General features: G+C 71.2%; 59 protein-coding genes (2 of these 59 running past the window's edge). 39 read left to right on the forward strand and 20 right to left on the reverse strand.

Annotated elements, in window-relative coordinates; genetic code table 11:
• Positions 1-577, forward strand: partial view of an arginase family protein gene (locus BLU79_RS12700; protein WP_093905804.1) — the 3' portion only. The gene continues 335 nt to the left of window position 1, outside the view; 577 of the gene's 912 nt are visible here — the last part of the coding sequence; its start codon lies off the left edge, out of view; it ends in the stop codon at positions 575-577.
• 18 nt (positions 578-595) lie between these two features.
• Here BLU79_RS12700 and BLU79_RS12705 read toward each other — a convergent pair whose 3' ends face one another.
• Positions 596-943: a VOC family protein gene (locus tag BLU79_RS12705; RefSeq protein ID WP_093905805.1), complete on the reverse strand. Its 348-nt coding sequence runs from the start codon at positions 941-943 to the stop codon at positions 596-598.
• 97 nt (positions 944-1,040) lie between these two features.
• Between BLU79_RS12705 and BLU79_RS12710 the strand changes: the two genes are divergently transcribed.
• A complete protein-coding gene (locus BLU79_RS12710) occupies positions 1,041-1,475 on the forward strand; it encodes a phage holin family protein (RefSeq protein WP_093905806.1) in 435 nt (144 codons plus the stop codon).
• A 22-nt stretch (positions 1,476-1,497) separates the two neighbouring features.
• Here BLU79_RS12710 and BLU79_RS12715 read toward each other — a convergent pair whose 3' ends face one another.
• Positions 1,498-2,589, reverse strand: a complete 1,092-nt coding sequence (locus tag BLU79_RS12715; RefSeq protein ID WP_093905807.1) for an enolase C-terminal domain-like protein — start codon at positions 2,587-2,589, stop codon at positions 1,498-1,500.
• A gap of 271 nt (positions 2,590-2,860) precedes the next feature.
• Here BLU79_RS12715 and BLU79_RS12720 point away from each other — a divergent pair, with 271 nt between their 5' ends.
• Genes BLU79_RS12720 through BLU79_RS12780 form a run of 13 tightly spaced genes read left to right on the forward strand, consistent with a single transcriptional unit; the run spans position 2,861 to position 12,626 of the window.
• Positions 2,861-4,531, forward strand: coding sequence for an NAD(P)/FAD-dependent oxidoreductase (locus tag BLU79_RS12720; protein ID WP_093905808.1), 1,671 nt, complete (start codon positions 2,861-2,863; stop codon positions 4,529-4,531).
• Positions 4,528-6,375, forward strand: coding sequence for a transketolase (locus BLU79_RS12725; RefSeq protein ID WP_093905809.1), 1,848 nt, complete (start codon positions 4,528-4,530; stop codon positions 6,373-6,375). The genes BLU79_RS12720 and BLU79_RS12725 overlap by 4 nt, the downstream gene beginning before the upstream one ends.
• Positions 6,372-7,325, forward strand: coding sequence for a non-homologous end-joining DNA ligase (ligD, locus tag BLU79_RS12730; protein WP_093905810.1), 954 nt, complete (start codon positions 6,372-6,374; stop codon positions 7,323-7,325). The genes BLU79_RS12725 and ligD overlap by 4 nt, the downstream gene beginning before the upstream one ends.
• A gap of 59 nt (positions 7,326-7,384) precedes the next feature.
• Positions 7,385-7,717 carry a gas vesicle protein GvpO gene (locus tag BLU79_RS12735; protein ID WP_093905811.1) on the forward strand — a complete coding sequence of 111 codons (333 nt, stop codon included), beginning with the start codon at positions 7,385-7,387 and terminating at the stop codon, positions 7,715-7,717.
• Between the two features lie 55 nt (positions 7,718-7,772).
• Positions 7,773-8,201: a gas vesicle structural protein GvpA gene (locus BLU79_RS12740; RefSeq protein ID WP_093905812.1), complete on the forward strand. Its 429-nt coding sequence runs from the start codon at positions 7,773-7,775 to the stop codon at positions 8,199-8,201.
• Positions 8,198-8,968 carry a GvpL/GvpF family gas vesicle protein gene (locus tag BLU79_RS12745; RefSeq protein ID WP_093905813.1) on the forward strand — a complete coding sequence of 257 codons (771 nt, stop codon included), beginning with the start codon at positions 8,198-8,200 and terminating at the stop codon, positions 8,966-8,968. The genes BLU79_RS12740 and BLU79_RS12745 overlap by 4 nt, the downstream gene beginning before the upstream one ends.
• Before the next feature lie 10 nt (positions 8,969-8,978).
• Positions 8,979-9,239, forward strand: a complete 261-nt coding sequence (locus BLU79_RS12750) for a gas vesicle protein GvpG (protein WP_093906035.1) — start codon at positions 8,979-8,981, stop codon at positions 9,237-9,239.
• The gene (locus tag BLU79_RS48190) at positions 9,239-9,937 is read left to right on the forward strand and encodes a DNA primase (protein WP_093905814.1); all 699 of its coding nucleotides are present in this window, start codon (positions 9,239-9,241) and stop codon (positions 9,935-9,937) included. Before BLU79_RS12750 ends, BLU79_RS48190 begins: the two co-directional genes overlap by 1 nt.
• Complete coding sequence (locus BLU79_RS12760; protein WP_093905815.1) at positions 9,934-11,046, forward strand: SRPBCC family protein; 1,113 nt, start codon at positions 9,934-9,936, stop codon at positions 11,044-11,046. Before BLU79_RS48190 ends, BLU79_RS12760 begins: the two co-directional genes overlap by 4 nt.
• A complete protein-coding gene (locus BLU79_RS12765; RefSeq protein ID WP_093905816.1) occupies positions 11,043-11,369 on the forward strand; it encodes a gas vesicle protein in 327 nt (108 codons plus the stop codon). Before BLU79_RS12760 ends, BLU79_RS12765 begins: the two co-directional genes overlap by 4 nt.
• Positions 11,366-12,160, forward strand: a complete 795-nt coding sequence (locus BLU79_RS12770) for a GvpL/GvpF family gas vesicle protein (protein ID WP_093905817.1) — start codon at positions 11,366-11,368, stop codon at positions 12,158-12,160. The genes BLU79_RS12765 and BLU79_RS12770 overlap by 4 nt, the downstream gene beginning before the upstream one ends.
• Positions 12,157-12,345 (forward strand): gas vesicle protein, encoded by a 189-nt coding sequence (locus BLU79_RS12775; protein WP_031475810.1) that lies wholly within the window; start codon positions 12,157-12,159, stop codon positions 12,343-12,345. The genes BLU79_RS12770 and BLU79_RS12775 overlap by 4 nt, the downstream gene beginning before the upstream one ends.
• Entirely contained in the window at positions 12,342-12,626 is a 285-nt protein-coding gene (locus tag BLU79_RS12780; RefSeq protein WP_093905818.1) for a gas vesicle protein K, read from the forward strand. The genes BLU79_RS12775 and BLU79_RS12780 overlap by 4 nt, the downstream gene beginning before the upstream one ends.
• A gap of 26 nt (positions 12,627-12,652) precedes the next feature.
• On the opposite strand, the gene BLU79_RS12785 is transcribed toward BLU79_RS12780, so the two are convergent.
• From BLU79_RS12785 to BLU79_RS12795, 3 genes are all read right to left on the reverse strand, one after another.
• A complete protein-coding gene (locus BLU79_RS12785) occupies positions 12,653-12,823 on the reverse strand; it encodes a hydrophobic protein (protein ID WP_093905819.1) in 171 nt (56 codons plus the stop codon).
• A gap of 42 nt (positions 12,824-12,865) precedes the next feature.
• Positions 12,866-13,699: a class I SAM-dependent methyltransferase gene (locus BLU79_RS12790; RefSeq protein WP_093905820.1), complete on the reverse strand. Its 834-nt coding sequence runs from the start codon at positions 13,697-13,699 to the stop codon at positions 12,866-12,868.
• Between the two features lie 66 nt (positions 13,700-13,765).
• A complete protein-coding gene (locus BLU79_RS12795; protein WP_093905821.1) occupies positions 13,766-15,259 on the reverse strand; it encodes a bifunctional phosphatase PAP2/diacylglycerol kinase family protein in 1,494 nt (497 codons plus the stop codon).
• Positions 15,260-15,331: 72 nt separating this feature from the next.
• Here BLU79_RS12795 and BLU79_RS12800 point away from each other — a divergent pair, with 72 nt between their 5' ends.
• The 3 genes from BLU79_RS12800 to BLU79_RS12810 all read left to right on the forward strand — a co-directional run bounded on the left by BLU79_RS12800 (position 15,332) and on the right by BLU79_RS12810 (position 18,129).
• The gene (locus tag BLU79_RS12800; protein WP_093905822.1) at positions 15,332-15,991 is read left to right on the forward strand and encodes a histidine phosphatase family protein; all 660 of its coding nucleotides are present in this window, start codon (positions 15,332-15,334) and stop codon (positions 15,989-15,991) included.
• Positions 15,992-16,145: 154 nt separating this feature from the next.
• Positions 16,146-17,765: an ABC-F family ATP-binding cassette domain-containing protein gene (locus tag BLU79_RS12805; protein WP_093905823.1), complete on the forward strand. Its 1,620-nt coding sequence runs from the start codon at positions 16,146-16,148 to the stop codon at positions 17,763-17,765.
• 139 nt (positions 17,766-17,904) lie between these two features.
• Positions 17,905-18,129, forward strand: coding sequence for a DUF6158 family protein (locus BLU79_RS12810; protein WP_256333279.1), 225 nt, complete (start codon positions 17,905-17,907; stop codon positions 18,127-18,129).
• A gap of 1 nt (position 18,130) precedes the next feature.
• Here the strand turns inward: BLU79_RS12810 and BLU79_RS12815 are convergent, their stop codons facing one another.
• Positions 18,131-18,691, reverse strand: a complete 561-nt coding sequence (locus BLU79_RS12815) for a type 1 glutamine amidotransferase domain-containing protein (protein WP_093905824.1) — start codon at positions 18,689-18,691, stop codon at positions 18,131-18,133.
• Positions 18,663-19,064, reverse strand: a complete 402-nt coding sequence (locus tag BLU79_RS12820; protein WP_093905825.1) for a DUF2795 domain-containing protein — start codon at positions 19,062-19,064, stop codon at positions 18,663-18,665. The genes BLU79_RS12815 and BLU79_RS12820 overlap by 29 nt, the downstream gene beginning before the upstream one ends.
• A 280-nt stretch (positions 19,065-19,344) precedes the next feature.
• On the opposite strand from BLU79_RS12820, the gene BLU79_RS12825 reads away from it, so the two are divergent.
• Positions 19,345-20,136: an RNA polymerase sigma factor SigF gene (locus tag BLU79_RS12825; protein ID WP_093905826.1), complete on the forward strand. Its 792-nt coding sequence runs from the start codon at positions 19,345-19,347 to the stop codon at positions 20,134-20,136.
• Between the two features lie 81 nt (positions 20,137-20,217).
• On the opposite strand, the gene BLU79_RS12830 is transcribed toward BLU79_RS12825, so the two are convergent.
• Positions 20,218-21,327 (reverse strand): PAS domain-containing protein, encoded by a 1,110-nt coding sequence (locus BLU79_RS12830; RefSeq protein ID WP_093905827.1) that lies wholly within the window; start codon positions 21,325-21,327, stop codon positions 20,218-20,220.
• 121 nt (positions 21,328-21,448) lie between these two features.
• Between BLU79_RS12830 and BLU79_RS12835 the strand changes: the two genes are divergently transcribed.
• The 4 genes from BLU79_RS12835 to BLU79_RS12850 all read left to right on the forward strand — a co-directional run bounded on the left by BLU79_RS12835 (position 21,449) and on the right by BLU79_RS12850 (position 25,789).
• Positions 21,449-22,165 (forward strand): ANTAR domain-containing response regulator, encoded by a 717-nt coding sequence (locus BLU79_RS12835; RefSeq protein ID WP_093905828.1) that lies wholly within the window; start codon positions 21,449-21,451, stop codon positions 22,163-22,165.
• 157 nt (positions 22,166-22,322) lie between these two features.
• Positions 22,323-23,288: a hypothetical protein gene (locus BLU79_RS48195; RefSeq protein ID WP_177000979.1), complete on the forward strand. Its 966-nt coding sequence runs from the start codon at positions 22,323-22,325 to the stop codon at positions 23,286-23,288.
• Positions 23,289-23,420: 132 nt separating this feature from the next.
• Entirely contained in the window at positions 23,421-24,668 is a 1,248-nt protein-coding gene (locus BLU79_RS12845) for an aminotransferase class I/II-fold pyridoxal phosphate-dependent enzyme (RefSeq protein ID WP_093905829.1), read from the forward strand.
• Entirely contained in the window at positions 24,665-25,789 is a 1,125-nt protein-coding gene (locus BLU79_RS12850; protein ID WP_093905830.1) for an MBL fold metallo-hydrolase, read from the forward strand. Before BLU79_RS12845 ends, BLU79_RS12850 begins: the two co-directional genes overlap by 4 nt.
• A gap of 28 nt (positions 25,790-25,817) precedes the next feature.
• Here the strand turns inward: BLU79_RS12850 and BLU79_RS12855 are convergent, their stop codons facing one another.
• Both BLU79_RS12855 and BLU79_RS12860 read right to left on the reverse strand, forming a co-directional pair.
• On the reverse strand, positions 25,818-26,432 hold the full coding sequence (locus BLU79_RS12855; RefSeq protein ID WP_371131859.1) for a DedA family protein: 615 nt from the start codon (positions 26,430-26,432) through the stop codon (positions 25,818-25,820).
• 2 nt (positions 26,433-26,434) lie between these two features.
• On the reverse strand, positions 26,435-27,208 hold the full coding sequence (locus BLU79_RS12860) for an MBL fold metallo-hydrolase (protein WP_093905832.1): 774 nt from the start codon (positions 27,206-27,208) through the stop codon (positions 26,435-26,437).
• An 84-nt stretch (positions 27,209-27,292) separates the two neighbouring features.
• Here BLU79_RS12860 and BLU79_RS12865 point away from each other — a divergent pair, with 84 nt between their 5' ends.
• The 7 genes from BLU79_RS12865 to dnaK all read left to right on the forward strand — a co-directional run bounded on the left by BLU79_RS12865 (position 27,293) and on the right by dnaK (position 36,233).
• Entirely contained in the window at positions 27,293-27,700 is a 408-nt protein-coding gene (locus BLU79_RS12865; protein ID WP_093905833.1) for a hypothetical protein, read from the forward strand.
• Positions 27,701-27,893: 193 nt separating this feature from the next.
• The gene (locus tag BLU79_RS12870; RefSeq protein ID WP_177001013.1) at positions 27,894-29,930 is read left to right on the forward strand and encodes a phage holin family protein; all 2,037 of its coding nucleotides are present in this window, start codon (positions 27,894-27,896) and stop codon (positions 29,928-29,930) included.
• Between the two features lie 76 nt (positions 29,931-30,006).
• Positions 30,007-31,068, forward strand: a complete 1,062-nt coding sequence (locus tag BLU79_RS12875) for an ATP-binding protein (protein ID WP_093905835.1) — start codon at positions 30,007-30,009, stop codon at positions 31,066-31,068.
• Positions 31,065-32,873, forward strand: a complete 1,809-nt coding sequence (locus BLU79_RS12880) for a vWA domain-containing protein (RefSeq protein ID WP_093905836.1) — start codon at positions 31,065-31,067, stop codon at positions 32,871-32,873. Before BLU79_RS12875 ends, BLU79_RS12880 begins: the two co-directional genes overlap by 4 nt.
• Before the next feature lie 65 nt (positions 32,874-32,938).
• Positions 32,939-33,367, forward strand: coding sequence for an OsmC family protein (locus tag BLU79_RS12885; protein WP_093905837.1), 429 nt, complete (start codon positions 32,939-32,941; stop codon positions 33,365-33,367).
• A 136-nt stretch (positions 33,368-33,503) separates the two neighbouring features.
• Complete coding sequence (locus BLU79_RS12890) at positions 33,504-34,223, forward strand: glycerophosphodiester phosphodiesterase family protein (RefSeq protein ID WP_093905838.1); 720 nt, start codon at positions 33,504-33,506, stop codon at positions 34,221-34,223.
• Positions 34,224-34,355: 132 nt separating this feature from the next.
• Positions 34,356-36,233 (forward strand): molecular chaperone DnaK, encoded by a 1,878-nt coding sequence (gene dnaK, locus BLU79_RS12895; protein ID WP_093905839.1) that lies wholly within the window; start codon positions 34,356-34,358, stop codon positions 36,231-36,233.
• Here dnaK and narI read toward each other — a convergent pair.
• From narI to BLU79_RS12925, 6 genes are all read right to left on the reverse strand, one after another.
• Positions 36,230-36,952: a respiratory nitrate reductase subunit gamma gene (narI, locus tag BLU79_RS12900; protein ID WP_093906037.1), complete on the reverse strand. Its 723-nt coding sequence runs from the start codon at positions 36,950-36,952 to the stop codon at positions 36,230-36,232. The genes dnaK and narI overlap by 4 nt on opposite strands.
• The gene (narJ, locus tag BLU79_RS12905) at positions 36,949-37,443 is read right to left on the reverse strand and encodes a nitrate reductase molybdenum cofactor assembly chaperone (protein WP_093905840.1); all 495 of its coding nucleotides are present in this window, start codon (positions 37,441-37,443) and stop codon (positions 36,949-36,951) included. The genes narI and narJ overlap by 4 nt, the downstream gene beginning before the upstream one ends.
• Entirely contained in the window at positions 37,443-39,065 is a 1,623-nt protein-coding gene (gene narH / locus BLU79_RS12910; RefSeq protein WP_093905841.1) for a nitrate reductase subunit beta, read from the reverse strand. Before narH ends, narJ begins: the two co-directional genes overlap by 1 nt.
• Positions 39,065-42,757: a nitrate reductase subunit alpha gene (locus BLU79_RS12915; RefSeq protein ID WP_093905842.1), complete on the reverse strand. Its 3,693-nt coding sequence runs from the start codon at positions 42,755-42,757 to the stop codon at positions 39,065-39,067. Before BLU79_RS12915 ends, narH begins: the two co-directional genes overlap by 1 nt.
• Positions 42,758-42,860: 103 nt before the next feature.
• Positions 42,861-43,676, reverse strand: a complete 816-nt coding sequence (locus BLU79_RS12920) for an SAM-dependent methyltransferase (protein WP_093905843.1) — start codon at positions 43,674-43,676, stop codon at positions 42,861-42,863.
• A 104-nt stretch (positions 43,677-43,780) separates the two neighbouring features.
• Complete coding sequence (locus tag BLU79_RS12925; protein ID WP_093905844.1) at positions 43,781-44,644, reverse strand: helix-turn-helix domain-containing protein; 864 nt, start codon at positions 44,642-44,644, stop codon at positions 43,781-43,783.
• Positions 44,645-44,943: 299 nt separating this feature from the next.
• On the opposite strand from BLU79_RS12925, the gene BLU79_RS12930 reads away from it, so the two are divergent.
• Positions 44,944-45,369, forward strand: a complete 426-nt coding sequence (locus BLU79_RS12930; RefSeq protein ID WP_093905845.1) for a hypothetical protein — start codon at positions 44,944-44,946, stop codon at positions 45,367-45,369.
• On the opposite strand, the gene BLU79_RS12935 is transcribed toward BLU79_RS12930, so the two are convergent.
• Positions 45,351-46,178: a helix-turn-helix domain-containing protein gene (locus BLU79_RS12935; protein ID WP_093905846.1), complete on the reverse strand. Its 828-nt coding sequence runs from the start codon at positions 46,176-46,178 to the stop codon at positions 45,351-45,353. The two genes, BLU79_RS12930 and BLU79_RS12935, sit on opposite strands and share 19 nt — an antisense overlap.
• Before the next feature lie 30 nt (positions 46,179-46,208).
• Between BLU79_RS12935 and BLU79_RS49935 the strand changes: the two genes are divergently transcribed.
• The 4 genes from BLU79_RS49935 (at position 46,209) to BLU79_RS12950 (ending at position 48,497) form a co-directional block, all read left to right on the forward strand.
• Positions 46,209-46,604 (forward strand): ADP-ribosylglycohydrolase family protein, encoded by a 396-nt coding sequence (locus BLU79_RS49935; protein WP_371131849.1) that lies wholly within the window; start codon positions 46,209-46,211, stop codon positions 46,602-46,604.
• A gap of 62 nt (positions 46,605-46,666) precedes the next feature.
• Positions 46,667-47,347, forward strand: a complete 681-nt coding sequence (locus tag BLU79_RS49940) for an ADP-ribosylglycohydrolase family protein (RefSeq protein ID WP_371131860.1) — start codon at positions 46,667-46,669, stop codon at positions 47,345-47,347.
• Between the two features lie 98 nt (positions 47,348-47,445).
• Positions 47,446-47,748 (forward strand): 4a-hydroxytetrahydrobiopterin dehydratase, encoded by a 303-nt coding sequence (locus BLU79_RS12945; protein WP_093905847.1) that lies wholly within the window; start codon positions 47,446-47,448, stop codon positions 47,746-47,748.
• A gap of 5 nt (positions 47,749-47,753) precedes the next feature.
• Entirely contained in the window at positions 47,754-48,497 is a 744-nt protein-coding gene (locus BLU79_RS12950; protein WP_093905848.1) for a class I SAM-dependent methyltransferase, read from the forward strand.
• Here the strand turns inward: BLU79_RS12950 and BLU79_RS12955 are convergent.
• Together BLU79_RS12955 and BLU79_RS12960 are read right to left on the reverse strand one after the other, a co-directional pair.
• Positions 48,466-48,942 (reverse strand): hypothetical protein, encoded by a 477-nt coding sequence (locus tag BLU79_RS12955; protein ID WP_093905849.1) that lies wholly within the window; start codon positions 48,940-48,942, stop codon positions 48,466-48,468. The two genes, BLU79_RS12950 and BLU79_RS12955, sit on opposite strands and share 32 nt — an antisense overlap.
• Positions 48,939-49,418, reverse strand: coding sequence for a hypothetical protein (locus BLU79_RS12960; protein WP_093905850.1), 480 nt, complete (start codon positions 49,416-49,418; stop codon positions 48,939-48,941). The genes BLU79_RS12955 and BLU79_RS12960 overlap by 4 nt, the downstream gene beginning before the upstream one ends.
• Before the next feature lie 39 nt (positions 49,419-49,457).
• On the opposite strand from BLU79_RS12960, the gene BLU79_RS12965 reads away from it, so the two are divergent.
• The 4 genes from BLU79_RS12965 to BLU79_RS12980 all read left to right on the forward strand — a co-directional run bounded on the left by BLU79_RS12965 (position 49,458) and on the right by BLU79_RS12980 (position 53,622).
• The gene (locus BLU79_RS12965) at positions 49,458-50,426 is read left to right on the forward strand and encodes a helix-turn-helix transcriptional regulator (protein ID WP_093905851.1); all 969 of its coding nucleotides are present in this window, start codon (positions 49,458-49,460) and stop codon (positions 50,424-50,426) included.
• Positions 50,427-50,465: 39 nt separating this feature from the next.
• Positions 50,466-52,340: a rhamnogalacturonan lyase gene (locus BLU79_RS12970; protein WP_093905852.1), complete on the forward strand. Its 1,875-nt coding sequence runs from the start codon at positions 50,466-50,468 to the stop codon at positions 52,338-52,340.
• Between the two features lie 136 nt (positions 52,341-52,476).
• Positions 52,477-52,941, forward strand: a complete 465-nt coding sequence (locus tag BLU79_RS12975) for a MarR family transcriptional regulator (RefSeq protein ID WP_093905853.1) — start codon at positions 52,477-52,479, stop codon at positions 52,939-52,941.
• A 78-nt stretch (positions 52,942-53,019) separates the two neighbouring features.
• Positions 53,020-53,622 (forward strand): DUF4352 domain-containing protein, encoded by a 603-nt coding sequence (locus BLU79_RS12980; protein WP_093905854.1) that lies wholly within the window; start codon positions 53,020-53,022, stop codon positions 53,620-53,622.
• A gap of 68 nt (positions 53,623-53,690) precedes the next feature.
• Here BLU79_RS12980 and BLU79_RS12985 read toward each other — a convergent pair whose 3' ends face one another.
• Positions 53,691-54,895: the end of a cellulose binding domain-containing protein gene (locus BLU79_RS12985; RefSeq protein ID WP_093905855.1), read on the reverse strand. 1,459 nt of this gene lie beyond the right edge of the window; the window shows 1,205 of its 2,664 coding nt (coding positions 1,460-2,664); the start codon falls outside the window, past its right edge; the stop codon is at positions 53,691-53,693.

The following is a 54,895-nucleotide window of genomic DNA, read 5'->3' on the forward strand; positions in this document are numbered from 1 at the left end:
TATCGGTCGGTACGGGCTGGCCGTCGTGGATGCCTCGCCCGACTTCCGGCATCCGGGCAACTCCGAGCGGGTCGGTGCGGCGGGCGGTGAGGAGGTCGCCCTGGCCACCGGGCGCGGGCAGGAGGACCTGACCGATCTGGAGGGGCTGAAGCCCTATCTGCGGGACGAGGACGTGCGGTACTTCGGTATCCGGGACTACTTCGAGGAGGACCGGGCCGAGCTCGCCGACCTGAAGATTCCCGTGGTGACCGTGGGGGATCTGCGGGAGTGGGGCGCGGAAGCGCTCGCGTCGGTCACCCGGCAGGCCTTCGAGATCCCGCAACTGGACGGCTTCTGGGTGCATCTGGACGCCGACGTCCTCGACCCATCCGTGATGCCCGCCGTCGACAGCCCGGACCCGGAGGGTCTCACACCGGACGAACTCGTCGCGCTGCTACGGCCGTTGCTCGCGTCCGGTCACTGCGTCGGGTTCAACGTCACGATCTATGACCCCGATCTGGACCCGGAGGGCACGGCGGGGGCGCTGCTCACGGACATCGTGGTGTCGGCCCTCGACGTCACCTTCGACGCCGCCTGACGGATCACGCCTGACGGATCACGCCTGACGGTCCGCGTACTCGTAGATCGTCCCGTCCGGATGCATCGCGATCAGATTGCGGCCCACCGGTGTCGGCACCGGACCCGCGATGACGTGCGCGCCCAGCTCGCTGAGCACCTGGTGGGTCTCCTCGACGTCCTTGACCGCGATCGTCGCCACGACCTTGCGCAGTACCTCCAACTCGGACTCGGGGCCGCTCATCAGCAGGAAGCAGCCGACGGCGGCCACCTGGACACCGCCGCGCTCGAAGCGGAGGGCGGCGGCGCCCGAGAGTCGTTCGTAGAAAGGGACCGCAGTCTCCAGGTCGTCGACGCAGACGCGCAGCGTGGCTCCCAGAATGTCCATGCGGAGAGCCTAGTGGGGAGCGGCCGGACAGGGAGATCGTTTCACGCGATCCCCTCACTCCCCGTTACGTGTTCGCCTGTACGGGTACTCGGCGGCCATGGACCGCTTGGATCATCTTGAGCATCTGGACAAGCACCTGGTCGACGAGCTGGCGCAGGTGGCGCGCGAGACCGTACGTGACGAACTGCGCGAGCAGACGGGCAGGCAGCGCCGCCGGGCCATGCTGTACGCCGGCGCGGGCGCCGTCGCCCTGTACGCGGGCGCGGCCCTCGCGCTCGCGCTGGGACTGGGCCTCGCGGCGGGGCTGCCGGACTGGGCCGCCGCGCTGATCACCGCGGTCATCCTGGGCGCGGTGGCGTATGCGCTGCGGAGCGCGGCACGTCCGTCGGCGTCCGGGGCGGCCCCGGAGCACCGGGCCGACTATCCGCCGATGCCGCCCGGCCCTCCCGGGACGGCCGCGCCGGACCCGCCCGGTGCGCAGCCTCCGCGCCCGGACGCCATCGACCCGGACCAGCCTCACCACCGGGCCTGACCGCCGCCGAACCCGACGGCGGTCACGCCACCCGGTACTCCCGCACCTCCTCCGTGCGCAGCGTCAGACCGTGGCCGAGACACTGGGTCGGGGTGACCGTGCCGCCCGTCGGGTCCAGGGCGCCGTCGAAGAACATGTCCTCCATGCGGACGTGGTCGTGGAACCACTCGATGTGGCGGAGGTTGGGGATCGCGGCGGCCACGGCGGAGTGCGCGTGCGGGGCGCGGTGGGCCGAGACCTCCAGACCGTTGGCCTGGGCGAGGGCGGCGGCGCGCAGGAACTCCGTCAGGCCGCCGCAGCGCGTGGCGTCGATCTGCAGGCAGTCGACCGCGCCCGCGGCGATCATGCGGGCGAAGTACGGGAGGTCGTAGCCGTGGGCGCCTGCCGCGATGTCGCACGGCAGGGTGTCCCGGATCAGATGCAGGCCGGTGAGGTCGTCCGAGGGCACCGGCTCCTCGAACCAGTCGACGCCGTGCTCGGCGAGGGCATGGCCGACCCGGACCGCCTGCTTGCGGGTGTAGGCGCCATCGGCGTCCACGTACAACTCGGCCTCGGAGCCGATCACTTGGCGTGCCTCGTGCACCCGGGCCAGGTCCCGCACCACTGCGCGGCCCCGGCCCTCCCCGATCTTGATCTTCACGCGCGGGATGTGCTGACCGTGCACCCAGCCGTTCAACTGGGCGACCAGATGGGTGTCGTGGTACGTCGTGAAGCCGCCGCTGCCGTACACCGGGACGCGCTCGCGGCAGGCGCCCAGCAGGCGGGTCAGGGGCAGTTCGAGGAGACGTGACTTGAGGTCCCACAGGGCGATGTCCAGCGCCGAGATCGCGCACGCGGCGACGCCCGGGCGGCCCGCGTCGCGGATCGCGCGGCACATCGCGTCGTGCGCGGCCGGGATGTCCAGGGCGTGGCGGCCCTCGACCAGCGGCGCGAGGTGGTCGCGCAGGAAGTCGCCGATCGCCGCCGGGCCGTAGGTCCATCCCGTGCCGGTCGCGTCGCCCGCCGTCACCTCGGCGATCACCACGGTCGTGGAGTTCCAGGCCAGCGTGCCGTCGGCCTCGGGGGCGTCCGTGGGCACCGTGTAGACGGAGACGACGGGGAGATGGAGCCTCATCGCGCGGGACCGCCCCTCGTCACCGTCGCCGAGCGCCGATCAGCCGCCGTACGAAAGAAGGAGCCGTACTGGGGCATGGGGGGACACCTCCGGGACCGCCGTGTCGGCGTCGGGGACGGGTCGCCGTTCCGGGTACCCGCAGGTGCGGCCGGAAACCCGTTCGGTCGCGTTGGCGTGCCGGAACCCCGGGCTGTCCCGGCCGACGTTTGGCGGCCCTGGCCAGGGGGACGCGGAAGGCTCCCGAGGTACCCGACAGCCCCGGAGGCTTACCGTGAGTCGACCCCGCATCGTGATCGTCGGCGCCGGGTTCGCCGGGTACCGAGCGGCCCGCACCCTGTCCCGGCTCACCCGGAACAAGGCCGACATCACCCTGCTGAACCCGACCGACTACTTCCTGTATCTGCCCCTGCTGCCCCAGGTCGCCGCCGGCATCCTGGAACCGCGCCGGGTGACCGTGTCGCTCTCGGGCACCCTGCCCCACGTACGGCTCGTGCTGGGCGAGGCCGACGCCATCGACCTCGACGCACACACCGTGCACTGCACGGGGCCTGAGGGCGATGGCGGGACCCTGCCCTTCGACCGGCTGATCCTCGCCGCGGGCAGCGTCAACAAGCTGCTGCCCATTCCCGGTGTCGCCGAGCACGCGCACGGCTTCCGCGGTCTGCCCGAGGCGCTCTATCTGCGCGATCACGTGACCCGGCAGGTGGAGCTGGCGGCTGCCGCCGACGACCCCGAGAGCTGTGCGGCACGGTGCACGTTCGTCGTCGTGGGCGCCGGCTACACCGGTACCGAGGTCGCCGCGCAGGGGAAGTTGTTCACCGACGCCCAGGTGCGCAAGCACCCGCTGCGGGCCCGTATGCGGCCGCGCTGGCTGCTGCTCGACATCGCCGAACGCGTCCTGCCCGAGCTGGACGAGCGGCTGTCGCGCACCGCCGACCGGGTGCTGCGGCAACGGGGCGTGGAGGTGCGGATGGGCACCTCCGTGAAGGAGGCCACGCATGGTGGAGTGCTGCTGACCGACGGGGAGTTCGTCGACAGCCGCACGCTGGTGTGGTGCGTCGGCGTACGGCCCGATCCGCTCGCCGAGTCCCTCGGACTGCCCCTGGAGCGGGGCCGTCTGCTCGTCGACCCGTACCTCCAAGTGCCGGGCCGGCCCGAGCTGTTCGCCGCCGGGGACGGGGCCGCCGTGCCCGACCTGGAGCGGCCCGGTGCGTACACGCCGATGACCGCACAGCACGCCTGGCGGCACGGCAAGGTCGTCGCCCACAACGTCGCCGCTTCCCTGGGCATCGGGGAGCGGCGTCCCTACCGCCACCGCGACATGGGCTTCGTCGTGGACCTGGGCGGCGTCAAGGCTGCCGCCAACCCCCTCGGCGTCCCGCTCTCCGGCGTGGCGGCCGGCGCGGTCACCCGCGGCTACCACCTCGCCGCGATGCCCGGCAACCGCATCCGCGTCGCCGCCGACTGGCTGCTGGACGCCGTACTGCCGCGCCAGGCCGTGCAGTTGGGGCTCGTGCGGTCATGGTCGGTGCCGCTGGACACCGCGTCGCCGGAGCTGGTCCGGGGGCCGGGACCGGGGGCCGCCGAGTCCGCCGAGGCCGTGAAGGCGGACAGGGCCGACAAGGCCAACAGGACCGACAAGACAGACATGGCCGCGAAGACAGATACGGCCGAGAAGACAGAGAAGGCTGAGATGACCAAGAAGAGTCGCGCGGTCAGCGAGCCCGCCGAGAATCGGCCCGCGCACGCCCCCGCTTCCGTCCGGCGTCCCGACCCCGTTCAGGACCCCGACGCCGCCAGGCACCCCGAACCACCCGGCCCCGTCACGCGCTCCGATCTCCGAGCCGCCCACGAGCCGCCCGCCGACGCCCCCGCAGTCCACAAGCCGCACCCCGAGACCCCCGCACCCCACTCCCGTAACTCCTCGGAAGGAGCCCCATGAACACCGCCGAACTCGTCGAGCTGGCCCAGCAGTTGCGCGTGGACAGCGTGCGGGCCTCCGCCGCCGCGGGGTCCGGGCATCCGACGTCGTCGATGTCCGCCGCCGATCTGACGGCCGTACTCCTCGCGAACCACCTGCGCTACGACTTCGACCGGCCCGCCCACCCCGGAAACGACCGCTTCGTCCTCTCCAAAGGACACGCGTCGCCCCTCCTGTACGCCGCCTACAAGGCGGCCGGCGCCATCGAGGACGGTGAGCTGCTCACCTTCCGCAAGCTCGGCAGCCGGCTCGAAGGGCACCCCACTCCGCGCCAGGTGCCGTGGGTGGAGACCGCGACCGGGTCGCTCGGGCAGGGGCTGCCCATCGGGGTGGGGATCGCACTGGCCGGGAAGCGGCTCGACCGGGTCGGGTTCCGGGTGTGGGTGCTGTGCGGGGACAGCGAGCTCGCGGAAGGGTCCGTGTGGGAGGCCGCCGAGCACGCGGCGTACGAGCATCTGGACAACCTCACCGCGATCGTCGACGTGAACCGGCTGGGCCAGCGCGGCCCGACCCGGCACGGCCACGATCTCGACGCCTACGCCCGCCGCTTCCGGGCCTTCGGCTGGCACACCGTCGAGGTGGACGGGCATGACGTGGACGCCGTCGACCGGGCGTACGCGGAAGCCAGGTCCACCGCCGGGCAGCCCACCGTGATCCTCGCCCGCACCCTCAAGGGCAAGGGTGTCGCGGCTGTCCAGGACCGGGAGGGTCTGCACGGAAAGCCCCTGCCGGAGCCCGACGAGGCCATAGCCGAACTCGGCGGGGAGCGTGACATCAGCATCCACGTCCATGAGCCGCCCGCCGCCCGCGTCCTGCACGCCGTGCGCGCCGGACACATCGAACTGCCCCACTGGGAGAAGGGGGAGCAAGTCGCCACCCGCAACGCCTACGGCGAGGCGCTCGCCGTTCTCGGCACCGGGCGCGGTGACGTCGTCGCCCTCGATGGCGAGGTCGGCGACTCCACCCGGGCCGAGTTCTTCGCCAAGGAACACCCGGAACGCTACTTCGAGTGCTACATCGCCGAGCAGCAGATGGTCGCCGCCGCGGTGGGACTCGCGACGCGCGGCTGGGTGCCGTACGCCGCCACCTTCGCCGCCTTCCTCACCCGCGCCCACGACTTCGTGCGCATGGCGGCGGTGAGCGGTGCCGGCATCAACCTCGTCGGCTCACACGCCGGCGTCGCGATCGGGCAGGACGGGCCTAGCCAGATGGGCCTGGAGGACCTGGCGATGATGCGGGCCGTGTACGGCTCGACGGTGCTGTATCCGTGCGACGCCAACCAGACCGCGCAGCTCGTCGCCGCCATGGCCGGACTGCAGGGCGTCCGCTATCTGCGCACCTCGCGCGGCGAGAGTCCGGTCATCTACGGCCCCGACGAGGAGTTCCCCGTAGGCGGCAGCAAGGTGCTGCGCGCGAGTGGCCGGGACAGGCTGACCCTCGTCGCCGCCGGTGTCACCGTGCACGAGGCGCTCGCCGCCGCCGACGTCCTGGACCGCGAGGGCATCCAGGTGCGGGTCGTGGATCTGTACTCGGTCAAGCCCGTCGACCGGTCCACCCTGCGCCGGGCCGCCGAGGACACCGGTTGTCTGCTCACCGTCGAGGACCACCGTGAGGAGGGCGGCATCGGCGACGCCGTGCTGGACGCCTTCCTCGACGGGCGCCCGGTGCCGCGCCTGGTGCGCCTTGCCGTCCGTCGGATGCCGGGCTCCGCCTCCCCGGACCAGCAGTTGCACACCGCGGGCATCGACGCCGTGTCCATCGCCGCCGCGGGCAAGCTGCTGGTGGAGGAGGCGGTCGTACGGTGACCGGCGACGACGATACGAAGAAGGTGCGGGCGGGGCGCCGTACCGTCGAGGTCAAACGCGTCGACAAGGTGCTGTTTCCCGGGGACGGGGGCGCGAAGGAGTACACCAAGGGCGACCTCGTCGACTACTACCGGTCCGTCGCCGCCTTCATGCTGCCGCATCTGCGCGGGCGGCCGCTGATGCTGGAGTGCTACCCGGACGGTCTCGACGGCCCCCGGTTCATGCAGAAGAACACGCCGGACCACTACCCGGACTGGATCACCCGCTACGAGGTCCCCAAAGAGGGCGGCACCGTCTGTCACACGGTCTGCGACGACACCGCAGGCCTCGTCTTCCTCACCGACCAGGCCTGCCTCACCCTGCACCGCTGGCTCTCCCGTACCCATGGCATCGACCGCCCCGACCGGATGGTCTTCGACCTCGACCCGGCCGATGACTTTGCCGAGGACTCCGCCGAGGACTCCTTCGCGCAGGTCAGGGAGGCGGCCGAGCTGCTCGGTGAACTCCTGGACGAACTGAGGCTGCCCTCGGCCCCGATGACCACCGGCTCGCGCGGCCTGCACATCGTCGTACCCCTGAACGGGCACCACGACTTCGACGAGGTCCGGGATTTCGCCAAGGACGTCGCGGGGGTGCTGGAGTCCGCCCACCCGGACCGGTTCACCACCGCCGCCCGCAAGAAGGAACGCGGCGACCGTCTCTACCTCGACGTGCAGCGCAACGCCTACGCCCAGACCGTCGTCGTGCCCTACACCGTCCGCGCCCGGCCAGGCGCCCCCGTCGCCACGCCGCTGACCTGGGCAGAACTCGACGACCCGGAGCTGGACGCCCGCCGCTGGAGCATCGCCGACGCCGTGGAGCAGGCCCGCACCAACCCCTGGGGCGGGCTGCTGGACCGGCGCCGCGCCCTCGGCCCGGCGAGGCGCAGGCTCGACGCACTGCGCGGCTGAAGAAACCGAGCCACGGGTTTGACCGGCGCCTTCCAGGTCACTCGGCGCAGGAGGCGCCCATGAATGATTCACAGAACACACCCAAGTCATCCAGACGGCAAACGGGCGGGGCGGACGAACATCCGGCCCCGATGGAGGTCCTGCGTCAGGCACGGGTGCAACTCGCCGAACTGACCGGTATGGATGCGGAGACGGTGACGTCCTTCGAGCACACGGAGGACGGCTGGACGCTCGAAATAGAGGTCCTGGAACTGGCCCGCGTACCCGACACGATGAGTCTGATGGCGAGCTACCAGGTCGATCTCGACCCCCAAGGACAGCTCGCGGGGTACCGGCGCGTACGCCGCTACGAACGCGGACGTTCTGACGCACGAAGGCCCGGCGGCCGGTAGGCCGCCCGCCCGCGCCCAGCACTCACCGTCCCGAGAAAAAGGAGGAAGGTCCGGCATGACCGTTGTCCCGGCACAGCAGACCGGCGGCGGAGGTGGCAGCAGCGGCCTCTACGACGTTCTGGAACTCGTCCTCGACAGGGGGCTCGTCATTGACGCATTCATACGGGTCTCCCTGGTCGGCATCGAAATCCTGAAGATCGACATCCGTGTCGTCGTCGCCAGTGTCGACACCTATCTCCGCTTCGCCGAGGCGTGCAACCGGCTCGACCTGGAGGCCGGGCCGCGCAAGGCGCCAGGCCTGCCCGACCTGGTCGGCGAGATCACCGAGTCCGGCGCGCGCGGCAAGTCCAAGGGGGCGCTGTCAGGCGCTGCCGAGACCGTCTCGGACGCCTTCAAGCAGGCACGTGAGGAAGGCGAGGAGGAGCGGCCCAGGCAGCGCGCGCGCAAATCCACCACGACGCGCAGGAAGGAGGAGCAGGAGTGAGTACGTATGTGTACGGCATCACCGCGAGCTCGCATCCCGCCCTTCCGAAGGACTTCGGCGGTGTGGGCGAGCCGCCGCGCCCCGTGCGCGTGCTGAAGGAGGGTTCGCTCGCCGCCCTGGTCAGCGAGGCCCCCGAAGACCTGCGCCCCAAGCGCAGGGAACTGCTCGCCCACTCGAACGTGCTCGCCGAGGCGGGCGCCACCGGCTGCGTACTGCCCATGCGGTTCGGCAGCGTCGCCCCCGACGACGACACGGTCACCGGCGTACTCGCCGAGCGCACCGAGCACTACCGGGAGCGGCTCTCGGCCCTGGACGGCAAGGTCGAGTACAACGTGAAGGCCACGCATGTCGAGGAGGCCGTGCTGCACCGGGTGCTGTCCGGGAACCCGGAGATCCGGGCCATGACGGAGGCCAACCGGCAGGCCGGCGGCGGCTCCTACGACGAGCGGCTCAGGCTCGGCGAGATGGTGGTCGCCGCGGTCAAGGCCCAGGAAGTCGAGGACGCGACCGACGTACAGCACACCCTGGAACCGGCCGCGGACGCGGTCAGCGTGGGCCCCGAGTCCACCGGCTGGCTCGCCAACGTGTCGTTCCTGGTCGGCCGCGACGAGGTCGAGACGTTCCTGACCGCAGTGGAACAGCTCCGAAACGGCCATCCGCACCTTGATCTGCGCGTCAACGGCCCGCTGCCGCCGTACAGCTTCGTCGAGCCCGGCCCCGCCGAGCCCGCGGACAGCATGTCCGGCGGCGAAACAGCGAAGGAGTGAGGTGGTGGCGATGGGACTGATCGGAGAGGTGCTGCTGCTGCCGTTCGCCCCGGTACGCGGCAGCGGATGGGTGATGGGACAGGTGCTGCGCGAGGCGGAGCGCATCTACTACGACCCGGCCGCCGTGCGGGCCGAACTGGCGCAGCTGGAGGAGCAGTTGACGGCGGGTGAGATCGACGAGGAGGAGTTCGACCGCCGTGAGGACGAACTCCTCGACCGGCTGGAGATCGGGCTGCGCGCAGACTACGGGAACAGTGACGGGACGGCATGATGAACCGAGTGGGACTGGGCCTCGCCATAGGGGCCGGATACGTCCTCGGACGGACGAAGAAACTGAAGCTGGCGTTGGCCGTCGGCAGCGTCGTGGCCGGCAAGCGGATGCACTTGAGCCCGCGGGGCGTCGCGGAGATGGTGTCCGAGCAACTCCTGAAGAACCCTCAGTTCAAGGAGATCGGGGACCAGCTGCGCGAGGATCTGCGCGGCGTCGGCGAAGCGGCCTCCGGTGCCTTGGTCGAGCGACAACTCGACGCGCTCTCCGACCGGCTGCACGGACGCACCGCCGAGGTGCGCGAGCAGCTGTCGGGCGCGGTGCCGACACCGGATCTCGGCGCGGAGGACGAGGACGCCGAGGAGGCTGAGGAGGAGACCGGGGACGAGGAGCCGCGCGCGGAGGACGACGACCTCGACGAGGCGGAGGAGCCCGAGGGGCGCGAGGAGGACGAGGAGCCCGAGGACGAGGAGCCCGAGGACGAGGAGCCGTCCGGGAAGGCGGCGCCGAGGAAGACCGCCAAGAAGGCCCCCGCGAAGAAGACGGCGGCGAAGAAGACCACCGCCGGCAGGACAGCGCCCAAGAAGGCGGCCGCGAAGCGGAGCGGAACCGGCAAGTCGACCACCAGGAAGACGGCCGGGGCTCGCGGATCCGCCCGCAGCGGCCGGGCGCGCCAGTCGAAGGGCGGTGAAGGGCGATGACCGAGACACTCGGATCCGCGAGTTCCGCTGCCGGCGGAGCCGCGAAGCAACCACTCGCCGGCGTGGCCCACAGCGAGGCCGCCGACCGGTTGAAGGCCGAACTGCAGGAGTACCTCGCCGCGCAGACCCAGCGGCTGCTGGTCGGCGCGGGGCGCAAGCTCGGCGAGGCCACGCTCAAGCTGAACGACGTCGCCGAGGGCAACAGCCCAGGTCTGGCCAAGCTCGCGCTCGAGGGTGGCCGCAAGCTCGCCGGCGGCAAGAGCCCGCTGCGCAGCGCGCTGGAGGTCGGCGCCGGACAGGTCAAGGACAAGGTGGTCGGCGCGTTCAAGAACCTCGGCGGCGGCAAGGGCAAACGCAAGGGCTCGGTCGGCAAAAAGCCCACCGTCATCATCGAGTACGTCGATGTCGGCGTGCCGCTGCGCACCGCGTACGACCAGTGGACCCAGTACCAGGACTTCAGCACCTTCGCGAAGGGCGTGAAGAGCGCGAACCGCGCCGACGACACGACCTCCGACTGGCAGCTCAAGGTTTTCTGGTCCAACCGCAGCTGGAAGGCGCACACCACCGAGCAGGTGCCGGATGACCGGATCGCCTGGAAGTCGGAGGGCGCGAAGGGCACCACGAAGGGCGTCGTCTCCTTCCACCGGCTCGACGACAACCTCACCCGCGTCCTGCTGGTCGTCGAGTACTACCCCTCGGGCCTGTTCGAGAAGACCGGCAACATCTGGCGTTCGCAGGGCCGCCGGGTGCGCCTCGACCTGAAGAACTACGTCCGCTTCATCACCCTCAAGGGAGAGGCCGAGGACGGCTGGCGCGGCGAGATCCGCGACGGCGAGGTCGTCCGCAGCCATGAGGACGCGGTCGCGGAGGAGGACGAGGAGGAGTACGACGAAGACGAGGAGAAGGGCGAGAACGGCGAGTACGCCGAGGACGAGGAGCCCGAGAACGAGGAGCCCGAGGGCGAGTACGAGGAAGCGGAAGACGAAGACGTGGAGGGCGAGGACGCGGAGCGAGGGGACGAGGAGGAACCCGAGGACGCGTACGAGGAGGAGCCCGAGTACGAGGACGAGGACGTACCGGAGTACGCCGGTGGCGGGAGCCGACGATGACGATGCCCAGCCGGCTGCCCGAGCCCTACAGCCAGGGCAGTGGCGCCAACCTCGCCGACATCCTGGAACGGGTGCTCGACAAGGGCATAGTCATCGCGGGCGACATCCGCATCAACCTGCTCGACATCGAACTCCTCACCATCAAGCTGCGTCTCATCGTCGCCTCGGTCGACAAGGCGAAGGAGATGGGCATCGACTGGTGGGAGGACGACCCGGCGCTGTCCTCCGGCGCCCGCCGCAAGGAACTCGCCCGGGAGAACGCCGAGTTGCGTGAGCGACTGGCCCAGCTGGAGCCCGCCCGGGAGCAGGAGGAGGCCCCATGACCGCACTGCGCTACGTCTACGCCGTCTGCCACCCCTTTCGCTCCGCGCTCCAGGCCCAGCTGACAGGGGTCGCCGGAGCACCGCCGAAGCAGCTCACGCACCACGGCCTGGTCGCCGTCGTCAGTACGGTGCCGGAGGCGGACTTCGCCGAGGAGCCACTCCGTGCCCACCTGGAGGATCTGGACTGGCTCACCGTGACGGCCCGCGCCCATCAGCAGGTCATCGACGCGCTCACCGTCGTCACCACCCCGCTGCCGCTGCGGCTCGCGACCGTCTTCCGGGACGACAGCGGCGTACGGACCATGATGGAGGCCCGCGAGGAGGCCTTTCGGCGGGTGCTCGACCGGCTGGAGGGGCGGGTCGAGTGGGGCGTCAAGGTATACGCCGAGTCGGTGGCCGCGAAAGCCGCGGAGTCGGCGGGGAGCGGCCGGGCGCGGGGCGACGCCGTGTCCGGGCGTGACTATCTGCGACAGCGCAGTACCCAGACACGGGCCCGCGAGGACGTGTGGGAGAAGGCCGCCGCGTTCTCCGGTCGGCTGCACGAAAAGCTCTCCGCATTCGCCGAGGATTCCCGGCTGCACGCCCCGCAGAACACCGCGCTTTCCGGGGCCTCCGGACAGAATGTGCTCAACGCCGCCTATCTGGTGCCGCGCGCGGATTCCGAGGAATTCGTGGAATTCGTGGACCGGGAGAAGGACGACGCCCCGGGTATTCGCGTGGAACTCACCGGGCCCTGGGCGGCGTATTCCTTCACCGGAGAGTTCACGGAGGAGCCGGAGGTGGAGCCGTGACCGTCGTCGAACGCCGCGAGATCGCCCTCGTGGACCTGCTCGACCGGCTGCTCGCCGGGGGCGTCGTCGTCACGGGGGACATCACCCTGCGCATCGCCGACGTCGACCTCGTCCGTATCGACCTGAACGCGCTGATCAGCTCCGTCAACGAGCAGGTCCCGTCGCCCTGGGGAGAGTTGACATGACGTCACAGCGAGGCCGGCTGGACCTCGAACCCGACACCGTCGAACGCGACCTGGTGAAACTCGTCCTCACGGTCGTGGAGTTGCTGCGCCAGCTCATGGAACGCCAGGCGCTGCGCCGCTTCGACACGGGCGACCTGAGCGAGGACCAGGAGGAACGGATCGGTCTCACGCTGATGCTCCTCGACGACCGCATGACCGAACTGCGCGAGCGCTACGGCCTGCGGCCCGAGGACCTGAACCTGGACCTCGGGCCGCTCGGGCCGCTGCTGCCCCGGGACTGAGTCGTCGCCGGTACCGGGACTTCACGTCACCACCGGTACCAGCGGCCCCTGCCCCCGGCCGCGGTCGTGCCGCGCAGCAGGAATCCCAGCAACCACAGAACGAGCACCGCGATCGCGATATACCAAAGCAGCTCGACGGCGAATCCGGCACCGAAGAGAATCAGTACCAGCAGCAGGACCAGCAGGATGGGAACCATAATGTGAACCTCCTGCATTCCGGGTATCCCGAATTCGGCGGTTCAGGCATCCTTACGGCACAGGATTTCCCCGTGCAGCACGCTGAACCAGCCGTCGTCCTGCCGCCCCCACTCCCGCCAGGCCTCTGACACGGCCCGCAACTGCTCCGCGCTCGCGTGCCCGCCCTCCGTGGCCCGCTCCGCGTACGCCGACGCCAGCGTCCGGTCCGCCCACAGGCCGCTCCACCAGGCCCGCTCGTCCGGCGTCGAGAAGGTCCAGGTGCCCGATGTGGCGGTGATGTCGGTGAGCCCCGCGCGCAGCGCCCAGGACTTCAGCCGGCGCCCGGCGTCCGGCTCGCCGCCGTTGGCCCGGGCGACCCGGCGGTACAGGTCCAGCCAGGCGTCCATCCCCTGGGACGCCGGATACCAGGTCATGGCCGCGTAGTCCGAGTCACGGACCGCGATGAAGCCGCCCGGCTTGGTCACCCGCCTCATCTCCCGCAGCGCGCCCACCGGATCACCGACGTGCTGGAGCACCTGGTGGGCGTGGACGACGCAGAACGTGTCGTCCGGGAAGTCCAGGGCGTGCACGTCCGCGACCGCGAACTCGACGTTCGTCAGGCCGCGTCCGGCGGCCGTGGCCCGGGCCTGCTCCAGGATCTCCGGCGCCCGGTCGACACCGGTGACGTGCCCGTCGTGGACCAGGCCCGCCAGGTCGGCGGTGATCGTGCCCGGGCCGCAGCCGACATCCAGGATCCGCATATGCGGTTTGAGTGAACCGAGCAGGTAGGCGGCGGAGTTGGCGGCGGTGCGCCAGGTGTGCGAACGCAGCACGGACTCGTGGTGCCCATGCGTGTAGACGGCGGTCTCGACGGCGGTCTCCTGTGACTTGGACATGGCTGGACGGTACGCTCGTATGCCGAATAATGAGACCAGCGTTTCACTACGTGGACTGACGGGTCATCAGTTGCCGGACCACGGACGGTAGACCGTCAGCGCCTCCGGCAGCTTCTCCAGCGTCACCTCGCCCCCCACCTCGGTGACTTCGCCGTCGTACGCGAGCAGCGCGCCCGGCGTGACCCCGGTCAGGCGAAGTCGGCCCACCTGGACCGCCGCATGGGCCGGAGAGCGGGTCAGCGGGCCCGCGAGGGCGGCCGCGAGCAGGCGCAGGGCGGGGCGGCGCCCGCCGTGCACGACCCGTACGTCGAGCACCCCGTCCGCGAGGTCCAGGCGCCGGGCCGGGGCGAGGCCCACCCGGTGGTAGGTGCCGTTTCCGGCGAACAGCAGCCACAACGGGTGCTTGCGGCCGGCGACTTCGGCGTGCAGGGGGTGGCGTTCACTGCGCAGGACGCGAAGCGCCGCGAGTACGCCGGCCGGCCAGGCGCCGACGCGGGGCGAGAAGTGATCGCGCTGGCGCACCAGTTCCGGATACACACCCAGGCTGCAGGTGTTGAGGAACAGGCCCTGGCGTCCGTCGCAGGTGAACCGGCCCACGTCCACGCGCACGGCCTGGCCGCGCTGCACGGCCCGGCCCAGATCGCGTTCGTCCTCCACACCCAGGTCCTGCGCGAAGTGGTTCAGGGTGCCGCCGGGCAGCACCGCGAGGGGCAAGCCGTGCCGCAGGGCCACCTCGGCGGCCGTGTTCACCGTGCCGTCGCCACCGCACACGCCGAGCACCCGGGCACGGGCCGCCGCCTTCTGCATCTCGGCGCGGGTGTCGGCCGGTTCGCACTCGACGACCTCGGTGCGCGGCAGCGAGTCCAGCAGGGCGTGCACCCGGTCGGAGCTGCCCGACCCCTTGTTGGCCACCATGACCAGGCCGTCTCCGTCCGGCAGCGCCGGCACGTCCGTACGTGGCCGGGCCGGCGGGATCAGCCGTTCGCGGGTGGGCACCATGCCCCGTACGGCGAACGCGGCACCCGCACCCAGGGCCGCGCCCGCCAGCACATCGCTCGGGAAGTGGACGCCCGTGTACACCCGGGACAGCGCGACCGACCAGGCGATCGGCGCCACGACCAGGCCCCACGTGGGCGACTCCAGGGCGACACCGGTCACGAACGCGGCCGCCGAGGCGGCGTGCCCCGACGGGAACGAGGTGGTGATCGGCTGCCGCTTCAGCTGCCGGACCAGCGGTACGGGATCCAGGACCGGCCGGGGGCGGCGTACCGACCGCTTGCCGAGGGTGTTGATGGTCAGCGAGGCCAGGCTCAACGAGGCGATGCCCCGCGCCGCGGCCCGTCGGGCCCGTGGTGTGCGGCTGGCGGCGATGGCGGCGGCCGTCGCGAACCACAGCACCCCGTGGTTCGCGCTCCGGCTGAGCCGTGGCAGCACCCGCTCGGCATACGGCCAGTGCTGCTCTGCGGCGAACTCGAACAGTCGGAAGTCGAGGGCGAGGAGCCGGTCGCGCAGGACGTGCCGGCCGGGCTTGGGGACAGTGAGGTCGACGTCTGGGCTCATACAGGCCTGGGTACCCTGAAGTGCCCGCTTGGTGTCCGGCCGACGGTGACCGACACACGAAGGAACCCGCACATGCGTCTGCTCCTCGTACGCCACGGCCAGACTCCGTCGAACCTGGAGCATCTGCTCGACACGGCGGTCCCGGGCCCGGGGCTGACCGCACTCGGCGAACGGCAGGCCGCCGCACTCCCCGAGGCCCTCGCCGGTGAGGACATCGAGGCGATCTACGTCTCCACCCTGACCCGCACGCAGCTGACCGCGGCCCCGCTGGCCGCCGCCCGCGGCCTCGACGTGATCGTGCGGGACGGCATCCGTGAGGTGACCGCGGGCGATCTGGAGATACTGCCCGGCGAGTCCGAGCAGGGCGCGCTCTACATGAAGACCGTGTTCGCCTGGGCGGCCGGTGACACGGAGCTGCGGATGCCGGGGGGTGAGAGCGGGGCGGAGGTGCTGGCGCGGTTTGACGCGGTGGTTTCCGAGGCCGCCGGCCGTGGGTTCGGGACCGTTGCTCTGGTGAGCCATGGCGCGGCGATCCGTCTGTGGACGGCGGCGCGGGCCGTCAACGTGGATGTGCCGTTCGCCGCGGCGCATCCGCTGGAGAACACGGGAGTGGTGATCCTTGAAGGGTCGCCTGCGGATGGGTGGAAGGCGCTGGCTTGGGCCGGGGCCGTGGTGGCTCCTGCGGGGGAGGGTGGGCCTGCGGGGTGGGCTGTTGTCGGGGATACGCCGTAGGGGTGCCGGTTTGATGCCGGGTGCGGGTTTGTTGTGGCTGGTCGCGCAGTTCCCCGCGCCCCTTGGGGCGTTTCCGCGGCCGGTGTCGAGGCAGCCCTGGCGTTTGGGATAAGGGTTTGCCTGGGATCCCTGGCTGCCCGCAGAATTCGGCCCCATGGGACATCTGGAAGCCGCGCACCTCGAGTACTACCTCCCCGACGGGAGGGCGTTGCTCGGCGACGTGTCCTTCCGGGTGGGGGAAGGGGCCGTCGTGGCGCTGGTCGGGCCCAACGGTGCCGGGAAGACGACCCTGCTGCGGCTGATCTCCGGGGAGCTGAAACCGCATGGCGGCACCGTCACCGTGAGTGGCGGTCTCGGGGTGATGCGGCAGTTCGTGGGGTCCGTACGGGACGAGACGACCGTACGTGACCTGCTCGTGTCGGTCGCGCCGCCCCGGATCCGCGAGGTCGCCAAGGCCGTCGACGCCGCCGAGCACGCGATCATGACCGTCGATGACGAGGCCGCCCAGCTGAGGTACGCGCAGGCGCTCGCCGACTGGGCCGAGGTGCGCGGGTACGAGGCCGAGACGCTGTGGGACATCTGCACGACCGCCGCGCTCGGGGTGCCGTACGACAAGGCGCAGTGGCGGCAGGTGCGCACGCTGTCCGGCGGTGAGCAGAAGCGGCTGGTGCTGGAGGCGCTGTTGCGCGGCACCGACGAGGTGCTGCTGCTCGACGAGCCGGACAACTACCTCGACGTGCCCGGCAAGCGCTGGCTGGAGGAGCGGCTCAAGGAGACCCGCAAGACCGTTCTCTTCGTCTCCCACGACCGTGAACTCCTCTCCCGCGCCGCCGAGAAGATCGTCTCCGTCGAGCCCTCGCCCGCGGGCGCGGACGCCTGGGTGCACGGCGGCGGCTTCGGGACGTACCACGAGGCCCGGCGTCAGCGCTTCGCCCGCTTCGAGGAGCTGCGCAAACGCTGGGACGAGAAGCACGCCCAGCTGAAGAAGCTGGTGCTGACGCTCCGTCAAGCCGCCGAGAACAGCCCCGACATGGCCTCCCGCTACCGGGCCGCCCAGACCCGGCTGCGCAAGTTCGAGGAGGCGGGACCGCCGCCGGAGCCGCCGCGCGAGCAGGACATCAGGATGCGGCTGAAGGGCGGCCGTACCGGGGTGCGGGCCGTCACCTGCGAGGCGCTGGAGCTCACGGGCCTGATGAAGCCGTTCTCGCTGGAGGTCTTCTACGGCGAGCGCGTCGCCGTCCTGGGCTCCAACGGCTCCGGCAAGTCGCACTTCCTGCGCCTGCTGGCGGGGGAGGACGTGGCGCACACGGGGCAGTGGAAGCTGGGCGCGCGCGTGCTGCCCGGGCACTTCGCCCAGACGCACGCACACCCCGAGCTGATCGGCCGTACCCTCCTCGACATTCTGTGGAAGGAGCACGCTCAGGACCGGGGCGCCGCCATGTCCCGCCTGCGCCGCTACGAGCTGACCCAGCAGGCCGAACAGACTTTCGACCGGCTCTCCGGTGGTCAGCAGGCCCGCTTCCAGATCCTCCTGCTGGAGCTGGAGGGCGTCACGGCCCTGCTCCTCGACGAGCCGACCGACAACCTCGACCTGGAATCCGCCGAGGCGCTCCAGGAGGGATTGGAGGCGTTCGAGGGCACGGTGCTGGCGGTCACCCACGACCGGTGGTTCGCGCGCTCCTTCGACCGGTACCTCGTCTTCGGCAGTGACGGGCGGGTACGGGAGACGCCGGAGCCGGTGTGGGACGAGCGGCGGGTGGAGCGGGCGCGGTAGGCGTTCGCCCAGGTCAGGGGTTCGGATCTCTGGACGGGCGTGCACAGAGGGCCCAGGGGCCGGGGTGTTCGTACAGTGGATGCAGACAGGACTGAATCCAGGTCGCCGACAACGACGGCACGACGAGCGGGGCACCACCATGACTGGAGTCGACCCCGGCCGGCTGGACGACCAGCAGCTCATGAAGGAGCTGGAGACCATCCACCGGACGCGCCACGACACGCTTCTCTACGGCTCGAACGACGCACTGCGGGCCCACAACGAACGCATGGCGCAGCTGGAGGGCGAGTACCTGCGCCGCAACCCGCGCCGCACCGTGGCCGCGGGCCGAACCCGCGAGGGCGCCCGCGACCGCTGCACGTGAGTCAGACGGCCTCCTTGGACTGCCTGGCCTCCCTGGCGAACACCTCCAGGAACGTCTCGCAGAACGCCTTGAGATCGTCCGGCTTACGGCTGGTCACCAGCTTGTTCGGGCCGTGGTCGCAGATCCGCACCTGCTCGTCGACCCAGGTGCCGCCCGCGTTGCGGATGTCGGTCTGCACGCTCGGCCAGGACGTCAGCACGCGCCCGCGTACGACGTCCGCCTCCACCAGCGTCCATGCGGCATGGCAGATCGCGGCGACCGGCCGGCCCTGCTCGAAGAAGTCGCGCACGAACGCGACGGCCTTGCGGTTCATCCGCAGATAGTCCGGATTCGCGACACCGCCCGGCAGCACCAGCCCGCCGAAGGAGTCCGCCGACGTCTCGCCCACGACCGCCTGCACGGGAAACTTGTCCGCCTTGTCGAGATGGTGGAACGCCTGGATGGTGCCGGGCCTCGTCGACACGAGCACCGGCTCGTGGCCCGCGTCCACCGCCGCCCGCCACGGATGGGTGAGCTCGACCTCCTCGACGCCCTCAGGGGCGGTCAGAAATGCGATGCGCATGATGTCCCCCAGTCAGGTCCTCGGCCAGCTGCTGGACGTTGGTGTAGCGCGTCGAACGGGGCAGGCGCTCCAGCGACTCGACGAGGGCGTCGGGCGCATACCCGCGGCGCAGCTCACCCATCAGCTCCCGGGGGCTCGCCGGAAAGGCGCCGCGGCCCAGAATCCGCGCCAGCTCTAGCCGGACCGCCGCCAGGGACGCCGACGTACCCGGTGTCACCGGCCCGCCCGCGACCTGCGGATCGTCCTCTGCGGACGGCTCGGGGTCGTGCCACTCCTCGGTCCGGGTGGGGTGCCCGGACCGCAGCAACCCCTGCAGTTCGTGCTTCATCTCCTCGTCACGGTGGACGCTCAGCCGGTCACTGCCTCGCTGCATGACTCCCTCCAGATCTTCGGGACTGCGCACCGCGTACCCGGTGAGAGGGGGCCGACACAGGGTTTGCACCCCGGATGGCGGGTGACCCGGCTGCTCCGTCCGACGGCGCGCGGTGTTTGCGGGGCGGGCACGGGGGCAGGCGAACCATCAGTGCTTCGGACAGGAGGCACGTCCGTGGGAGCGGCGATTCCCGCCACGGGTGTGTCCGGTACCGGTGCGCGCCCCCACTCCCGCGGTGACCGTCCAACCCAGAGCACATCCAAGGGAGTTGCGACGCACCATGCCCACTCCAGTGAGCGCGAAGCACCACCCGCACGACGACGCCCCCGACACCGCGGCGGACTTCCGCCGGCTCGCCACGCTGCCCGAGGGACAGCAGCGCGACACGGTCCGAGAACGGATCGTGGAGGCGTGGCTTCCCATGGCCGACCGGCTCGCCGGACGGTTCCGCAGCCGCGGCGAGAGCTTCGAGGACCTGCGGCAGGTCGCCGCCCTCGGGCTGGTGAAGGCCGTCGACCGATACGACCCCGAGCGCGGCAACGCCTTCGAGAGCTACGCCGTGCCCACCATCACCGGCGAGATCAAGCGACACTTCCGCGACCACATGTGGACGCTGCACGTGCCGCGCCGGGTGCAGGACCTGCGCAACCGGGTGCGGTTCGCCGTCCAGGACCTGCAGACCGTCTCCGGCCGGCGTCCGACCACCGCCGAGATCGCCGAGCACGCGGACATGAGTGAGGCCGACGTCCGGGCCGGCCTGGAGGCGCTGGAGAGTTTCACCGCCCTGTCGCTGGACGCGGAGCTGCCCGGCAGTGATGACGGGTATTCGCTGAGCGACGCGCTGGGCTCCGCCGATCCCGCGCTGGACACGGTCGTCGACCGTGAGGCGGTCAAGCCGCGGCTTGCTGCGCTGCCTGAGCGCGAGCGGGCGATTCTGTACATGCGGTTCTTCGGGGACATGACCCAGAGCCGGATTGCCGAGCAGTTGGGTATCTCGCAGATGCATGTGTCCCGGCTGATCAGCCGGTGCTGCAGTCGGGTGCGGGAACAGGTGCTGAGTGACGTGGCCTGAGGGGCGGGATTCGCCGTAGGGGTGCGGGTGTGCTGCGGTCTGCGGGCCGTATGTCGCTTGCGGCGCAGTTCCCCGCGCCCCTCAGGGGGTTTCAGTTGCCGCCAGTCTTATGTGGCGGGACATTGTGTCCATAGCCTTCGCTTCTGCCAATGAGAACGGTGGGCGGGGGCCGCATCTGAAGAGGGTGAGTACGGCCTGTACGGCGCCGCCGACCGTCAAAGGCACGCACAGCAGAGACGTGACGTTCGCCTGGACCAGGACGGGGGCGCCGTCCGTGTCTCTGCCGAAGGCGTCCGGGTTCTCCGGGCGTACCTGGAGGGACGGGGATCCGGTGCGGGTGGTCTCTGTGATCAGAGGGCAGGTGGCCGGGTCCTGTTCCGTGAGTGCGGTCGCCTCCTTCGGCGAGGGGGCCAGCACCGTCGTACGGGACATCCGTGCGGTGCCCGTGTCGACGATCACCCAGTCGGCGAAGCGGCCGTGCAGGACCCGGGCCGCCTGCCGGACGACTGCCTCGCGGTCGCCGCGCGGTGCCGTGAGGAGGGCCGTGGTCATCTCGTCCTGGAGGTCTGTCAGGGCGGCGTGCCGGGTCGTCTCGGTGAGGTCGGGCACCTGGGGCGTCGGCATGGCGGGCGGGGCCGTCTCGCCGGGTTGCAGCACCACCAGGACCGTGGTGTGCGGCTCCCCGCTCGGGCGTACGGCGGACAGGGTCGCGTGGACCGGTACGGACGGGCGCTGCTGGAGGCGCACGGTGAGGCTGCGGTCGCCCTCGCCACGGGCCACCGCCGCGGCCTGGGAACGGAACGCCGCGCGGTCGGCGTGGGCGAGCAGACCGGTCAGCGGCCGGCCCGTCGCATAGCCCGCCCGGACGCCCGTGAACGACGTCGCCGCGAAGTTCAGCCGGCGCACCACCGCCTCCCGGTCCACCAGCGCCACGGGCAGCGGAAACCCCTGGAAGACCGCGCGCAGCAGATGCTGCTCCTGGCGTTCGGCGGACGCCGTACGGGGCTGTCCGCCCGAGGACAGTCGCTCGTACCACGGCCACAACTGGTCGGCGACATGGTCGAGTTCGAAGATGGCCGCATCCAGGACTGTCGGCAGATCTCCTCCCGACAGGGACCGCGCCGCCTTCAGCTCCGCGACGCGGCGCACGAAGTCCACGAGCTCCTCACCGAATTCGTCGGTCTGCGCCATGGGACGAACCTAGCCGCTGACAAGGCGGTTCGGGGTGGTGGGGAGCAACTGGCCTGCTCTGTTCTCCCGTTGTTTTCCCGCAGCGGGAGCGGGAACGCGCACAAAGGAGGAGGAGTTGAGGATGCCCGCTCACGAACAGGTGGATCGCTGGGGTGACGAGTCGGCCGAGGCCGCCCTTCCGGGGCGCAGGCTGTCCGAGTTGGCCGAACAGGCCGTGCGCTGCACCGCAGACTGCTGCGGGGCGAGCAGCATGGTGTGCGAGGCGGAAGCCGAACGGCCCGCCGCCGTCACCCATCCCGACCTCGCCGGACTCGTCGCCGTGCAGCTCCGCTCCGGGGACGGGCCCATCCCGGACGCGCTGGAACACGGCGGACCCGTCGACGCGGCCGACCTGCTGCACGACGAGCGCTGGCCGGAGTACCGCGCCGTGGCGCTCGACTCGGGCGTGCGGTCCAGCGTCACGCTGCCGTTCCGTCGCTCCGGGCTCACGGTGACGCTCAGTCTCTACAGCTTCCGGCCGGGCACCTTGGAGAACGCCTCGCACGGGCCCGTGCAGGCCCTCGGCGAATTCGCCGCGAGCTGCCTGGTCCGCGACCGCTCCTATCGCGCCGCGCTCACCGAGCTCGGCCACCTCGGCACCGCCCTGCGCTCCCGGCCTGTCGTCGACCAGGCGTGCGGCATCGTCATGCACGTCCTCGGCTGCGACGCCGACACCGCCTTCGGCGTACTGCGCCGCATCTCGCAGGGCACCAACCGCAAGCTGGCGGACGTCGCGTCCGGCATCGTCAGCAGGCGGGGGCGAGGGCTGGAGCGAGACCTCGCGGCGCTCATGAACTGACCAGGTGAGCCGACCCGCCCCGCGGTGTCACCCGGTCGGCCGCCCGCGTCCCGCGAATGGTGTCCGGCCGCGCGCGCCCGGACGCCGGGCGGGCTGTCATGGCTGCGGGGGCACGACCGCCGTACCCCCGCAGCCGTCGGCCGAAGGAGTTCACCCCATGCGCCGCACCGCCCGTGCCCTGTCCGTCGCCGCCCTGGTCGGTGTCGTCCTGGGCTTCGTCGCCTCGGCCGCGTGGGCGGACCCGGCCGCGGAGGTCAGCCCCGGCACCGTCTCCCCGGGCGGCAGCATCACCGTCTCGGTCTCCTGCGACCCCCTCGAAGGAAGCGCGCCCGGCGCCATCGATGCCGTCTCGCAGGTGTTCGAGGAGGGCACCGTCCAGCTGAAGCTGGTCTCCGGCAACGACGAGAAGGCGGCAGGGCCCGCCTACAGCGGCACCGCCCGTGTCCCACCGGCCGAGAACTTCGAGGGCGACCCGGACGCGGTCGGATCCGAGTCCGCGTGGACCGTCGACGGCACCTGTCCGGCGGTGTCCGGCGCGGAGGGCAAGGCGTGGAGCGCGCCGCTCACGGTGACCCGCGACAGCGGCGGTGGCGACACCGCCGGCGGTGGCAAGGATGGCGGTGGCAAGGACGGTAGTGGCGGTGGCACTGACGCCGGCGTGGGTGGCAAGGACGGCAGTAGTGGTGCCACGGACGGCAGCGTGGGTGGTAAGGACGCCACCGAAGGCGGCAAGGACGCCACGGGAGGCGATCAGGGCGGTAAGCAAGGCACCGAGAGCGGCACGCAAGGCACCGGGGGCGGTAAGCAGGGCACCGAGGGTGGCAAGGACGGTGCTGGCAGCGGCAGCCGTCGTCCGTGCACCGGGTCCGGGGCGCCGGCAGACGGAACCGCGCCCGACCGGAGTGTGCCCTACTCGCAGGACACCGAGGCCTCCTGGGACAAGGGCGACTCACACTCGGAGGACTGCGACCGCGCGGATACGGAGCACGGGGTGCAGGCCGGCGCGGGCGGTACCTTCACCGACTCCGTCCCCGCCCTGGTCGCCGGCGGCGTCCTGATCACGGGTGCCCTGGGCGGCGCGGTGTACCGGCTGCGTCGTAGGACGCCCGCCGCGGAGGACTGATGGCCAGGACGGGCGAAACCCCGGCGGGCGCCCATGGCGTGGCGCCACGATAGGTACGCGGGGCGCGAGGGGCACACGGCGCACCCGACCACGACGAACCACCCCGGCACCAGGCACAGCGCGGAGGCACCGATGCGCCGGACGGACCCCGAAGGCCACGGCCCCGTCCGGTACGGGCCGCCGCTCCCGGACGACGGGCTGCCCGTGCTGCCCGAGCTGGCCGCCGTGCTGGCCGCGGCCGCGGGGCGGGCCGAGAGCGAACCGATCGGCGGCGGCCCCGCGCTCCTGGAGGCCGCGTGCGGCTACTGGGAACGGCGTGGCCTGCCGACCGAGCCCGAGCGGGCGGTGGCCGGCCCCGGCGCCCCTGCCCTGCTGCTCGCACTGACCTTCGCGATCGGCGGCGACGTCCTGGTGCCGCGGCCCTGTGCCGCCTGGTGGGCGCCGTACGCACGCCTGCTGGGCAGACCCGTCTTCCACGTGGCGACACCGGCCGAGTGCGGCGGTGTCCCGGATCCGTACGCCCTTCTGGAGACCGTCCGCCGGGTACGCGCCGAGGGCGGTGACCCGCGGCTGCTCGTGCTGTCCGTCGTCGACGACCCGACCGCCACCGTGGCCCCGCCCGAGGTGCTGCACGAGACCCTGGAGGCGGCGACGGGCGAGGGGCTGCACCTGGTCAGCGACGAGACCTGGCGGGACACCGTGCACGCCCCGCACGACACCGTGCTGCTCAGCCCCGCCGAGATGCTGCCCGAGCAGGTCACCGTCGTCACCGACCTGGCCGGTGCCCACCTCCCGCCGGGCTGGCCGGCCGCGGTCGCCCGGTTCCCCGCGGGCGAGGACGGTGACGGCCTCCACGCGCGCGTGCTGGACGTGCTCACCGCGCTCGGCGCCCGCGTCGCCGGCCCTGTCGCCCTCGCCGCCGGGTACGCGCTGACGGAACCCGAGCCGGTCACCGCGCGCGTCACCGCCGCCGTACGCCTGCACGCGCGCGTGGCCGCCGCCGCGCATGCCGCCGCCGTAGGGGCCGGAGCCCTCGCGCGACCCCCGCAGGCCGGGCGGCACCTGTACATCGACCTCGGCCCCCTGCGCCCCGGGCTGTCCGCGCACGACGTGGGGGACGCGCAGGATCTGGAGGACTTCCTCGCCGCCCGACTCGGCATGCCCGCGCCGGGCGGGCACCGCTTCGGCGACGACCTCGGGGCGTTGCGCGTGCGGCTGTCCACCGGACCGCTGCTGGCCGGCACCGACCAGGAACGCGCGGAATGCATCGGTTCACCCACGCCGTTGGAACTGCCACATGTGCAACGCGCGTTGATCCACTTGAAGTCGGTCTTCGACGATCTCCGCGACGACGCTCAGCGATGGGAGCCTCCTCGATGACGCAGCAGTCCGAGTCGCCCACCACGCGTACGACCAGCACGAGCACGACCAGCAGGACCACGACCAACACGACCACGCAGGAAGCCGACGCTCCGGCGGGCCCGTCGCCCTTCGCGCCCCCGTCCCCCTTCGCGCCCCCGTTCCCGCCGCTCGCCGCACCCCGCCCGCTGGGCGAACGCCGGGTGTGGCCACACACCTTCCACGACCGCCTCACCGCCCCGCTCCCCGGCATCAAGGCCCTCGCCCGCTTCGCCCGCGAGGGCTCCGTACGCCCCGGCCGGGAAGGCCTCGCCGACATCCCGCGGCTCCCCTTCGAGCCGAGCCCGCTGCCCCGCGTGGACGCGCGCACGATCGCCGTCTCCTGGGCGGGACACGCCAGTTGGGTCGTGCGGATCGGCGGCCTCACCGTCCTCACCGACCCGGTCTGGTCGCGGCGCATCCTCGGCACCCCGGCCCGCATCACCCCCGTCGGCATCGCCTGGAGCGCCCTGCCGCGCGTGGACGCGGTCGTCATCAGCCACAACCACTACGACCACCTGGACGCGCCCACACTGCGCCGACTCCCGCGGGACACCCCCGTGTTCGTGCCGGCCGGCCTCGCCGGTTGGTTCCGACGCCGCCGGTTCACCCAGGTCACCGAGCTGGACTGGTGGGAGGCGGCCGAACTGTCCGGCGTCCGCTTCGACTTCGTGCCCGCCCACCACTGGTCCAAGCGCACCCTCATCGACACCTGTCGCAGTCTGTGGGGCGGCTGGGTGCTCACCGCCCCCGACGGACAGCGCGTGTACTTCGCGGGCGACACGGGCTACGGCCACTGGTTCACCCGCATCGGCGAGCGCTACCCCGGAATCGACCTCGCCCTGCTCCCCATCGGCGCCTACGACCCCCGCTGGTGGCTCAGCGACGTCCACTGCGACCCGGAGGAGGCGGTGCGTGCCGCCCAGGAGGTGGGGGCGCGGAGGATGGCGCCGATGCACTGGGCCGCCTTCGTGCTGTCGGCGGAGCCGGTCCTGGAGCCGCTCACGCGCGTGCGTGCGGCGTGGGAGAGGGCGGGACTGGACCGGGAGGACCTGTGGGATCTGCCGGTCGGTGGGTCACGTGTGCTTGACGTCGCCGGGTAAGGATCGCAACCTCAGGGGAACGAAAACATCACTTGGCAGGTCGAACCCGTCGCCAAACACTCGGTGCCACACTGATCGCAACGGTGAGTACGACCGCCGCGACCACGCCCTCCCAGGGCTCCGAGAACAGCGAGCCCCCGAGGATCCCGATCAACTGGTACGTCACCGCCCAGGCCAGGCACGCCGGAAGGTTCCCGCGAACAAACCGCCGCATCGGCCACTTCGCCAGCAGACACGCCAGCATCACCGGAAGCCGCCCCGCCGGCACCAGCCGGGACAGCACCAGCACGGCCACACCATGCTCGGCGAGCTTCTCCTGCGCCTGGGTGAGCCGTTCCTCCGGCGCGCGCGAGCGGATCGCCTCCAGCCACCGGGAGCCGTTCTTCGAGCCCATGCCGCGCCGACCCAGCCAGTACAGCGTCGCGTCGCCCAGGAACGCGGCCGTCGACGCCGTCACGAACACCAGGGCCAGCGAGAACGGCGCCGTCTGATGGAAGGCCACCACCGCCGCCGAACTGACCAGCGCCCCCGTCGGCACGATGGGCACCAGCGCCCCGATCAGCACCAGCAGGAACAGCGACGGATAGCCGATCGCCTGCTGCGTCGACTCCGGCGGCACCGTCGTCGCGGTGGCGGCCAGCATCGTCACCGGGCCACCCCCAGGCGCACGCTCTCCCCGTGCGCGAGCCGGTGCACCGATACGCCGGGCGCGCGCTCGGCCGCGAGCCGTGCGAACTCGTCGCCGGGTGCGTGGAATTCATGCGGACGTACGGCGTCCATGCCGATCGGCCAGTACGTGCCGTAGTGCACCGGCACCGCACTGCGCGGCGCGAGCCGGACCAGCGCCTCGGCCGCCCGCCCCGCGTTGAGATGGCCCTCACCGAGATACGGTCCCCAGCCGCCCACCGGCAGCAGCGTCACGTCGACCGGGCCGACGTCCTTGGCCATCGACTCGAACAGGCCGGTGTCCCCGGCGAAGTACGTGCGTGCCTCGCCCTCGATGACATAGCCGAGGGCGGGGGAGCGGTGCGGCCCGACGGGCAGTCGCCGCCCGTCGTGCCGCGCGGGAACGGCCCGTACGGTCACCCCGCCCACCGACGTCACGTCCCCGGGCGTCATCTCGGTTACCCGCAGCTGGGTGAGGCGGCGCAGGCCCGGCACCGCGCGGGGCGCGCCCTCGGGCACGAGCAGACGGGTGCCCTGCGGGAGCCTCGCAAGCGACGGAACGTGCAGATGGTCGGAGTGCAGGTGGGAGACCACGGCGACGTCCGCACGCCAGGCGTCGGGCGGCGGTAGTGCGCCCCGGCGCCGGCGCAGGTGTGCGAGCCGGCGTGCGAACAAGGGGTCGGTGAGGATGCGCACGTTCGAATCCTCGACCGTGCAGGTGGCGTGACCCCACCAGGTGATCTCCACCGGCACCTTCTTTGCCTCCTTCGCGCGACTCCCCGAAGCGTACGGGCTGGAGTATGGTCGGCGGCGAAACCCGGAGGTGAGGGGGACGCCATGGGGTCATCCGTAGTGCGCGTGACGGCGATCGCCAGTCTGACGCCGCTCGAAGAGCTGGACGCCGACCCCTTCCTGGTGGACTCCCGCAGCCAATACGCGATGTGCGCGCACTGGGCCGTCGAGCACGGGTACGTCGTCGCGCGCGAACTTCTCGTACGCGGGTTGCGGGCCGACCACAGCGTGCTGTGGGAGGGCGTCCGCCCTGGTCTCGACCTGTTCGTGGCGCCCAGCCGACGGGTACTGGAGAGCGCGCTGTCGTCCGTCGAGGCGTTCACCGCGGAGTGCGCCCGGCGCGGGGTGCGGGTGGAGACGGTGGGGCGCGCGGAGCCGTTGTACGACGCCCAGATGAAGGCCCGGGTGCACCGGAGGCTGTCGATGCCGACGGCGGGGTACGACGGCCGCTGACGATCGCGGCCGCCACCTTCGGGTAGGGGCGGCGGGGGCGAGCAGACTCGGGCGGCACAGGCGTTGTCGGAGGCGTGTGCCAGGCTGGGGCGTAGGGCCCGTACCGAGACAACGGGTCGGGACGTGAGGTGGGCTGCGCGTGCGTGGTGGGCGTTGGCGGCGGGTTGCCAGTCAGGTCGGGCGGAGCGTGGCCGTGTGGGCCGTGTCCACCGTCACCATGCTCGTGCTCGCCGGGATCCTGCCCGACTTCCAGCTCCAGTCGGCCGACGGCGACAGCGCCACCCGTATCGCCATGACCGCCGCCCTGGGCGCCGGCGCGTTCGGTCTGCTGTCCGCCCTCGTCTGGCCCCTCCTCGTACGGCTCCTGCTCCTCGTGCCCGCGCTCGTGCTCGGCCTGCTGGTGTTCTTCCTCAACGGCTCGCTCCTCATCATCGCCCTGCGCCTGGTCCCCTCCGGCGACAGTGAGGCCGCCCCGGAGACCGCCGTCATCGTCGCCGCGGTGATGTCCGCCGTCGCCTCCGCCACCGGCGCCGCCCTGGCCGTCCGGGACGACGACGCGTACCGACGCCGCCTGTACCGTCTCGCCGACCGCCGCCGCGGCGCCCTGCCCCCGGGCCCGACCAGCCCCGGCACCGTCTTCCTGCAACTCGACGGCGTCGGCCACGACGTCCTCCTCGACGCCGTAGGCAAGGACCTGATGCCCACCGTCGGCCGCTGGCTCGGCAACGGCGGCCCATCCGAGGACGGCTCCCGCCCCACCCACCGGCTCACCCCGTGGCGCACCGACTGGTCCAGCCAGACCGGCGCCAGCCAGCTCGGCATCCTGCACGGCAGCAACCACGACGTTCCCGCGTTCCGCTGGTACGAGAAGGCCGGCCGCGAGGTGATGGTCTGCAACCGCCCCACGAGCGCCGCCGAACTCCAGCGTCGCGCCATCGACCGCACCGGCCACGGCGGGCTCCTCAGTGCCGACGGCGCCAGCCGCGGCAACCTCTTCGGCGGCGGCGCCGACGAGCAGGCCCTCGTGCTGTCCATCGCGACCAGACGGCGCGGCCGGGAGAACCGCTCCCGGGCGGGCTACTTCGCCTACTTCTCCGACCCGGCCAACGCCGTGCGCACCGCCCTGTCCTTCGTCGCCGAGGTCGGCCGCGAGATCGGCCAGTCCACCCGGGCCCGCGCCCGCAAGGTCCGGCCGAGGGTCTCCCGGGGCGGCCTCTACCCGTTCGTCCGCGCCTTCGCGACCGTCGTCGAGCGGGACGTCGTCGTCGCCGCGGTGATGGGCGACATGCTCGCGGGCCGCACCGCCGTCTACGCCGACCTCGTGGCCTACGACGAAGTGGCCCACCACTCCGGACCGGCAGGCCGCGACACCGAGAAGGTCCTCGAACGCCTCGACCGGTCGCTGGCGTTGATCGAGAAGGTCGCCGAGCACGCGCCGCGGCCGTACCGCATCGTCGTGCTGTCGGACCACGGCCAGAGCCCCGGCGAGACCTTCCGCGCCCGCTACGGTCTCGGTCTCGGCGACCTGGTGCGGGCCGGCTGCGGGCTGCCCGTGCCGCGCAAGGCGCAGCGCACGCACAGCGGCGCCGAGGCCCGCGCGTCCGTGCGGGCGGCGCTGCGCCGGCCCGTCGAGGAGGGCGGCGAGCAGCACCGCCCTTCGCGCCGCCGCTCCGAACCGATCGTGCTGGCCTCCGGCAACCTCGGCCTGGTCTCCTTCCCGGACGTGCCGCACCGCATGACCAGGGAGGAGATCGAGGCCCGCCATCCGGCCCTGCTCACCACCCTCGCCAACCACCCCGGCATCGGCTTCCTGCTCGTCCGCAGCGAGGAGAACGGCGGGGTCGTGCTCGGCGCGTACGGCGCCGAGATCCCCCTGGACCGACTGGACGACGATCCCGGGCCGTTGGCGGTCTTCGGGCCGGGCGCCGCCGATACCGTCCGCCGTACGCACTCCTTCCCGAACGCCGCCGACATCATGGTCAACTCCGCCTACGACCCCGCCGACGGCGAGGTGCTCGCCTTCGAGGAGCAGATCGGCTCGCACGGCGGACTGGGCGGGGCACAGGGCAAGCCGTTCCTGCTGTCGCCGCTTGCCTTCTCCACACCGGTCGACGACGGGGAGGACCTGGTCGGCGCCGAGCATGTGCACCGTGTGCTGCGCCGCTGGCTGCGCGAATCGAACGGCCCACAGGTGCCGCTGGAGACGGAGCCGGAGGAGCGGGCCGCCTGAAAATCGGCTGCGTTCGGGGTCGCACAGGCACACACTGTTCGAGTCGCAAATCCCTCGCCCCCCAGGAGCTTTTGCCTTGCAGGCAGCCGTCACCGTCACGCCCACCCGAATCCCCGACCTCCTGCTCGGCCTCGCCACCGTGCGGCCGGTCTTCATCTGGGGCGCCCCCGGCATCGGCAAGTCCTCCCTCGTCAGGGACTTCGCCGAGTCGCTGGGCCTGGAGTGCGTGAGCCTGCTCGGTACCCAGCTCGCGCCGGAGGACCTGATCGGCGTCCCGCAGATCCGGGACGGGCGCTCGGTCTTCTGCCCGCCGGAGGCGATCGCCCGCGACGAGCCGTACTGCCTGTTCCTGGACGAGCTGAACGCGGCCACCCCGGATGTGCAGAAGGCGTTCTACTCGCTGATCCTGGACCGCCGTATCGGCAACTACGAACTCCCCAAGGGATCCATCGTCATAGGTGCCGGCAACCGGGCCACCGACAACGCCCTCGCCCGCCCCATCGCGTCCGCGCTGGTCAACCGCCTCACCCACGTCCACCTGGAGGCCTCCGCCAAGGACTGGCTGACCTGGGCCGCGAACAACGGCATCCACCCCTGGATCCTGGACCACCTCACCGACCGCCCCGACCACCTGTGGTCCAAGCCGCCGAAGACCGAGGAGCCGTTCTCCACGCCCCGCTCCTGGCACATGCTCTCCGACGCGCTGCACTCCTTCGGCCGCGACCTCGACGAGGAGACGCTCAAGGTCCTGGCCCACGGCACGCTGACGCCCACGCACGCGACCGCGTTCTGCGGCTACGTCAAGATCGTGCGCAGCCAGTACGGCATCGAGGCCATCATCAAGGGCGACGCCCGCTGGCCGCACCGTATGGAGGACCGCGACCTGCTCTACTACCTCGCCGAGTCCTTCCGCGGGCGTCTGATCAAGGAACTGCCCGTCAGCAAGGACCACATGTCCGGGAGCGGCCGGCAGACCGCGTACCGCGCCAAGTCGCTGCTGGTGCAGCTCGCGGAGATCTCCGTCGAGGTCGCCCAGAGCGTCATCGCCTCCGACGCCGACGGCAATCCGGTGCTGCCGTCCTGGTTCCTGGTGGAGGCGGCGCGTGACATGCCCCGGCTGGTGGAGGCGCGGCGATGAGCCGCGGCGGCGGCAAGGGCGGCAAGGGGAAGAAGAAGCGGGACCTCGCGGCGGAGGCCTTCACCGAGGGGCTGCGGCTGGTGCGCGCCAACCCCGCGCTGGCCGCCGTCGAGTTCGACGTCTGCCGCCACGAGGAGTGCCGACTCGCGCCCCGCGACGGCCTCGTCCGCGTCGACTCGGACGGCATCGTGCACGTCCACCCCGAGCGCATCGCCGAGCCCCCTGCCTGGGCCTGGGCGATCGCTCACGCGGTCCTGCACCTCGGCTTCGGTCACGTCCCTTCCAGGAAGGGCACGCCTGTGCAGCCCGACCGCGCCGACCTCGCCGCCCGTTGCGTCGCCGTCAATCGCTTCCTGCTCACCTTCCCGGTCGGCAAGGCCCCGGACCACCTGCCGCTGACCTACCCGGACGGCGACGAGGAGCAGCTCGCCGCGCCCTGGCGGCGCGACGGCGTCCCGGCCGCGTACGAACGCTGCGGCACGGCGGGCCCGGAGCCCGACCAGCTGCTCGTGGAGTGGCAGGGCTGGTTCGGGTCCCCTCCGGACCATCAGCTGGCGTTCGCGACCGCGCTCACCCGCACCGTCTCCACCGCGATGGACCTGGCGGGCGGCCGCCGCGACTCCATGGACGGCGAACCGGTCAAGAAGCGGCCCTGGCAGTGGGCGCTGGAGTGGTTCATCACCTCCTACCCCCTGCTCGGCGGCATCGCGGCCGGCATCAAGCTGGTCGCCGACGCCGAACTCGCCCGCGCGCACGGCATCGCCGTCGCCGCCGTCAACGCCGAGGCCGGCGAGATCTACATCAACCCGCTGCGGACGTTCGAGGACGAGGAGTGGCGCTTCATCCTCGCCCACGAGATGCTGCACGCCGCCCTGCGCCACGGCGACCGCTGCGGCACCCGCGACCCCTACCTCTTCAACGTCGCCTGCGACTACGTCATCAACGGCTGGCTGCGCGAGATGCAGATCGGGGAGATGCCCCAAGGGCTGCTGTACGACGCCCAGTTCACCGGCCTGTCCGCCGAGGAGGTGTACGACCGGATCGTCGGCGACCTGCGCCGGATGCGTCGGCTGGCCACTCTGCGTGGCAAGGGCCTCGGCGATGTGCTGGGTGCCCCGCTCGGCCCGCCCGGCGACCACGTCGACCTCGACGAGTTCTACCGCCGGGGCCTGTGCCAGGGCCTCGACCTGCACCAGCAGCAGGAGCGCGGCTTCCTGCCCGGCGGCCTGGTCGAGGAGATCCGCGCACTCAGCCATCCGCCGCTGCCGTGGGACGCCCGACTGGCCCGCTGGTTCGACGAGTTCGTGCCACGTCCGGAGCCGGTGCGCACATACGCCCGTCCCGCACGCCGCCAGGCGTCGACCCCCGACATCCCGCGCGCCGGCCGCTACTTCCCGCCCGAGGAGATCGCCCGCTGTACCTTCGGCGTCGTCCTGGACACCTCCGGATCCATGAACCGCGTGCTCCTCGGCAAGGCGCTGGGCGCCATCGCCTCCTACGCCGAGGCCCGGGACGTCCCGGCGGCACGGGTGGTGTTCTGCGACGCGGGGCCGCACGACGCGGGGTATGTGCCGGTGACGGACATCGCCGGGCGGGTCCGGGTGCACGGCCGGGGCGGTACGGTCCTGCAGCCCGGGATCGACCTCCTCCACCGCGCCGACGACTTCCCGCCGGGCGCGCCCGTCCTGGTCATCACGGACGGCTGGTGCGATGTCCTGCGGGTGCGGCGCGAGCACGCGTACCTGATTCCGCAAGGCCGTCGCCTCCCGTTCACCCCGCGTGGGCCGGTCTTCCGCGTGAGTTGAGCCGGAGTGTGATCGGATGGGGGCACGGGCCCAGGAGAACGGGCCCCCACGCGAAAGGAAGAATCGTGGCAACCACGCGCTCCGCACACACCGTCTGGGAAGGCAACCTGCTCGAGGGCAACGGTGTCGTCAACTTCGACTCTTCCGGTGCCATTCAGGCGCAGCCGGTGACGTGGGCCTCGCGGTCCCAGGACGCGAACGGCAAGACCAGCCCGGAGGAGCTGATTGCCGCCGCGCACTCCAGCTGCTTCTCCATGGCGCTGTCGCACGCCCTGAACGGTGCCGGTACTCCGCCCACCAAGCTGGTCACCTCGGCCGACGTGAACTTCCAGCCGGGTGAGGGGATCACGGGGATTCACCTCACCGTCGAGGGGACGGTGCCGGGGATCGATGACGAGGCGTTCGTCGCCGCGGCGGAGGATGCGAAGAAGAACTGCCCGGTCAGCCAGGCTCTGACGGGGACGACCATCACGCTCTCGGCGAAGTTGGCGTAGCGCTTCATCGGGGGTGCGGCGTGGGGAGTGCCGCGACAGGTCGTTTGCCGTCTGCTGCGTCGTTGTGGCTTGTCGCGCAGTTCCCCGCGCCCCTTTGGCGGCGTTGCCGTACCCCCTCTTCGAAAGTTGATCCACCATGCCCTCACGCCCCGCCGTCTCCGCCCACCGTGGTGGTACCGAGCGTGCCGGTGCCGCCACCTGGCCGGCGTATGAGGATGCGCTGCTCAGTGGGGCCGAGTACGTCGAGTTCGACATCCGGCGGACCGTGGACGGGGTGTTCGTCGTCCATCACGATGCCCGGGTCGGTCGTATCGGACCACTCCTGTCCCGGATCACCTACGCCGAGCTGTGCGCGCGTGCCGGATACGCCGTGCCCGTCGTCGATGACGTCATGGAGCTGATCGGCGGGAAGATCGAGGGGCACCTCGATCTGAAGGAGACCGGGTACGAGCGGGAGCTGGTCGAGCGGGCTGTCGCGTTGCTCGGTGTGGACGGGTTCGTCGCCACGACCTTGGAGGATCGCTCCGTCGCCGCGATCTCCCGGGACTTTCCGCGGGTGCGGACGGCCCTGTCGCTGGGGCGGCACCGTGCGGAGGTCGGGTTGGCGCGGCTGGTCGGGATCAGGCTGAGCGAGCTGCTGCCGATGCGGCGTATCCGCGCCTGTGGTGCGACCGGGGTCGCCGTGCACCAGCGGCTCGCGCGCGCCACCGTGCTGCGGGAAGCGGCCCGGCACGGACTGTTCACCATGGTCTGGACCGTCAACGAGGACCGGCAGATGCGTGCCTTCCTGGCCGACTCGCGCGTCGACGTGCTGATCACCGATCTGCCCCGGCGGGCCCTGGCCCTCAGGGGCTGAGCGCCCGCTCAGGCCTTGTTTGGCGCCCGTCCCCTGGATCACCCGTCCCCTGGATCACTCGCCCCATTGACAAGAACCCACTCAAGTTTTGTGCTGGAGTTCAAAGGGGTGCCCTGGCGGAAGGGGACAACGATGGCACGCGCGGTCGGGATCGATCTCGGGACCACGAACTCGGTGGTCGCCGTCCTGGAAGGCGGCGAACCCACTGTCGTCGCCAACGCGGAGGGGGCCAGGACCACACCGTCGGTCGTCGCCTTCGCCAAGAACGGCGAGGTGCTCGTGGGGGAGGTGGCCAAACGGCAGGCGGTGACGAACGTCGAGCGCACCGCCCGCTCCGTGAAGCGGCACATGGGCGACGGAAGCTGGCGCTTCCCCGATCAGGGGGACATCGACGGCACGCGCTACCGGGCGCAGGAGCTGTCCGCCCGGGTGCTGCAGAAGCTGAAGCGGGACGCCGAGTCGTATCTCGGTGAGGACGTCACCGACGCGGTGATCACCGTTCCCGCCTACTTCGACGACGCCCAGCGGCAGGCCACCAAGGAGGCCGGGGACATCGCGGGCCTGAAGGTCCTCAGGATCATCAACGAGCCCACGGCCGCCGCCCTCGCCTACGGTCTCGACCGGGGCGAGGAGCAGACGGTGCTCGTCTTCGACCTCGGCGGCGGCACCTTCGACGTCTCCCTGCTGGAGATCGGGGACGGCGTCATCGAGGTCAAGGCCACCAACGGCGACACACACCTCGGCGGCGACGACTGGGACCAGCGGGTCGTCGAGTACCTCGTCAAGAAGTTCAAGGGGCAGAACGGCATCGACCTCGGCAACGACAAGATGGCGCTGCAGCGGCTGCGCGAGGGCGCCGAGAAGGCCAAGATCGAGCTGTCCAGCTCCTCCGAGACGACGATCAACCTGCCCTACATCACGGCCTCCGCCGAGGGCCCCCTCCACCTCGACGAGAAGCTCACCCGCGCCCAGTTCCAGGAGCTCACCGCCGACCTCCTCGACCGCTGCAAGACCCCCTTCCACCAGGCGGTCAAGGACGCCGGCATCAAGCTCTCCGCGGTCGACCACGTCATCCTCGTCGGCGGCTCCACCCGGATGCCCGCCGTCACCGACCTCGTGAAGGAACTCACCGGCAAGGACCCGCACAAGGGCGTCAACCCCGACGAGGTCGTGGCCGTCGGCGCGACCCTCCAGGCCGGTGTCATCCGCGGCGACGTCAAGGACGTCCTGCTGCTCGACGTCACCCCGCTGTCCCTCGGCATCGAGACCAAGGGCGGCATCATGACGAAGCTCATCGAACGCAACACGACCATCCCCACCCGGCGTTCGGAGATCTTCACCACGGCCACCGACAACCAGCCCTCCGTCGGCATCCAGGTCTACCAGGGCGAACGCGAGATCGCCGCGTACAACAAGAAGCTCGGCGTCTTCGACCTCACCGGTCTGCCGCCGGCGCCGCGCGGGGTCCCGCAGATCGAGGTCGCGTTCGACATCGACGCCAACGGGATCATGCACGTCTCCGCCAAGGACCTGGCCACCGGTCGCGAACAGAAGATGACGGTCACCGGCGGCTCGGCCCTCCCCAAGGGCGACATCGACCGCATGATGCGGGACGCCGAGCAGTACGCCGAGGAGGACCGCAAACGCCGTGAGGCGGCGGAGACCCGTAACCAGGCCGAGCAACTCGTCTATCAGACCGAGAAGTTCATCCGTGACAACGAGGACAAGGTCCCGGCGGACACCAGGTCGGAGGTCGAGTCGGCGATCACGGACCTCAAGCAGCAACTGGAGCAGAACGCCGAGACGAACGCCCTGCGCACGGGGATCGAGAAGCTCGCCACGGTCAGCCAGCAGATGGGCCAGGCCATGTACGCGTCCGCCTCGGCCGGTTCGGCGGCCGAGGGACAGAGCGCGAGCACGTCCGACGCGTCCGGCACCTCCGACGACGAGGGCGTGGTGGACGCGGAGATCGTCGACGACGACAAGGAGCAGAAGGGAGGGGCCGCCTAGGACCCCGTCCGCTCCCAGCCCCGCTTCTCCGGCCGCGGCCCCAACTGCTCGGGGTCGCGGCTCCGGTACACCACATACGGCCGGAACAGATACTGCACGGGCGCGCTGAACATATGCACCAGCCGCGTGTACGGCACCAGCGCGATCAGCACCATGCCGATCACCGCGTGCACCTCGTACAGCACCGGCACGCCCGCCATCCGGTCGATGTCCGGCTGGAGGGTGAACAGGCTGCGGGCCCAGGGAGCGATGGACTGGCGGTAGTCGTAGCCGTCGCCGGAGGAGTGGGCCAGCTTGGCGACCATGCCCATCACGATCGCCGCGAGCAGGACGATGTACATGACCTTGTCGTTGGCGGTCGTCGCGCGGAACACGGGGGCGTTGGTGCGCCGGCGGTAGATCAGCAGCACGATCCCGGCGACCGCGAGCAGGCCGGCCGCCGTGCCGCCGTAGAGGGAGAAGAGGTGGTAGGTGCGCTCGCTCACGCCGGCGGCCTCCGCCCACGACACGGGGACGAACAGCCCGACGAGGTGGCCGGCCAGCACGAACAGGATGCCGTAGTGGAAGGCGGGCGAGGCGATGTTCAGCAGCTTCGACTCGTAGACCTGGGAGGAGCGTGTGGTCCAGCCGAACTTGTCGTAGCGGTAGCGCCAGACGAGGCCGGCGACGAGCAGGGCGAAGGCGACGTACGGCAGGACGCCCCAGAGAAGTGTGGTCATGAGCGCACCCCCGAGTGTGCGGTCGGCAGTGTGGCGCATACGGCGTCCAGGACGGACGCGTACGGTGTCCCGAAGTCGGTGAGCCGGGAGCGGAGCTGCTCCAGGGCGTCCCGGTGTTCCAGCAGCAGCTCGGTGTTGCCGGTGCGGGCCGCGAACTCCAGTACCGCGGGCAGGAAGTCGGGCAGTTCCTCGCCGGTGAACTCCAGGCCGTGCGCGCGGTAGAGGTCCTTGAAGCGGAGCAGCGACATGCCGCGCCGCCGGGTGTCGCCGTCGCTCCACCAGCTCAGGTACAGGCTGTGGCGGTTCCTGAAGTCGAAGACCTCCACGTAGTGGGCGGCCAGGTCCCGTGGGGGTGTGACCGCCGCGTGGTCGGTGAACCCCCGTAGCTGCGGGGCGGCTTCGCGCAGGAGCGGCAGGCGGGCGCGGAAGTCGTCGTCCGGGTAGGTCAGGCAGAGCGCGGCCGCCTGGTAGAGCACCTCGAAGGAGGGCATCAGGCCTCCTCGGTGTCGGTCGTGGGAGCTGTCCCGGTGGTGTCGTCGGCGGTCTGCCGTCCGCGCAGGGCGTGGAAGTTCTCCACCGACACCAGCGGCAGCAGCTTGCGGCCCGAGTCCTGGCCGAAGGGTCCGTCCCCGCCCATCCCGGGCCCGCCGGCGTAGTCGAGGCTGCACCCCTGCGGGAGCGCCGACTCCTCCAGGCGCCGGGCATCCCCGACGGCGGCCGTCGGAATCACATACCGGTCCTCGTACTTGGCGATCGCCAGCAGCCGGTACATCTGCTCGATCTCGTAGGTCCCCATGCCCACGGCGGCCGGTACCGAGGGATCCGGCTCCTCACCTAGGTTGATCGCCCGCATATGGGCGCGCATCGCGGCGAGCTTCTCCAGCGAGGACCGCACCGGGCCGACGTCACCGGCGGTGAACAGCTCCGCCAGGTACTCCAGCGGGATGCGCAGGCTGTCGATCGCGCCGAACAGGTTCCCCGCGTCCTCGCCGTCGTGCCCGGTCTCCGACAGGGCGTCCACCACCGGGGAGAGCGGCGGGATGTACCAGACCATGGGCATCGTCCGGTACTCCGGATGCAGCGGGAGTGCCACCCGGTACTTGCTGATCAGCGCGTGCACGGGGGAGCGGCGGGCCGCCTCCAGCCAGTCGTACGGGATCCCCGCCTCCTCGCACGCCCGCCGCACCCCGGAGTCCTCGGGGTCGAGGAAGACATCCAACTGCGCCTCGTACAGGGCCCGTTCGTCCCGGACCGAGGCGGCGGCCGTCACCTTGTCGGCGTCGTAGAGCATCACCCCGAGATAGCGCAGCCGGCCCACGCACGTCTCCGAGCAGACCGTCGGCAGACCGACCTCGACGCGCGGGTAGCACATGGTGCACTTCTCGGCCTTGCCGGTGCTGTGGTTGAAGTAGACCTTCTTGTACGGGCATCCCGTCACGCACATCCGCCAGCCCCGGCACCGGTCCTGGTCGACGAGGACGATGCCGTCCTCCGCCCGCTTGTACATCGCCCCCGACGGGCACGACGCCACGCAGGACGGGTTGAGGCAGTGCTCGCAGATGCGCGGCAGATAGAACATGAAGCTCTGCTCGAACTCGAACCGCACCTTGTCCGAGGCCTGTTTGCGCGCCCGCTCGATCATCGGGTCGAAGTCGCCGTAGGCGGGGGCGCCCGCGAGGTTGTCGTCCCAGTTCGCCGACCACTCGATCTTCATCGGCTTGCCGTCGAGCTGCGAGACCGGCTGGGCCACCGGGTAGTCGTCGCCGAGCGGGGCGTCGGTGAGGTTCTTGTAGTCGTACGTCCAGGGCTCGTAGTAGTCCTTGATCTCCGGGAGTTCGGGGTTGGAGAAGATCCCGGCGAGCTTGCGGAACCGGCCGCCCGCCTTCAGCTTCAGCGCGCCGCGCCGGTTCAGCTCCCAGCCGCCGCGCCAGCGCTCCTGGTCCTCGTAGCGGCGTGGATAGCCCTGTCCGGGGCGGGTCTCGACGTTGTTGAACCAGACGTACTCCATGCCGCGCCGGTTGGTCCACGCCTGCTTGCAGGTGACCGAGCAGGTGTGGCAGCCGATGCACTTGTCGAGGTTCATCACCATCGCGATCTGGGCCATGGGGCGCATCAGTACTCGACCTCCTGGCTGCGGCGGCGGATCACCGTCACCTCGTCGCGCTGGTTGCCCGTCGGGCCCAGGTAGTTGAACGCCCAGGACAACTGGGCGTAGCCGCCGACGAGATGGGACGGCTTGAGGATGAGGCGGGTGAGTGAGTTGTGGATGCCGCCGCGCTTGCCGGTGGTCTCCGTCTTCGGGACGGCCACCGTGCGTTCCTGCGCGTGGTGCATGTAGACCGTGCCGGGCGGCATACGGTGCGAGACGACGGCCCGGGCGACGACCACGCCGTTGCGGTTGACCGCCTCGATCCAGTCGTTGTCGACGACGCCGATCGCGTCCGCGTCCTGCGGGGACATCCAGATGTTCTGGCCGCCTCGGGAGAGGGCCAGCATGAACAGGTTGTCCTGGTACTCGGAGTGGATGGACCACTTGCTGTGCGGGGTGAGGTAGCGGACCGTCACTTCCCGCTGCCCGTCCGGTCCGAGGCGGGGCTCGCCGAACAGCTTGTTCATGTCCAGCGGCGGCCGGTAGACGGGGAGTGCCTCACCGAGTTCGTGGATCCAGTCGTGGTCGAGGAAGAAGTGCTGGCGGCCGGTGAGGGTGTGCCAGGGCTTGAGGTGCTCGGTGTTGAGGGTGAAGGCCGTGTAGCGCCGGCCGCCCGACTCGCTGCCCGACCACTCCGGCGAGGTGATCACCGGCACCGGCGCTGCCTGCGTGTCCGCGTACGTGATCCGCCGGCCCTCGTGCTCGGCCGCCAGGTGGGCCATCTCCTGCCCGGTCCGGTCCTCCAGCGTGCGGAAACCCTGGGTGGCGAGGCGGCCGTTGGTCGTGCCGGACAGGGCGAGGATGGTGTTCGCCGCCTTCACGGCCGTATCGAGGCAGGGGCGGCCCTCGGGTGTCTCCCCGTTCAGGTGCCGGAGGTCCTCGACCTCCTCGTCCGGCTTCAGGGTGATGCCCTTGGCGGGCAGGCCGAGCTGCTCCACCAGCGGACCGAGCGCGGCGAACTTGGCGCCGATCGCCGTGTAGTCCCGCTTCACCACGGTCAGGTTCGGCATGGTCCGCCCGGGCACGGGAGCGCATTCCCCCCGCTTCCAGTCCAGGACGACCCCGCCCGGCTGGGCCGTCTCGCCCGGGGTGTCGTGCTGGAGCGGAGTCGCCACCAGGTCCTTGCGTACCCCGAGATGGTCGACGGCCAGCTCGCTGAGCCGCTCGGCCAGCGCCTTGAACGCGTCGAAGTCGGTGCGCGCCTGCCACGGCGGGTCCACGGCCGGGGTGAAGGAGTGCACGTAGGGATGCATGTCCGTGCTGGACAGGTCGTGCTTCTCGTACCAGGTCGCGGCGGGCAGGACGACGTCCGACAGCAGCGTGGACGAGGTCTGCCGGAAGTCCAGCGACAGCAGCAGGTCGAGCTTGCCCTCGGGCGCCTCCTCGTGCCAGGTCACCTCGCGCGGACGTACGTCCTCGGGAGCCTCCTCGGCCTGGAGCGACGAGTGCGTGCCCAGCAGGTGCCGGGTGAAGTACTCGGCGCCCTTCGCCGACGAGCCCAGCAGGTTGGCCCGCCACAGCGTCAGCACGCGCGGCCAGTTCTCCGGCGCGTCCGGGTCCTCACAGGCGAACTTCAGGGTGCCCGCGCGCAGTTCGGCAACCGTCCGTGCCACCGGATCGCCGAACACCTCGCCCAGCTCCAGCGGATTGCGGTCGAAGGTCGGATACGACGGCATCCACCCCGCACGCGCCGACAGCGCGAGACAGTCCGCCCCCGTCATCCCCCGGAACCGCCCCGCACCGAGCGGCGAGGCGAGCACGTCGGCCGTGAACCGGTCGTAGCGCCACTGGTCGGTGTTGAGGAACCAGTACGCCGTGCCGATCATCTGGCGCGGCGGGCGTGACCAGTCCGACGCCGCAGCGAGCGTCGCCCAGCCGGTCACCGGACGGCACTTCTCCTGGCCCACGTAGTGCGCCCAGCCGCCGCCGTTACGACCCTGGCAGCCGGTGAGCTGGAGCAGGGCGAGGAAGGAGCGGTAGATCGTCTCGGAGTGGAACCAGTGGTTGGTGCCGGCGCCCATCAGGATCATGCAGCGGCCCTTCGACCGCTCGGCCGTCCGCGCGAACTCCCTTGCAATCCGCGCGCACTTGGCCGCCGGGACGGACGTGTGCGCCTCCTGCCAGCCGGGCGTGCCGGGCGCGTCGGCGTCGTCGTACGACACCGGCCAGCGGCCCGGCAGCCCCCGCCGCGTCACCCCGTACTGCGCGAGCAGCAGATCGAAGACCGTCGTCACCAGCGGCCCTCCCGCACCACCGAGCTTCGTCGCCGGCACTCCACGCCGTACGACGGCCCCGCGCCCCTGCCCGTGTGCCCCGCCCTCGGTGTCGAAGCGGGGCAGCAGCACCTCGACACCTGCCGAGACCTCACTGCCGTACAGGCTCAACTGCGGGCGTATGTCGCCGAGTTCGAGGTTCCAGCGGCCCTTCCCCGACTCGGTCCAGCGGAAGCCGAGGGAGCCGTTCGGGGCGACCGCGCGGCCCGTCACCTCGTCCAGCACGACCGTCTTCCACTCGGCGCCCTCGCCCTGCTGCCCCAGGTCCGAGGCGCGCAGAAACTTCGCGGGGACGTAGGCGCCGCCCCGCTCCTCCAGCGTGACCAGGAAGGGCAGGTCGGTGAACTGTCGTACGTAGTCCGCGAAGAACGGTGTCTCCCGGTCGACGAAGAACTCCTTGAGGATGACGTGCCCCATCGCGAGGGCCAGCGCGCCGTCCGTGCCGGGGTGCGGGTGCAGCCACTCGTCGGCGAACTTGGCGTTGTCGGCGTAGTCGGGCGCGACCACCACGACCTTCTGGCCCCGGTAGCGGGCCTCCGCCATCCAGTGCGCGTCGGGCGTGCGGGTCACCGGGACGTTCGAGCCCCACATCATCAGATACGCCGCGTCCCACCAGTCGCCCGACTCCGGTACGTCCGTCTGGTCGCCGAAGACCTGCGGGGAGGCCACGGGCAGATCGGCGTACCAGTCGTAGAAGGAGAGCATCGGGGCGCCGATGAGGGAGTGGAAGCGGGCGCCCGCCGCGTGCGACACCATCGACATCGCGGGGATGGGGGAGAAACCGGCGATGCGGTCGGGGCCGTACGTCTTGATGGTGTGGACGTGCGCCGCCGCGACCAGCTCGACCGCCTCGTCCCAACTCGCCCGTACCAGGCCGCCCTTGCCGCGGGCCCGTTGGTAGCGGCGGCGGCGCTCGGGGTCGTTCTGGATGTCCGCCCAGGCCAGGACCGGGTCCCCCAGGTGTTCCTTCGCCTCCCGGTACATCTCCAGGAGCACACCGCGCACGTACGGGTAGCGGACCCGGGTGGGGGAGTAGGTGTACCAGGAGAAGGCGGCGCCGCGCGGGCAGCCGCGGGGCTCGTACTCGGGCCGGTCGGGGCCGACGCTCGGATAGTCGGTCTGCTGGGTCTCCCAGGTGATGATGCCGTCCTTGACGTACACCTTCCAGCGGCAGGAGCCCGTGCAGTTCACGCCGTGCGTGGAGTTCACGACCTTGTCGTGGCTCCAACGGTCCCGGTAGAAGGCGTCCGCCTCGCGCCCGCCGGTCAGCTGGATGCTGTGCAGATCGGGCGCGGCCGTGCCCGGCCGGAAGAACCTCCCGGCCTTCAGCAGGGCCGCGCCCGGTTCCTCGGGCGCGGCGGGCGGTATCTGCGTGTCGGTCACCGGCGCTCCCTTGCTTGCCCTGGTCCCGAACCTAGGGCGGAGCGCGGGAACGCACCTGTTCACGGCACCCGTACGGGTAACCGCCGCACGGCACCCGGGTGGGTCAGGGCTTGCGGGCGACCCCCGCGTACACCGGCACGATGCCCTCGGCCTGGGTGGCCACGTCCACCTGCTCCGGACGCCAGCCGTAGACGGGGATGACGCCGGGCCCGAGCAGTTCCAGGCCGTCGAAGAAGCGGGAGAACTCGGCCAGGGACCGGGGGAAGAAGGGGGTGCCGCTGCGCCGGAAGTGGTTCGCCGCCTGCTCGATGGCCTCCGGGCTGAGGTCCGGGGTGACCTGGGAGAGGATCAGGTGGCTGCCGGGGGCGAGCACGGCGACGTACTTCTTCAGCAGGCCGTACACGTCGTCACCGTCGGGGTCGTCGCCCAGGTAGTGGGTCAGTGCGACCAACGACAACGCGACCGGCCGGTCGAAGTCCAGGGAGTCACCGGCCCGGCTCAGCAGGCTGTCGACGTCCCGGACGTCGGCGTGCACATAGGCGGTGCTGCCCTCCGCGGTGCCGTGCAGCAGGGCCTGCGCGTGCCGCAGCACGATCGGGTCGTTGTCCGCGTACACGACCTTGGCCTCCGGGGCGACGCCCTGCGCGACCTGGTGCAGGTTCGGCTCGGTGGGGATGCCCGTGCCGATGTCCAGGAACTGGCGTATCCCGGCCTCGGCGGCGGTGCGTACGGCCCGGTGCATGAAGCGGCGGTTGGCGCGCGCCCCGCGCAGGACCGTGCCGTCCACGGCGAGGATCCTCCGGGCCAGCTCCTCGTCCACCGGGTAGTTGTCCTTGCCTCCCAGCCACCAGTCGTACACCCGGGCCGGATGCGGCCGGCTGGTGTCGATACGGGCGGGCACGGCGTCGGATGCGGTCATGCGGTGTGTTCCCCTCGGTCCTCGTCTGCGGTCTTCGTCTGCGGTCCTCGTCCGCGGTCGTGGACAGGTCGTCGGCCGGGGCCGGAAAGGTTGCCGTGCACCGGTCAGACGTCCACGCGGCACTCCCGCAGGATCTTCTTCGTGCGCTCGGCCGACGCCGCTGCCGTCGACATGTGGTCCAGGACCTCCAGGTGCGCGGCGACCTCACTGCGGGAGTCCAGATACAGGGCGCCGGTGAGGTACTCCGTGTAGACCATGTCGGGCAGCTCCGGCTCGGCGAAGCGGAACAGGGAGAAGGGCGCGTACGTCCCCGGGTGCGGGCCGGCGGCGAACTCGGCGATCTGCAGCGTGACGCGGTCGCGCTCGGCGAACTCCAGGAGCTTGTCCAGCTGGTCGCGCATCACCTCGCCGTCGGCGCTCACCGGGCGCCGCAGCACCGTCTCGTCGATGATCACCCACAGGTGGGGCGGGTCGGGGCGCTCCAGCAGCCGCTGCCGCTCCATGCGCAGCGACACATGCCGCTCTATGGTCTCCGGCCCCGCCTGCCCGATCGTCCCGGCCTCCATCACCGCACGCGCGTAGCCCTCGGTCTGCAGCAGGCCGGGCACGAAGTGCGGCTCGTAGGAGCGGATGATGCGGGCGGCGCCCTCCAGGCTCACGTACAGGCTGAACCAGTCCGGCAGCACGTCGTGGAACCGCTGCCACCAGCCCGGTTGGTTGGCCTCCTCGGCCAGATCGACGAAGGCCGCCGTCTCGTCCTCCGGTACGCCGTACGTCTCCAGCAGCACCTGTACGTACGGGATCTTCAGCGCGACCTCGGCCGTCTCCATCCGCCGTACGGTCGCCGCGGCCACGCGCAGCACGCGGGCGGCCTCGTCGCGTCCCAGCCCGGCTGCTTCCCGCAGCTCCTGGAGGCGCTTTCCGAGCACCACCTGGCCCACGGTGGGAGCGGGTCGCCGCTCACTCACGCCACGCCTCCCCTACGCGCCGAAAGTACGTCGTGCAGTGTGCCATGTTCCGGGTCCGCATGGGGTGGTCGGTGTGGTGTGCGGGCTGCGGGCGTGTGGGGGTTGATCGCGCAGTTCCCCGCGCCCCTTGGGGCGTTGCCCGCAGCCCGGTTGATTCGCGAGGTCCGCATTACCTTGCGGGTAATCGACCCCGTCGCCGCCCCGCGGGATCGTGGAGGCACCGGGTTCCGGGGCGGCGCACTCCGTCCCGGGATTCGGGTCCGCCGCCTCAACTCGACCTCGACGGAGGGTGATTCACCATGTCCGCCACCTCGCTCGCCGCGCTCGCCCGGACCTCCGACCCGCAGACCGTGCTACGCCGCTTTCTGGCCCTGGACGCGATGGTGACCGGGGCGAACGGGCTTGCCTACCTTGCCGTCTCCGGCCCGCTCGGCCGCTTCCTCGGTGTCGACTCGGGGCTGCTGCTCGCGCTCGGCGGGTTCCTCGCGGTGTACGCGACCGCCGTCGGGCTGCTCGCCTCCCGTGCCCGCCCCGCCGCGCTGCCGGTGCGGGCCGTGATCGAGGCCAACCTCGCCTGGACCGTGCTGAGTCTGGTCGCCCTCGCGGTGTGGCTGTCGCCGACCACGGCGGGCGCGGTGTGGACCGTGCTCCAGGCGCTCACCGTCGCCGGGTTCGCCGGGTTGCAGTACGCGGCGCTGAAGGCGCGTCAGGGCATCAGCGAGTGAAGGTACTTGACCGTCGCCGGGTCGGCTGGGAGGAGTGTTTCGATGGCCAGCTCGGCGACGGTCACGTCCATGGGGGTGTTGAAGGTGGAGATGGAGGAGATGAAGGACAGGACGCGGCCCTCGTGCTCGATCTGCATCGGCAGCGCGAAGTACGGGACGGGCTCGGCCGGTTCGGCGCCCGGCGTCTCCTCCGGCACCGGGTACGCCGCCACCTCCTCGTACAGCCGGCGCAACGGCTCGGAGCGGCGCAGGGCGATCTGGCGGTCCATCTGGGCGAGCAGATGCCCGCGCCACTCGCGCAGGTTGCGGATGCGCGGCGCGAGGCCCTCCGGGTGCAGGGTCAGGCGCATCGCGTTCAGCGGGGGCGTGCGGAGGTGCTCGGGGATGCCGTCGAGCAGCGTCAGGATGCCCCGGTTGGCGGCGTGCACGTTGTACATCGCGTCGACCACGAGGGCCGGGTAGGGCTCGTAGCCCTGGATGAGCCGCTCCATGCCCGCGCGGAGCGCGTCCAGCGCCGGGTCGTCCAGCGGGGTCTCCGGGTAGTGCGGGGCGTAGCCGGCGGCCAGCAGCAGTGCGTTGCGCTCCCGCACCGGCACGTCCAGGTGCTCGGCCAGCCGCAGCACCATCTCCTCGCTCGGCCGGGAACGGCCCGTCTCGATGAAGCTGATGTGCCGGGCCGAGGAGTCGGCCCGCAACGCCAACTCCAGCTGGCTGACCCGCCGTTGCTCGCGCCAGGCCCGCAGCAGAGGGCCGATGCCCGGGCCGGAGGGGGCGGCGGGCTCTGCGCTGCCGGGCGGGACAATGGTCATGAGTACGACCGTAGTCGAGGAGCGCGTGGAATGAACGAGCCGTGGATGTCGTCCCTGGCGGGCGAGGCCGTGTACCGCGCCCGGGTGCGTGGCTGTCTGCTCGGCGGGGCCATCGGTGACGCCCTCGGCTACCCGATCGAGTCCAGCACGCTGGACCGGATCCGTGCCGCCAACGGAGAGCGCGGGGTGACCGGGTTCCTCTTCGCCGGGGACAGTGACGTCGCCCGGATCAGCGACGACACCCAGATGACCCTCTTCACCGCCGAGGCGCTCATCCGGGCCCATCAGCGGGAGCGGCTCAAGGGCATCGGCGGTGCCTGGGCCCTCCTGGTGCGCTGGGCCTACGAGCGCTGGCTGGAGACCCAGCGCCACCCCGGCCCGGAGCATGCCGCACCCCCGCAGAGCGGCGCCCCGACAGCGGTCTGATCACGCAGGCCTGGCTGTACGCCAGCCGCGCCCCCGGCAACGCCTGCGTCTCCGGGATCACCCTGGGGGTACCCCCTCTGGGGGAGTACGCCCCCGACCCGTCGCTCGTCCTCGACGGCAAGCCCGGCGAGGTCAACCCCGACTCCAAGGGCTGCGGTGCGGTGATGCGCTCGGCGCCCTTCGGCCTGGTGAACACCGCCGACGGGGCCTTCGCGATGGCCGCCCGCGCCGCCCAGATCACCCACGGTCACCCCACCGGCTACTACGCGGCGGGCGCGCTGGCCGCGATCGTGGTGCACCTCGTCGCGGGCGACTCCCTGGAGGGCGCGGTCCTGCGCACGCTACGGCTGCTGCGGCGCCACCCGGGTCACGAGGAGACCTCGGCCGCGCTCACCGAGGCCGTCGACCTGGCCGAGCAGGGGGCGCCGACCGCGGAGAAGGTGGAGTCCCTGGGGGAGGGCTGGATCGCCGAGCAGGCCCTCGCCATCGGCGTGTACTGCGCGCTCGTCGCGCCCTCCGTGCGGGACGCTCCCCCAGTGCCTGAACGGCCTGGGGGGCACCCCCAGCTGCTGTCCGTCAACCACTCGGGCGACAGCGACTCCACCGGCTCCGTCTGCGGCAACCTGCTGGGCGTCCGGTACGGCGACCTCGGCCTCCCGCACGCGTGGCTGGAGCGGGTCGAGGGCCGGGCGCAGATCGCCGCGCTCGCCGACGATCTGGCGGCCGAAGGCGTGCGGCGCTGATCATCGGGGAACCCGTCTGACCAGGGCCGCCGCGCCCAGGCTGTGGCAGGCTGAAGACGAACCTCCCGTAGCCCTCCCGTGCAGGAAGGAGCGAGGCCATGCCCCTCGAACCGCTGTCGCAGAAGGAGATCGAGGACCGGCTCGCGGAGTTGCCGGGCTGGTCGCAGGAGGGCGACCGCATCGCCCGCTCCTACCGGCTCCCCTCGCACTTCGCGGCCACGGCGATGGTCGTGCACATCGCCCAGGTGCAGGAGGAGCTCGACCACCACACCGACCTCACCCTCGGCTACAACACGGTGTCCCTCACCGTGAACACCCACACCGTGGGCGCCGTGACGAAGCGGGACTTCCTGCTCGCCCGGAAAATCGAGGAGCTCGCCCCTGGTCACGGGGCACACTGACGCGCGTGCTGGACTACGACAAGGAAGCGGAGCGGTACGACGCCTCGCGCGGCGGCGAGCCCAGGGCGGCGGCCGCGGCGGAGGCCGTGCTGGGACTTCTGCCGGACGCGACCCGGCGCCTGCTCGACGTCGCCTGCGGCACCGGCATCGTGACGCGGCGGCTCGCGGCCGGACGGGACGGCCTGCGTGTGACCGGCGTCGACCTCGCGCCCGGCATGGCACGGCAGGCCGCCGCCCGCATGCCCGGCGCCGTCGTGCTCGCCGACAGCCGCCGGCTGCCGTTCCCGGTCGGCCGGTTCGACGCCGTCAGCAGTGTGTGGCTGCTGCACCTGGCCCGCACGGACGACGACGTGCGCACCACCGTCGGTGAGTGTGCGCGCATGCTGCGGCCCGGCGGGGTCTACGTCACCACGGTCGACAAGGCCGCCGCCCACAACGTGGGCAGTGACATCGACGCCGTGATGGCGTCCCGCCCGCGCCGCCCGGCCCGGGACGAGGCGGCGCTCGTCGCGTCGTACGCCCTCGACCACGGCCTGCTCCCGGCCGGGCAGGCAGGCTTCACGGGCCGCGGTCAGGGCCGCAGTCCCCGCCGCACGATCGCCGACCTGCGCCGGGGCTGGTTCGTCACCCTGCCGCCCGGTGACGCGCGCGCCGACGACTTCGCCGCCCGGCTGGCGCGACTCCCGGACCAGGACCGGCCCCGGCCGGACCCGGTGTTCACGCTCCGGGCGTTCCGGAAGCCCGGGTGAACTCCATGACCCAGTTGGACACCCAGGTGTCCCCGCCGTCCACGGAGAACGCCTGCTCCCAGCGGGCCGTGGTGGCCGAGATGCCCGACCAGACGAACCGCACCCGCACGTCCTTGCTGTCGTGGGTGTCGTCGCCGTAGAACGCGCCGCGTTCGCCCTCGAAGCGCCCGAACACCGGCGGGAACAGCTTGCCGGTGCGGCTGGAGGACCAGTTCAGCGACCACTGCTCGGTCTCCCGGTCGAACAGGCGCAGCGTCAGTCCCTTCGAGCCGAGGTGCGGCATGTCGATCTCGTCGACGTTGGCGGCGCCGTCGAACAGCGGCCAACAGCGGCTGGTCGCCGGGAACTCCTCCCAGTCGCTGTCCGGGTCGAGGAAGTCGGTGCGGCGGCGGTTGACGACGTCCCAGTCGCCGTGGAAGAAGTCGAAGTCGTGCGGGTTGCTCATGTGCGGTCTCCAGTGGTGCCCTCGGGCAGGGAGTCGGCCAAGTAGGCCTTCAGGTCCGGGACTTCGGGCGCGAGCAGGTGCCGCACCCAGGCGTCCCGTTCGTGCAGGATCGGCGGGAGTTCCCAGACGCAGCCGATCCACGGCAGGTCGGGCGCGATGAAGTGGCTGGGGTCGTTGTCCGGGCAGCCGAGCACCGGCTGGCCCGCCGCCGCGCCCTTGAAGTGCAGGACGTTGTCCCACACCCAGCTGTACACGTTGAGGTAGGCGCCGTCGTCGCCGCCCCGGTGCAGGACCACGAACGTCGCCGGGGGCGTGCCGTCCGGCTCCGGCAGCAGTTCCGGCAGGATCGCGTACGCCGCCTTCTCGACCTCGGGCGCGATGCCAGCCGGGTCGTCCGTGACGTGATAGCGCTTGATGTGTCGACCCGCTACCTCGATCGGTGGCGGCACGGTCAGCAGTTTCTCGGTGAAGCCCATGGCAGGACGCTAGGACCGCTTCACTGACACCATGTGTCAGTGAAGTCCAGCCGACTCGTCTCGATCCTGCTCCTCCTCCAGACCCGGGGCCGGATGACCGCCGCCCAGCTCGCCGAGGAGCTGGAGGTGTCCGTCCGCACCGTCTACCGGGACGTCGACGCGCTGAGCGCGGCCGGTGTGCCGCTGTACGGGGACGCCGGTCATGCCGGGGGCTATCGGCTGCTGGACGGCTATCGCACCCGCCTCACCGGGCTGACCGCCGACGAGGCCGAGGCGCTGTTCCTCGCCGGCATCCCCGGTCCGGCCGCCGAACTGGGCCTCGGCTCGGTGCTCGCCGCCGCCCAGCTCAAGGTCCGCGCCGCCCTTCCCGAGGAACTGCGCGTCCATGCCGATCGGATCAGCGGCCGTTTCCACCTGGACGCCCCCGGCTGGTACGCGGACGGCGAGGAGGCCCCGTACCTTCCGGCGGTCGCCGACGCGGTGTGGAACAGCCGCGTGCTGCACGTCGTCTACCGGCGCTGGCGCGAGCCCACGGACGTGGAGCGTCGCCTGGAGCCGTACGGTCTGGTCCTCAAGGCGGGCCGCTGGTACGTCGTCGCCGGCCCCGGACCGCGCACCTTCCGCGTCGACCAGATCCTCGAACTCACCCCGTCCGACGAGGAGTTCGAACGCCCCGGTGACTTCGACCTGACCGTGTACTGGAAGGCGTACCAGCGGGACTTCCACGACCGCCTGTACAGCGCGGAGGCGGTGGTACGGCTGGCACCGGGAGTCGCGCTCTCCGGGCCGCTCGCCCGTGCCGTAACCGCGAACGGCCGTGCCGACGCCGACGGCTGGATCCGGGCCACCGTCCCCATCGAGTCGGTCGACCACGCGCACGGCGAGTTCCTGCGGCTGGGCACGGACGTCGAGGTGCTCCAGCCGCAGGAGCTGCGCGAGCGGATCGCCCGTACCGCGACCGAACTGGCCGAAAGATACGGCAACTTCGCGGTGCGCGGCGACCACTGAGGATTCGGAATCCGTCCGTCCTCCCAGGAGGTACGTCTCGTGCAGCACCCGCACAAGCACCGCAGACGAAGGGTCGTCCTCTCCGCGCTGGGCGCCACCGCCGCACTCGTCGCCGCCGGACTCACCACCCTGAACGGCGTCGGCAAGGCCGAGGCCGCCACCGCCCGCCAGGTCGAGAAGCTGGACCGGGGCGTGGTCAGCGTCCACACGTCGAGCGGCAACCTGGTCAGCTGGCGCTGGCTGGGCACCGACCCGAACGACGTCTCCTTCAACGTCTACCGGGCCGGCGCGTTGGTCAACTCGACCCCGATCACCGGTTCCACCAATTACTTCCACTCCGGCGCCCCCGAACAGGCCGACTACACCGTCCGCGCGATCGTCGGCGGCGTCGAGCAGGGCGACTCGGTCCACGCCGTCCAGTTCCGCCCGGGCTACAAGGACGTCCCCATCAGCCCGCCGGCCGGCGGCACGACCCCCGACGGAGTGGCGTACACCTACGAGGCCAACGACGCCTCCATCGGCGACCTCGACGGCGACGGCGCCCTCGACATCGTCCTCAAGTGGCAGCCCACCAACGCCAAGGACAACTCCCAGTCCGGCTACACCGGCAACACGTTCGTCGACGGCATCAAGCTCGACGGCACCCGGCTGTGGCGCGTCGACCTGGGCCGCAACATCCGCTCCGGCGCGCACTACACGCAGTTCCAGGTGTACGACTACGACGGCGACGGCAAGGCCGAGGTCGCCATGAAGACCGCCGACGGCACGGTCGACGGCACGGGCGCGGTGATCGGCAGTTCGTCGGCCGACCACCGGAACTCGTCCGGCTACATCCTGTCCGGCCCCGAGTACCTGACCATGTTCAACGGCCAGACCGGCAAGGCGATGCAGTCGGTGGACTACGTCCCGGCCAGGGGCTCGGTCGCGTCGTGGGGCGACTCCTACGGCAACCGGGTCGACCGATTCCTCGCCGGAACCGCCTACGTGGACGGCTCACGCCCCTCGCTCATCATGGCGCGTGGCTACTACACCCGTACGGTCATCGCGGCCTGGGACTGGCGAGGCGGCAGTTTCACCCGCCGCTGGACGTTCGACACCAACTCCTCCACCAACACCGGCAAAGGCTTCGACGGCCAGGGCTCGCACAGCCTGTCCGTCGGGGACGTCGACGGGGACGGCAAGGACGAGATCGTCTACGGCGCGATGGCCGTCGACGACAACGGCAACGGCCTGTGGACCACCAGGACCGGCCACGGTGACGCCCAGCACCTCGGCGACCTCGACCCCTCGCGCGCGGGCCTGGAGTACTTCAAGGTCTCGGAGTCCACGTCCCAGCCGGCCGAGCTGTACATCAACCCGGCCAACGGGACCGTGAACTGGTCCCTCGCCGCCTGCTGCGACAACGGCCGCGGAGTCGCCGGCGACATCTGGGCGGGCAACGACGGCGCCGAGGTGTGGTCCGCCTCCGACACGTCGATCCGCGACGAGGCCGGCGCCACCAAGGGCCGCGAGCCGTCCTCCGTCAACTTCCTGTCCTGGTGGGACGGCGACCCCGTCCGCGAACTTCTCGACGGCACCCGCATCGACAAGTACGGCACATCCTCCGACACCCGCCTGCTGACCGGCTCCGGCGTCTCCTCCAACAACGGCACCAAGGCCACGCCCGTCCTGTCCGGCGACATCCTCGGCGACTGGCGCGAGGAGGTCATCTGGCGCACCAGCGGCAACACGGCACTGCGGATCTACTCCACGCCGTACGAGACGAGCACGAAGATCACGACCCTGCTCCACGACACGATGTACCGCACGGGCCTCGCCTGGCAGAACACCGCGTACAACCAGCCTCCGCACCCGAGCTTCTTCATCGGCAACGGCATGGGCACGGCGCCCCGGCCGACCGTCTACACACCCTGAGCAGGGCAAGCGGTCCTCTCCGGTGATAACAACGGCGGCCGTCCAAGGCTCCCCCCGACGGCCGCCGTTGACCTCAACCGAGCTTGAGGTTCTACGGTGATCGTGTTCTGGCGATCGCTTGAGGGAGGGACGACGGGTGAGCGTGACACTCAGGGAGTATTCGCAGGAGGAGCTGGCCGCCCAGCCCATCGGTGCGTGGAGCGGCGAGGCGTACCGGCTGGTGGTCGGAGCCATCCGGGCGCAGTTGGCGGTGGAGGGCCTCACACAGCCGCATTGGTGGACGCTCAACCACGTCGCGGGGGATCCGGGCAGGTGGACCCGTGCGGCGTTGATCGAGCGGCTGACGAAGTACGAGGACCTCGGGATCGACTTCGACGGTGTCTTCGACGACCTCGTCGCCCGTGGGTGGCTCACGGAGGATGCGGGAGCCATGACGCTGACCGAGGCGGGGGAGGACGGGCGCCTTCGGGCCAGGGAACGCAACTTGCGCGTGCATCGGCAGACGCACGAAGGCATCGACACGGCCGACTTCGTGACCACCATCAACGTCCTGCGTCGCATGGTCGCCAACCTGGGCGGCGACGGCGATCTGCCCGACTGACGGGTTCGGTGATCCGTACAACCATGCAAGTTCTTCACGGGTCCTTCACATGCGTACTACCGAGAACCTGGGGAGAGCATGTTCCAGCACACCCGCATTCGCCTCGCCGCCACCGCGGCCGCCGCCGTCGCCGCGATCGGTCTGAGCGCCTGTGGCAGCGGCTCCGGTGACGAGATCGTCGACAAGCCGAAGGCGAACGCCTCCGCCGACGCCGACAGCGGCAAGGAGAAGGAGCCCGCCGCCGAGAAGAGCAGTGCCGCGCCCGACGTCGCCAAGGTCGGCGACACGCTCGCCCTGAAGGGCATGGAGAGCGGCAGCGGACTGGACGTCACCGTCGTCAAGGTCGTCGACAACGCCAAGTCCGGCGACGAGTTCTTCGCCCCCGAGGACGGCAACCGGTGGGTCGGCGTGCAGTTCCAGCTCGTCAACACCGGCACCGAGGTCTACTCCGACGCTCCCGGGAACGGGGCGAAGATGGCCGACGACCAGGGCCAGCAGTTCGGGACCACTCTTGCCGACATCTCGGCCGGCCCGTCCATGTCGTCGGACGTCCGGCTGAAGCCCGGCGCGAAGACGCTGGGCTGGGTCGTGTTCGAGGTGCCGAAGGCGTCGAAGGCGGCCACGGTCACGTTCGCGATGGACTCGGGCTTCGCCCAGCAGGTCGGGGAGTGGAAGCTGTAGGAGAGACCTGTAGGAGAGACAGAGGGCGCGTGCCTGCGACGACACGCGCCCTCGGGCTCGGCTCACGCTCAACTCACGGCACAGCTCTGGTCGCCCACCTTGAACGCGGTCGGCTTCGCGTTCGCCCCCGACCAGCTCCCGGTGAACCCAAAACTCACGGACGCACCGGCCGCCACGTTCCCGTTCCAGCCCACGTTCCTCGCGGTCACCGCCGATCCCGACTGGGTGTACTCGGCGTTCCACAGCTGCGAGATCTGCTGCCCGTCCGCGAAGGACCAGCCGAGGGACCAGCCGCTCCACGCACTTGAACCGGTGTTGGACAGCTGCACATCCGCCTGGAAACCGCCCGACCACTGGTTGGTGACCTTGTACGTCACCGCGCAGGCACCGGTCGGCGTCGGCGTGGGGTCGGTTCCGCCGCCACCGTCTCCGCCACCCGTGTCCGACGAGTCGCCGTAGATGACCCCGCGTCCGTTCGTCGCCACGTACACCCGCCCGTACACCCGCGGATCACCCGTGATCGCCGCCCCCGTCCAACCCCACTGGTGGGCGTCGTCGTTGATGCGGGTCCAGGTCGCGCCCTTGTCCGTGGAGCGGAAGATGCCGCGTACGCCGCCGATCTTCGCGCTGGTGTAGAGGGTCTGGTACGACGCACCCGTCGCCGCCTTGCCGAAACCGATCGTGTCGGCGTGCTCGACGCCGGAGAGCTTCGTGAAGCTCGCGCCGCCGTCCGTCGAGTGCCACAGCCCGTACGCACCGTCCGTCGCGCCGCCCGCCAGCCACACGTCCCCCTTCACCCCGGGCAGCGCCTTGAAACGGACACTGTCACCGCCGGGCAGGCCACTCGCGGAGCTGGCCGTGAACGTCGCGCCGCCGTCCGAACTGACGTAGAACTTCCCGGACTTGAAGCCGTAGAAGGTCTTGGGGTCGACCCGGTCGGACTCCACGATCGCATCCGCCGGGATCCCGCTCGACGCCTGCCACGACGTACCGAAGCCCGTCGTGTACTGCACACCCGTACCCGCCGGGCTCCACACGAACCGGCTGCCGTCCGACGCCGCCGCGACCGTACCGCCGCCGCTCACGCCCGAAGGATCGGTCCCCGCGAACCAGTTGGCGCCGTTGTCCGTCGAGAAAGCGATGTGCGGACCGGAGTCGAGATTGCCGACGCGCACCACGGTGTTGGGGTGGGACTCCGCGTAGTCCAGGCTCGTCGTCGTGGTGAAGTTCGGCTGGGTGAACATCATCGACGGCACCTTGGTGAGGTCCGTGT

The organism is Streptomyces sp. cf386, assembly GCF_900103585.1.
In the GTDB taxonomy this organism is placed as follows: Bacteria; Actinomycetota; Actinomycetes; order Streptomycetales; family Streptomycetaceae; genus Streptomyces.

Bases quoted from the DNA above. Each gene is read 5' to 3' on its own strand.
- BLU79_RS12705 (WP_093905805.1), bottom strand. From the start codon at position 943: ATGGACATTCTGGGAGCCACGCTGCGCGTCTGCGTCGACGACCTGGAG.
- BLU79_RS12710 (WP_093905806.1), top strand. From the start codon at position 1,041: ATGGACCGCTTGGATCATCTTGAGCATCTGGACAAGCACCTGGTCGAC.
- BLU79_RS12715 (WP_093905807.1), bottom strand. From the start codon at position 2,589: ATGAGGCTCCATCTCCCCGTCGTCTCCGTCTACACGGTGCCCACGGAC.
- BLU79_RS12725 (WP_093905809.1), top strand. From the start codon at position 4,528: ATGAACACCGCCGAACTCGTCGAGCTGGCCCAGCAGTTGCGCGTGGAC.
- BLU79_RS12735 (WP_093905811.1), top strand. From the start codon at position 7,385: ATGAATGATTCACAGAACACACCCAAGTCATCCAGACGGCAAACGGGC.
- BLU79_RS12740 (WP_093905812.1), top strand. From the start codon at position 7,773: ATGACCGTTGTCCCGGCACAGCAGACCGGCGGCGGAGGTGGCAGCAGC.
- BLU79_RS12750 (WP_093906035.1), top strand. From the start codon at position 8,979: ATGGGACTGATCGGAGAGGTGCTGCTGCTGCCGTTCGCCCCGGTACGC.
- BLU79_RS48190 (WP_093905814.1), top strand. From the start codon at position 9,239: ATGAACCGAGTGGGACTGGGCCTCGCCATAGGGGCCGGATACGTCCTC.
- BLU79_RS12760 (WP_093905815.1), top strand. From the start codon at position 9,934: ATGACCGAGACACTCGGATCCGCGAGTTCCGCTGCCGGCGGAGCCGCG.
- BLU79_RS12765 (WP_093905816.1), top strand. From the start codon at position 11,043: ATGACGATGCCCAGCCGGCTGCCCGAGCCCTACAGCCAGGGCAGTGGC.
- BLU79_RS12770 (WP_093905817.1), top strand. From the start codon at position 11,366: ATGACCGCACTGCGCTACGTCTACGCCGTCTGCCACCCCTTTCGCTCC.
- BLU79_RS12780 (WP_093905818.1), top strand. From the start codon at position 12,342: ATGACGTCACAGCGAGGCCGGCTGGACCTCGAACCCGACACCGTCGAA.
- BLU79_RS12785 (WP_093905819.1), bottom strand. From the start codon at position 12,823: ATGGTTCCCATCCTGCTGGTCCTGCTGCTGGTACTGATTCTCTTCGGT.
- BLU79_RS12790 (WP_093905820.1), bottom strand. From the start codon at position 13,699: ATGTCCAAGTCACAGGAGACCGCCGTCGAGACCGCCGTCTACACGCAT.
- BLU79_RS12795 (WP_093905821.1), bottom strand. From the start codon at position 15,259: ATGAGCCCAGACGTCGACCTCACTGTCCCCAAGCCCGGCCGGCACGTC.
- BLU79_RS12800 (WP_093905822.1), top strand. From the start codon at position 15,332: ATGCGTCTGCTCCTCGTACGCCACGGCCAGACTCCGTCGAACCTGGAG.
- BLU79_RS12805 (WP_093905823.1), top strand. From the start codon at position 16,146: ATGGGACATCTGGAAGCCGCGCACCTCGAGTACTACCTCCCCGACGGG.
- BLU79_RS12810 (WP_256333279.1), top strand. From the start codon at position 17,905: ATGACTGGAGTCGACCCCGGCCGGCTGGACGACCAGCAGCTCATGAAG.
- BLU79_RS12815 (WP_093905824.1), bottom strand. From the start codon at position 18,691: ATGCGCATCGCATTTCTGACCGCCCCTGAGGGCGTCGAGGAGGTCGAG.
- BLU79_RS12820 (WP_093905825.1), bottom strand. From the start codon at position 19,064: ATGCAGCGAGGCAGTGACCGGCTGAGCGTCCACCGTGACGAGGAGATG.
- BLU79_RS12825 (WP_093905826.1), top strand. From the start codon at position 19,345: ATGCCCACTCCAGTGAGCGCGAAGCACCACCCGCACGACGACGCCCCC.
- BLU79_RS12830 (WP_093905827.1), bottom strand. From the start codon at position 21,327: ATGGCGCAGACCGACGAATTCGGTGAGGAGCTCGTGGACTTCGTGCGC.
- BLU79_RS12835 (WP_093905828.1), top strand. From the start codon at position 21,449: ATGCCCGCTCACGAACAGGTGGATCGCTGGGGTGACGAGTCGGCCGAG.
- BLU79_RS48195 (WP_177000979.1), top strand. From the start codon at position 22,323: ATGCGCCGCACCGCCCGTGCCCTGTCCGTCGCCGCCCTGGTCGGTGTC.
- BLU79_RS12845 (WP_093905829.1), top strand. From the start codon at position 23,421: ATGCGCCGGACGGACCCCGAAGGCCACGGCCCCGTCCGGTACGGGCCG.
- BLU79_RS12850 (WP_093905830.1), top strand. From the start codon at position 24,665: ATGACGCAGCAGTCCGAGTCGCCCACCACGCGTACGACCAGCACGAGC.
- BLU79_RS12855 (WP_371131859.1), bottom strand. From the start codon at position 26,432: ATGCTGGCCGCCACCGCGACGACGGTGCCGCCGGAGTCGACGCAGCAG.
- BLU79_RS12865 (WP_093905833.1), top strand. From the start codon at position 27,293: ATGGGGTCATCCGTAGTGCGCGTGACGGCGATCGCCAGTCTGACGCCG.
- BLU79_RS12880 (WP_093905836.1), top strand. From the start codon at position 31,065: ATGAGCCGCGGCGGCGGCAAGGGCGGCAAGGGGAAGAAGAAGCGGGAC.
- BLU79_RS12890 (WP_093905838.1), top strand. From the start codon at position 33,504: ATGCCCTCACGCCCCGCCGTCTCCGCCCACCGTGGTGGTACCGAGCGT.
- dnaK (WP_093905839.1), top strand. From the start codon at position 34,356: ATGGCACGCGCGGTCGGGATCGATCTCGGGACCACGAACTCGGTGGTC.
- narI (WP_093906037.1), bottom strand. From the start codon at position 36,952: ATGACCACACTTCTCTGGGGCGTCCTGCCGTACGTCGCCTTCGCCCTG.
- narJ (WP_093905840.1), bottom strand. From the start codon at position 37,443: ATGCCCTCCTTCGAGGTGCTCTACCAGGCGGCCGCGCTCTGCCTGACC.
- narH (WP_093905841.1), bottom strand. From the start codon at position 39,065: ATGCGCCCCATGGCCCAGATCGCGATGGTGATGAACCTCGACAAGTGC.
- BLU79_RS12920 (WP_093905843.1), bottom strand. From the start codon at position 43,676: ATGACCGCATCCGACGCCGTGCCCGCCCGTATCGACACCAGCCGGCCG.
- BLU79_RS12930 (WP_093905845.1), top strand. From the start codon at position 44,944: ATGTCCGCCACCTCGCTCGCCGCGCTCGCCCGGACCTCCGACCCGCAG.
- BLU79_RS12935 (WP_093905846.1), bottom strand. From the start codon at position 46,178: ATGACCATTGTCCCGCCCGGCAGCGCAGAGCCCGCCGCCCCCTCCGGC.
- BLU79_RS49935 (WP_371131849.1), top strand. From the start codon at position 46,209: ATGAACGAGCCGTGGATGTCGTCCCTGGCGGGCGAGGCCGTGTACCGC.
- BLU79_RS12945 (WP_093905847.1), top strand. From the start codon at position 47,446: ATGCCCCTCGAACCGCTGTCGCAGAAGGAGATCGAGGACCGGCTCGCG.
- BLU79_RS12955 (WP_093905849.1), bottom strand. From the start codon at position 48,942: ATGAGCAACCCGCACGACTTCGACTTCTTCCACGGCGACTGGGACGTC.
- BLU79_RS12960 (WP_093905850.1), bottom strand. From the start codon at position 49,418: ATGGGCTTCACCGAGAAACTGCTGACCGTGCCGCCACCGATCGAGGTA.
- BLU79_RS12980 (WP_093905854.1), top strand. From the start codon at position 53,020: ATGTTCCAGCACACCCGCATTCGCCTCGCCGCCACCGCGGCCGCCGCC.